This window comes from Streptomyces sp. Y7, from assembly GCF_043195415.1.
Classification (GTDB): domain Bacteria; phylum Actinomycetota; class Actinomycetes; order Streptomycetales; family Streptomycetaceae; genus Streptomyces.
The window spans coordinates 169,651-226,413 of sequence record NZ_JBIDDQ010000009.1 but is presented as its reverse complement, the minus strand read 5'-3'; the positions used below and the strand labels follow the sequence as shown (position 1 = coordinate 226,413).

Sequence of the window (56,763 nt, the reverse complement as noted above, 5' to 3'; positions counted from 1 at the left end):
CGATGCCCGGGTACGACACGCACGACCAGCGGACTCCCGACCGGGACGACTCCCGCCACGCTGCACCGAAAGCGGGCCGGATGGCTGCGTACGACCGCGCGTGCGCCTACGCTCGCTCCGTGCTGCGCATCATCGACGCCCGAACAGGCGAACCCGTCGACGCCGCGCCCGCCCGCCGGGGTCTGACCCGCATCGAGGCGCACACCGAGGGCTTCGACATCACGGCCCTACGGGTGCTGCTGTCCGCCGACCTCCTCGTGCGCGCCCTGGAGCTCGGCGGTACGCCGGTCTGGGCGCTGCTCGACGCCGAACGGCAGCAGGCGGAGCTCAGGGCCGGCGCCGCGGCGCTCGGCATCCGCCCCTTCGAGGACGGCCGGGATCCGGCCGCGGGCCTGGGCGAGGCCCAGGTCATCCACGTCGTACGGGAGGGCGGTGCGGCACCCGACGGCGTACGGCTCGCGGTGGCTTCGGCGCACTCGGAGGCACCCCCCGGGGACGCCGACCCCGCCGCCCTGCGCCTGGCCCTGCTCGCGCGCCGCCGAAGCGTGCCCGTCCAGCTCGACGCGGCCGCTCTCGCCGACGCCCAGGACACCCTCGTGCGCTGGCGCCGTGCCGTCGCCGGCTGGGCGCGGCAGCCGTCGCGGCCCATCCCCGACGAGGTACGGGCCGAGCTGCGCACCGCCTGGGAGGACGACCTCGACCTGCCCGGGGTGCTCGGGGTGCTGCGCTGGGTGGAGAGCGCGCCCGACCTGCCGGACGGCGCCCGCTTCGAGACCTACGCCTACGCCGACCGGCTCCTCGGCCTCGACCTCGCCCACGACCTGGGAGCCCTGTCGTGACCGCGCACTTCGGAGCGGGCCCGCTGCGCCGCCTGATCGTCCTGCGGCACGCCAAGTCCGCCTGGCCGGACGGTGTCGCCGACCACGAACGGCCGCTCGGCCCGCGCGGCCGGCGGGACGCCCCCGTCGCGGGCCGGATGATCGCCGGCGCCGACTGTCTCCCGGACCTCGCGGTGTGCTCCACCGCCGTACGCACCCGCCAGACCTGGGAGCTGGCCTCCGCGGAATGGGGCACGCCGCCCCCGGTACGCCACGACCCGCGCGTGTACGCCGCGGACGTCGCCGAGCTGCTGGAGGTGATCCAGGAGGCGCCGCCCGAGGTCGGCACCCTGCTGCTGATCGGCCACAACCCCGGCCTGGAGGACCTCGTCCTCGAACTCGCCGGTGACGGCCTCGACGACACCCTGGACGAGGTCCGCACCAAGTTCCCCACGTCGGCGATCGCCGTCCTGGCCTGGCACGGCACCACCTGGCGGGCCCTCGCGCCCGGCACCGCGCTGCTGACGGGCGTGATGGTGGCCCGGGGCAAGAAGGGGTGACCGGTCGGCGGGCACGCACGTGTGCCCGCGCGTCGAGTGCGGGACGTGTCCGCGCGCCGCGTCCCGAGCGGGGCCCGCGCATCCCGCGCGGGCGGGCGCGGCGGCTGCGCATAGGCTGGCCGGATGCAGGACGAGTACCGCACGGTCGCCCACGCGGGCGAGCACGAGACCGAGGTCAACCGCTCACGCTTCATCTGTGCGCTCGCCCCGGCGGCCACCGAACAGGAGGCCCAGGACTTCCTCGCCGCCGTCCGCAAGGAGCACGCGGACGCCACCCACAACTGCTGGGCCTACGTCATCGGCGCCGACGCCGCGATCCAGAAGGCCAGTGACGACGGCGAACCGGGCGGTACGGCGGGCGTCCCCATGCTGCAGATGCTGCTGCGCCGCGACATGCGGTACGTCGTCGCCGTCGTCACGCGCTACTACGGCGGCGTCAAGCTCGGTGCGGGCGGACTGATCCGCGCCTACGGCGGAGCGGTCGGCGAGGCGCTGGACACGCTCGGCACGATCACCCGGCGCCGCTTCCGGCTGGCCACCGTGACCGTGGACCACCAGCGCGCCGGCAAGGTGCAGAACGACCTGCGCTCGACCGGGCGCGAGGTGCGGGACGTGCACTACGGGGAGGCGGTCACCATCGAGATCGCGCTGCCGGACGCCGACGTGGAGGCGTTCCGGGCGTGGCTGGCGGACGTGACGGCGGGATCGGCTGGGTTCGAACTCGGCGGAGAGGCGTACGGGGACGTGTGATTCCGCCGGCCCGGGCGCATTCATCCGGGCAGATGTGGCACCTGGCAGGGCATGCGAGGAATGCGTGAATCGGTGCTGTACGCCCGGAACCGTCTCGGTGGCGCGGGCACTCCCGCCCTGCGGGCCTGGACACGGCCGGGCCCCGAGCGGGATCTGGCGGTGCAGGCCGGCAAGGCCGCCCTCGCCGCGTGTGTGGCGTGGGCGGTCGCGGGCTGGTGGCTGAAGACCCCCACGGCCTTCGTCGCGCCATGGGTGGCGATCGTGCTCGTGGAGTCGACCGTGTTCCGGTCGATCGCGCACGGGCTTCAGCAGCTGGCGGCGATCGCGACGGGGACGGTGGTCGCCACCGGGGTCGCGCTGCTGCTGGATTCCCCCATGGCGGCGATGGCCCTGGTCCTGCCCGTCGCGGTGCTGCTCGGCAACTGGCGGCGGCTGGGCAGCCAGGGCATCTACGCCGCGACGGGGGCCCTGTTCGTGCTGACCAGCACCCCGGTGACGGTCACGGGGTCGGCGGCCCGCATCGCGGAGGCGGTGTTCGGCGCGCTGGTGGGCATCGCGGTCAACGCCCTGATCCGGCCCCCGGTCTATCTGCGCGGCACCCGCGTCGCGCTCGAGGAGGCGGCCCGCGAGGCGCAGGAGATCCTGGACGCCGTGGCCGACCGGCTGACCGCCGACGAATGGGACGCCGTGGCGGCCGAGGAACTGCACGAGCGGGCGCTGCGGCTGTTCCGGCTCGTGGAGCAGGCCCGCTCGGCGGTCGGCTGGAGCCGGGAGAGCCTGCGCGTCAATCCCCGGCGCCGCAACCGTGCCCTGGCGCCCCCGGGCCCGGACTACGACGACGCGGTCACCGTTCTGGACTACGTGGCCGTCCACACCTCCGGTGTCACCCGCGCGGTCCTGGAGGCCAGCGACGGCGAACGGCCGGAACCGCGGCCGGGGCCTGCGGTCACCGAGTCGTACGCGCTGTTCCTGCGCAACAGCGCCCGCGCCATCCGGCTCTACCCGCGGAGCCGTTTCGCGCCGGGCGGTCACGACCGCGACGCCGACCACGAGCTGCGCGAGGTGGTCGACGACATGGTGCACACACTGGACGCCCTGCGGCGGAGGCTGTCCGGCGGGGTGCTGGAGGACCCCGACGCACTGGCTGCCCACGGCACCCTGCTCACCCAGGCGCGACGCCTGGCCGACCAACTGGTCCCGCAGTGACCGGGAATCCCGGCTGTAACGTATCGGTCATACGGCATATTCGGGTCAAGTCCGCTCCGTGGACAGGTGGGTGCAGGAACGTTCATGACGGGGCGATACGGGAGTAACCGTCCGGGCTGTCAGACCCTGCCGTTAGTCTCGGGGATCATGAGACTGCTGCACACTTCCGACTGGCATCTCGGCAGGGCGTTCCACCGGGTCAACATGCTCGGCGCCCAGGCCGGGTTCATCGGCCACCTCGTCTCGACCGTGCGCGAGCACGACGTCGACGCGGTGGTCGTGTCGGGAGACGTGTACGACCGGGCGGTGCCGCCGCTCGCCGCGGTCGAGCTCTTCGACGACGCCCTGCACCGGCTCGCCGACCTCGGCGTGCCGACCGTGATGATCTCCGGCAACCACGACTCGGCGCGCAGGCTCGGCGTGGGCGCCGGCCTGATCGGCCGCGCGGGCATCCACCTGCGGACCGAACCGTCGGCGTGCGGCAACCCGGTCGTGCTCCGGGACGACTTCGGCGACGTGGCCTTCTACGGCCTGCCCTATCTCGAACCCGCCCTGGTGAAGGACGAGTTCGGCGTCGACAGGCCCGGCCACGAGGCGGTCCTCGCCGCCGCCATGGACCGTGTCCGGGCCGACCTCGCCACACGCGCGCGGGGCACGCGCTCGGTCGTCCTCGCGCACGCCTTCGTCACCGGCGGCGAGGCCAGCGACAGCGAACGGGACATCACCGTCGGCGGAGTGGCAGCGGTGCCCGCCGGCGTCTTCGACGGCGTCGACTACGCGGCGCTGGGTCATCTGCACGGCTGCCAGACCATCACCGAGCGCGTCCGCTACTCCGGCTCGCCGCTGCCGTACTCCTTCTCGGAGGCCGACCACCGCAAGAGCATGTGGCTCGTCGACCTGGACGCCGACGGAGCGGTCACGGCGGAGCGGCTCGACTGCCCGGTGCCGCGCGCCCTGGCCCGGATCCGCGGCACGCTGGCGGACCTGCTCGCCGATCCCGGGCTGACCCGGCACGAGGAGGCGTGGATCGAGGCGACGCTCACGGACGCGGTGCGCCCGGCGGACCCCATGGCCCGCCTCGCCGAACGCTTCCCGCACACGCTCAGCCTCGCCTTCGCCCCCGAACGGGCACCGGAGGACCCCGACGTCTCCTATGCGCAGCGGCTCGCGGACCGGACCGACCAGGAGATCGCGCAGGACTTCGTGGCGCATGTGCGCGGCGCCGGACCCGACGAGCACGAACAGGACGTCCTGCGGGACGCGTTCGACGCGGTGCGGGCGGACGAGGCTGTTCGGGAGGTGGCGCGATGAGGCTGCACCGCCTCGACATGACGGCGTTCGGACCGTTCGGCGGCTCACAGACCGTCGACTTCGACGCGCTGTCGCTCGCCGGGCTCTTCCTGCTCCACGGCCCCACCGGCGCCGGCAAGACCTCCGTCCTGGACGCCGTCTGCTACGCCCTCTACGGCTCCGTGCCCGGCGCCCGGCAGAGCGGCCAGGGCATGACCCTGCGCAGCGACCACGCCGCGGCCGGCACCCGCACCGAGGTCCGTCTCGAACTGACCGTCGCCGGACGCCGGCTGGAGGTCACCCGGCAGCCGCCCTGGGAACGCCCGAAGAAGCGCGGCTCGGGCACCACGCTCGACAAGGCGCAGACCTGGCTGCGCGCGTACGACGCGCAGGCCGGGTCCTGGAAGGACCTCAGCCGCTCGCACCAGGAGATCGGCGAGGAGATCACCCAGCTGCTCGGCATGAGCCGTGAGCAGTTCTGCCAAGTCGTGCTGCTGCCGCAGGGCGACTTCGCCCGCTTCCTGCGCGCGGACGCCGAAGCCCGTGGCAAGCTGCTGGGCCGCCTCTTCGACACGCGGCGGTTCGCCGAGGTCGAGAAGCGGCTCGCCGAGCGGCGACGGGCCGCCGAGGCGCAGGTGCGAGAGGGCGACGCCGCGCTGCTGGCCGACGCGCACCGCATGCAGCAGGCGGCCGGCGACGCGATGCGGTTGCCCGACCTCACGCCGGGCGAGCCCGGTCTCGCCGAGACCGTCCTCGGCGCCGCGGCCGTCGCCCGCAGCACCGCGCGCGAACAGCTCACCGTGGCCCACTGCGGCCTTTTGGCCGCCGAGTCGGCGCAGGCCGCCGCCGACCGCGCCCTGGGTGACGTACGCGAAGTGGCCCGGTTGCAGCGGAGGTTCGCCGAGGCGCGGGAGCGGGCCCGGCTGCTGGACGAGCGGGCCGACGCGCACCGTGAGGCGCAGGCGCGCATGGAGCGCTCCCGCAAGGCCGAACTGGTCGCGCCCGCACTGGAGCTGCGGGAGTCGGCCGACGCGGAGCACCGGCAGGCCGCCACGGCACAGGCACGCGCGCGTGCGCTGCTCGGGGGCGCCTTTCCGGCAGGCGGGAGCGCGGACGACGGTTCGCTGCTCGAAGCCGGTGCCGCCGGGCTCGCGTCCGCCGCGCGCCGCGTCGCCGAGGAACTGGGCGGGCTCGAATCGGCCCGCCGCGGCGAACGCCGGTTGGCCGAACTCATCGACGAACGCGCGCAGTTGGACCGCCAGGAGCGGGCCGACGACGACGTACGGCTGGACGCCGAGTCCTGGCTCGCCCAGTGGGAGGAGACCCGGGCCGCCCTCCAGACCCGTATCGAGTCCGCGCAGGACGCAGCGCACCGCGCCGACCAGCTGGCCGTCCAGCGCGAGCCCGCGCGGCAGCGGCTCGCCGCCGCGCGGATGCGCGACCAGCTGGCCGGCGACACGGACACGGCCGCCCGGCACGCGGCCGACACCCAGGAGCAGGCGCTCAAGGCCAAGGCACACTGGCTGGACATCAAGGAACAGCGCCTGAACGGCATCGCCGCCGAACTCGCCGCGCAGCTCCAGGACGGCGAACCCTGCGCCGTCTGCGGAGCCGTCGACCACCCCGCCCCGGCCCGCAAGGACGCCGGACACGTCGACCGGGAGGCGGAGGAGCGCGCCCAGGCCGTCCACCAGCAGGCGGAGGAACGACACGACGAGGCCGAACGGCGCCTGGGCGTCGTCCGGGAAGCCCTGGCCGCGGCCACCGCCGAGGCCGGCGACATGCCGACAAGTCGACTCGCCCAGGCGGCGGACGAGTTGGAGCAGCAGTACACGCAGGCCCGCAGGGACGCCTCCGTGCTGCACTCCGCCCACGAGGAGCTGCGGCGGGCCGAGGCGGAGCACGAGCAGCGCACCGCCGCCCACCAGCAGGCGGAGGTCCGGGCCGCCGCGCGGGTCGGCCACCGGGAGCGGCTGGACCGCGAGAAGGCGGCGCTGGAAACGGAGTTGGCCGAGGCGCGCGGCACCGCCGACAGCGTCGCCGCGCGCGCCACGCAACTGGAGCGCCAGGTCGCCCTGCTCACCGACGCCGCCGACACCGCTCGCGCCGCCGAGGACACCGCCCAGCGCCTCAAGGACGCCGACGCCCGCCTGGCCGACGCCGCCTTCCGCGCCGGCTTCGACACCCCGCAGGCCGCGGCGGCCGCGCTCCTCGACGACACCGCGCACCGTGATCTGCAACGACGCCTGGACGCCCGGCAGTCCGAGGAGGCCGCCGTCCGCGCGGTGCTCGCCGAGGCCGACACGGCGAACGCCGCCCAGCAGCCGCCCGCCGACCTCACGGCCGCCGAGCACGCGGCTTCGGCCGCCGTCCGGCGCACCCGCGACGCCGCCTCCACGCGCGACGCGGCAGCCCGCCGCTGCACCGAACTCGACCGGCTCTCCACCCGCGCGGCCACCGCCGTACGCCAACTCGCCCCGCTGCGCACGGAGTACGACCGCGTCGCCCGCCTCGCCGCGCTCACCGCGGGCACCTCGGCGGACAACGAACGCAAGATGCGTCTGGAGTCGTACGTGCTGGCGGCCCGCCTCGAACAGGTCGCCGCCGCCGCGACCGTACGGCTGCAGCGGATGTCGTCCGGCCGCTACACCCTCGTCCACTCCGACGACCGCACGGGCCGCGGCCGCAGCGGCCTCGGACTGCATGTCGTCGACGCCTGGACCGGCCGTGAGCGTGACACGGCGACTCTCTCCGGCGGCGAGACCTTCTTCGCCTCCCTCGCCCTCGCCCTCGGCCTCGCGGACGTCGTCACCGACGAGGCGGGCGGCGTCCGCCTCGACACCCTCTTCATCGACGAGGGCTTCGGCAGCCTCGACGACCAGACCCTCGACGAGGTCCTCGACGTCCTCGACTCACTCCGCGAGCGCGACCGCAGCGTCGGCATCGTCAGCCACGTCGCCGACCTGAGGCGGCGGATCCACGCACAGCTGGAGGTCGTGAAGGGGAGGTCGGGGTCGGTGGTGCGGCAGCGGGGTCACTGACCGAGCGGGCGCCGCGGCAGAGGTGATGAATACACCACGCTCGTCGTGACCGAGCCCAGTGTGCCGATCTTGCCGGACACCTCCTCCAGGTGCCGCATCGAGCGGGCCGCGACCTTGATGACGAAGCAGTCGTCGCCCGTGACGTGGTGGGCCTCCAGGATCTCCGGAGTGGTGGCGACCAGGTCGTGGAAGGGCTTGTAGTTGCCGTTCGGGTAGCGCAGGCGCACGAAGGCCAGGATCGGCAGGCCGAGCCGGTCCGGGTCGACCACGGCGGCGTAGCCCTGGATGACGCCTGCCTCCTCCAGCCGCCGTACCCGCTCCGTCACCGCGCTCGGGGACATGGACACGGCACGCGCCAGCTCCGCGAAACTGGCGCGGCCCTCGCGCTGGAGGACGTCGAGAATGCGCCAGTCGGTGGCGTCCGGGGAAAACGTGGTCATGAGTGAGGCATAGCAGGGGAATCAACGGCGGATCAAGAGGAGGGCCGGGGATCGTCCCTTCAGGGTGACGGTCGTGGACCCTACTTTTGTGGGCATGACGAACGACACCGTTACCGCCGCCGGCCCCGTCCTCCGCGTCGCACCCGCCGCGCCCGCCGAGGCCGCCGCCTACTTCCGGGCGAGTCTCGCCTTCCACGCCGACGTGTCCGATGTCGCCGCCGCGCTCGCAGCCGGTGGGGATCCCGGGTTCGTCGTGGTGGACTCGCGGTCCACCGAGTCCTGGGACCAGGGCCACGTCCCGGGCGCGATCCACCTGCCCACCGCCCTCATCCCCGAGCAGGCCGCGCAGCTCCTCGACCCGTCCGTGCCCGTCGTGACGTACTGCTGGGGACCCGGCTGCAACGGCGCGACCCGTGCCGCCCTCGCCCTCGCCGAACGCGGATACCGGGTCAAGGAGATGCTCGGCGGGTTCGAATACTGGGCGCGTGAGGGGTTCGAGTTCGAGACGTGGCAGGGACGTGAGAGGCGTGTGCCCGACCCGCTGACGGCACCCGTCGACGCGGACAACTGCGGGTGCTGAGACGCCAGTTGGACACGGTGGGCTGGTGGTCCCGCCGGGCGTGTAGGTTCTGCTGCCATGGTGAGATACGCGCAGCCGGGCACGGTGGAGTGGGTCGAGTCGGGCGGCGGCCCCCTGATAGCCGTACCGGAGACGGTGCTGCCGTTCTGGGCGGGTGCCGACGGCGACGAGACGGCCTCGGACTACGACCGGGCCTGCGAGGTCGACGGGTTCGTCGGACTGCTGCCCGTGGGGGACAGCGCGGCGCTGGTCCTCGGTGACGAGCCCGCCTCGACCTCCTATCTGCCCGAGCACGGCACCTTCGTACGGTGGTGCGCGGCCGATTCCGAGGCGGAGCTGCTCGCCCGGGTCCCCGCCGCGCTCGCCGGCGCCGACTGGGGCGACGAGGTGCGCTGGAAGGTGCCGGGGACGGTGGTCCTGTTCGACTCGGCCTGGCCGGGACGGGACACCGAACGCACCGACCATCTGCGGGTGGCCCTGGAACCCGGGGTCTACGCGGTGCGTGCCGCCCAGGTGCAGCCCGGCCCCGAGACCTGGCTGGGGCTCGTCCAGCTCCGCCGGCTGCCGCACTGACCGGCCCGGGTGACCTGCACCTTCGTGCAGCAGATCAGCGGGATTGCGGGACCACCGGAATATCCGCGTGCGTGGAGACCGGCCGTTCACCATCATGATCTGCCATGCCGCGACTTCCGCACCCCGCACCCGAAGACCTGCGCCGCGACCCTCTGCCCCTGCGTGGCCGGACCGCCCTGGTCACCGGGGCCAGCCGACGGGCCGGCATCGGACATGCCGTGGCCCGGCGGCTCGCCGCGTACGGCGCGAGCGTCTATCTGCACCACCATGTGCCGCACGACGACGCCATGCCCTGGGGAGCCGACCGGCCCGAGGAGGTCGTCGCCTCCGTGCGGGAGGCACTCGGCGATCCCGGGGCGCGGGTGCTCTCCGGTCCGGGGGACCTCTCCGACCCGACCGCGCCCGCCGAACTGATCGCCACGGCCGCCACCGCACTCGGCGGGCGGCTCGACATCCTGATCGCGAACCACGCCGTCAGCGGCTGCGACGGCACCCTCGACGAGATCGACGCCGCCATGCTCGACACGCACTGGGCCGTCGACACGCGTGCGGTGCTGCTCCTGGTGCAGGCACATGCCCGGCTGCGGCCGGCCGGCCCCGGCGGCCGCGTGGTCATGATGACCTCCGGCCAGGACATCGCCGACGGCATGCCCGGTGAGATCGCCTACGCCCTCCAGAAGGGCGCCCTCGCCTCCGTCACCCGCTCCCTGTCGAGCACGCTCGTCGAACAGGGCATCACGGTCAACGCCGTCAACCCCGGGCCCGTCGACACCGACTACCTGACCGGCGCGGCGTACGAGGCGGTGGCGGCCCGCTTCCCCGCCGGCCGCTGGGGCATGCCCGACGATCCCGCCCGCCTCGTCGCCTGGCTGGCGACGGACGAGGCGGGCTGGATCACCGGTCAGGTCATCGACTCCGAGGGCGGGTTCCGGCGCTGACCCGCTCGCCGGTCGCTCAGAGCGCGGACAACTCGTCCACCAGGTCGTCCAGGCCGAGCGAGCCCTGGGACAGGGCCGCCATGTGCCACGCCTTGAGGTCGAAGGCGTCGCCGTGGCGCTCGCGCGCCTTCTCACGGCCCAGGAGCCAGGCCCGTTCGCCGAGCTTGTAGCCGATGGCCTGGCCCGGGATCGTCAGATACCGGGTCAGCTCGCTCTCCACGAAGTCCGCCGGACGGCTGCTGTGCGACCCGAAGAACTCCTGCGCCAGCTCCGGAGTCCAGCGCTCGCCCGGGTGGAATGGGGAGTCGGCCGGGATCTCCAGCTCCAGGTGCATGCCGATGTCGACGATGACCCGGGCGGCCCGCATCATCTGCGCGTCGAGGTAGCCGAGCCGGTGCTCGGGGTCCGTCAGGAAGCCGAGCTCGTCCATGAGCCGCTCCGCGTACAGCGCCCAGCCCTCGGCGTTGGCGCTGACCCCGCCGATGGTGGCCTGGTAGCGGGAGAGGTTCCCGGCGACGTACGTCCACTGGGCGAGCTGGAGGTGATGGCCCGGGACGCCCTCGTGGTACCAGGTCGAGACCAGGTCGTAGACCGGGAAACGGGTCTGGCCCATCGTCGGCAGCCAGGTGCGGCCGGGGCGCGAGAAGTCCTCCGACGGGGCGGTGTAGTACGGGGCCGCCGCGCCGCCGGGCGGGGCGATGCGGGACTCCACCTTCCGTACCGGCTCGGCGAGTTCGAAGTGCGTGCCGTCCAGCTTCTCGATCGCCTCGTCCATCAGGCCCTGGAGCCACTCGCGGACCTCGTCGACGCCCTCGATGTGCCGGCCGTGCTCGTCGAGATGGGCCAGCGCCACCCACGGCGTCGCGGCACCCGGGAGGACCTTCTCGGCCTCCTTCTTCATCTCTCCGTGGAGGCGGTGGAACTCGGACCAGCCGTACGCGTACGCCTCGTCCAGGTCGAGGTCGGTGCCGTTGAAGTAGCGGACCCAGCGGGCGTACCGCTCACGGCCCACCGTGTTCGGCGCGCCCTCGACGGCCGGCGCGTACACGTCGCGCATCCAGTCGCGCAGTTCCACCACGGCGGCCGTCGCCGCACGGGCGGCCTCGTCCAGCTCGGTGCGCAGCGCGTCGGGGCCGGCCGAGGCGAAGTCCTCGAACCAGCCGCGCCCCTCGCCGGTGTCCGACCACTCGGTGAGCTGCTCGACGAAGGTGGCGGTCGGGCGCGGAGCCGCGTACAGCTTGCGTTCCAGACCCAGTTCGAGGGACTCGCGGTAGCCCGCGTACGCGGTCGGTACCGCGCGCAGCCGTTCAACGATCGCCGCCCAGTCCTCGTCGGTCTCGGTGGGCGTGACCGTGAAGATCTCGCGCACCGAGTGCGCGGGCGTCGCCATGTTGCCGACCGAGCGCAGGCCCTCGTCGGCGTCGTGCACGGCCAGTTCGGCGGTCAGCCGCTCGCGCAGCAGGCGAGCACACCGGCGCTCGATGTCGCTGTCCGCGCCGGGCCGGCGTTCGGCCTCGTCGAGCCGGGCGAGGGTGTCCCGCCCGAGCTGCGCGAGTGCCTCCTGGCCCGCGGGTGAGAGGTCGGGAAGCTTGCCCGAGCTCTCCTTCACGCCGAGATACGTGCCGGTGACCGGGTCGAGGGCGATGAGTTCGTCGACATAGGCGTCGGCGACCTCGCGGGGAAGCGGGCTGTTGGTCTCAGACATGCGGTCCATCCTCATACGGCGACCACTGCCGCGTCAGCCCGGTTTCACCGGCCCTTGTCCCAAGTCAGCCCGATTTCGCTGAGGGCGTGTTTCCCGGCGCGTCGGCCGGCAGCAGCGGCCCGCAGTCCCACTCCTGGAAGATCAGCCGCGTCTCGACGCGCGCCACCTCGCGTTGGGAGGTGAACTCGTCCAGCACCAGCCGCTGAAGATCGGCCATGTCCGACACGGCGACATGGACGAGATAGTCGTCCGGCCCGGTGAGATGGAAGACGGTCAGCGACTCCGGCAGCGCCCGGATCCGCTCCACGAAGGGCCCCACCAGTTCCCGCCGATGCGGTCTGACCTGCACCGACAGCAGCGCCTGAAGCCCGCGGCCCAGCTTGGCCGGGTCCAGCCTGAGCCGGTGGCCGAGGATCACGCCGGAGCGGCGCAGCCGCGTCACCCGGTCCAGACACGTCGACGGCGCGACCCCCACCTGGGCGGCGAGGTCGCGATAGGTGGTCCGGGCGTCGTTCTGCAGCAGCCGCAGCAGATGCAGATCGACCGGATCCAGTACGACAGATTCGGCCATTGGCCGAACGTAGCACGGGATTCGCCCACCTGATCCCGGTCACTGTTCACTCTTCCGGCCATGGACCCAGCGATCAGGGAGGCGAACCACCGCATGCCCGGGTACGACGACGCGCGCACCGCACCGAGAGCACTCGCCACCGAGGCCGTGCACGCCGGCCGTGACGACCTCGCCCGGCAGGGCCTGCACGCCCCGCCGATCGACCTGTCGACCACCTACCCGTCCTACGACAGCCGTGGCGAGGCCGCCCGCATCGACGCCTTCGCCACCACCGGTGCCGAGCCGGACGGCCCGCCCGTCTACGGCCGGCTGGGCAACCCGACCGTCGCCCGCTTCGAGACGGCCCTGGCCCGGCTGGAGGGCACCGAGGCCGCCGTCGCCTTCGCCAGCGGCATGGCGGCGCTGAGCGCGGTTCTTCTCGTACGGGCCTCGATGGGCCTGCGCCATGTCGTCGCCGTGCGCCCGCTGTACGGGTGCAGCGATCATCTGCTCACCGCCGGGCTGCTCGGCTCCGAGGTGACCTGGACCGACCCGGCCGGGATCGAGGAGGCGCTGCGCCCGGACACCGGACTGGTGATGGTGGAGTCCCCGGCCAACCCGACCCTCGCCGAACTGGACCTGCGGGCCGTGGCCCACGCCTGTGGCTCCGTGCCGCTGCTCGCGGACAACACCTTCGCCACGCCCGTGCTCCAGCGCCCCGCCGAACAGGGCGCCCGCCTCGTGCTGCACAGCGCCACCAAGTACCTCGGCGGACACGGCGACGTGATGGCGGGCGTGGTGGCCTGCGACGAGGAGTTCGCCGGCCGGCTGCGGCAGGTGCGGTTCGCCACGGGCGGCGTCCTGCATCCGCTCGCCGGCTACCTGCTGCTGCGCGGCCTGTCGACGCTCCCGGTGCGGGTGCGGGCGGCCTCGGCGACCGCCGCCGCACTCGTCGGCCGCCTCGCCGCCGACCCGCGGGTGGCCCGCGTCCACTACCCGCGCATCGGCGGCGCCATGATCGCCTTCGAGGTGCACGGCGACCCGCACGAGGTCATCGCCGGTGTCCGCCTGATCACCCCCGCCGTCAGCCTCGGCAGCGTCGACACCCTCATCCAGCATCCGGCGTCCATCAGCCACCGCATCGTGGACGCGGACGACCGCCGTGGCGCCGGGGTCAGCGACCGGCTGCTGCGGATGTCGGTGGGCCTGGAGGACGTGGAGGACCTGTGGGCGGACCTGGATCAGGCATTGGGGACGCGGCAGCGCCCCGCCAGGGACGCGACCGGCCACCACGCGCCCGCCGTGACCGGCCACCACGCACCCGCCGTGGCCGACCACCACGCGCCCGCGGTGGCCGGCCGGTCGTGACTTGCGTGGTGGCCGGCGGGTCGTGACTTGTGTGGTGGCCGGCCGGTCGTGACTTGCGTGGTGGCCGGCGGGTCGTGACTCCCGCGGTGTTCAGGTCATGCCCAACTCACCCGCACTCGAAAGCCGTTCCGAGACCGGTTCCTCCCGCGGTGTGTCCAGTCGGGCGGTGATGACCAGGGTCCCCTCCTCGATCTGATAGTCGAGGGGGAGGCCCAACCCGCGCATCGCGGCCACCATCCCGGTGTTGGAGGCCTGCGTCACGGCGTACACACTCGCGCAGCCCGCCTCGACCGCCATCGCCACCAGCCTGCGCAGCAACTCCGCGCCGATGCCGCACCGCTGCCACGCGTCCTCGACGAGCAGCGCGACCTCGGTCTCGTCGCCGTCCCAGAGCAGGTGACCGAGGCCGACGATGCGCCCCGACGCCGTCCGCACGGCGAGCGTACGGCCGAAGCGGGGGCTGAGCAGGTGGTTCAGATAGCGGTCCGCGTCCTGGACCGGGCCGTGGTACCGCATCCCGAGCGTGCGCGCCGAGCACCGCTCGTGCATCTCCTTGGCCGCCTCCAGATCACCGGTGTCCGCCCGGCGCACGGTGATGTCGCTGCCCTTGGGCAGGGTCAGCACGTCCTGGCTGCCGGGCACGCGCGGACCGAGCCGGGCGTCCAGTTCCACCAGGGCCCGTGCCCGCGCGAACTCGGTCGGCGTGAACGGCAGATACGGCCGCTCCACAGTGATCACTCCGCCTTCCGGCGCCCGCAACCGCATCACGGTGTCCTCCAGCGCCCCTTCCACCGGCACCGGCTCCGGTCCCCGGCTCCCCACGGCGGGCACCGCGGGCAGCGACCGGATCGTGCACCGGCCCAGCAACTGCCGCAGAGCCAGCGGCAGTTCCGCCGCGTCCAGGGCCGTCCGCGTGGCCAGGCCGAGTACTCGGGTCGGCGCGTCCACCAGGTCGTGGGCGTCGGCCCGCTCGATCCAGGTGCCGGTGCCGCCGGCCACCGAGACCGCGCCGCTGATCTCGTCCGCGTCGAGCGCGCCGGGCGCGCGGAGCAGGAACTCGTCGACCGTGCCCTCGGCCAGGGGATGCGTCTGCAGGCTCAGGATGTCGACCCGCAGGCCGGCGAGCGCGGCGCACAGCGCGGCCAGCGAACCCGGTTCGTCCTTCACCGTCGTCCGCATCCGCCACAGCGCGCCCTCCCGGGACACCGACGCGGCCGGGTCCCGCTGCTCGTCCGATCGCCCGGCCCGCTCCTCGGAGCTCGGCCGGGCCTCGGTATCGCTCGTCGGCGGTGCGTGACCGTGGCGGCGTGTCCTCCATGCGCGGAATCCCGCGCCGGCGACCAGCAGGGCCGCCGCCGTCAGCAGCAGCGCCGTCCCGCCGGGCCCGAACCCGTCGAGGGTCGCGGCCGCCTCGGCCACCGCGACCGCCGTGAGAACCGCGGCGAGTTCGACGGCGTTGCGTCGCCAGTGGTGTACCGGACGTCCGTGTTTAGCACGCGTCACATCAGATATGTCTCGACTCATACACCCACTGTGAAGGAACGGTGTTGCGTGATCACGAACGCATTGTGACCGGGCGGTAAAGAGCCACTATGCCGGTTTTGTGGCCTATTCAACGATGCCTCTTCAAGTGTGTGGGAGGCGACGAGGTCGACGGGGCTCCGCCCCTCAGGCGGCGATGCCTTCCGCCAGCGCGCTGTGCAGCCGCCGGGCCTGCGTCACGAGCCGCGACGAGCCACGGCGCTCCGCCGTCCCCGCCAGATGCGGCAGTTGTTCGCGTGCCCCCGTCCGCTCCGCGCATTCCGCGGCGACGGCCAGGAGATCCGCGAGCCCTCGTGCCGGGGCGGCCGTCGCAGCCGTGGCGAGGTCCGCGAGCAGGATGGGCAGCGTCTGCCGGAGCACCGACCACACCGTCGCGCTCGCCCCCGTGGCCGCCGCCGTCCGCACCGACTCCACCAGCCGCGACGGCTTCACCGCGCCGCGTCGCACCAACTGCCCCAGATCCGCACCCAGCCGGTCCGCGTCGAGCTGTCCCCGCGCCGCCAGCACCAACAGCGCGTCCACGGCGGCGAGCCGGTCCTCCGGATGCCGGGCACCGAGCCCGTACGCCACGCACAGGTGCACCGCCTCGCCGGCGTCGCCGCCCGATTCGGCGAGCCGGGGGAGTATCGCCGCTTCTCCGCGGGAGTCGTCGACGGCGACCTCCGAGAGATTGCTCACCATCCTGACCGCCACCAGCTCGCGCTGTTCCGGCAGCACGGCGAGCCAGTGCGGCCGCATGCCCTCGCTCCAGTGGTAGCAGTGCCGGCGGTCCCCGAAGACGCTCACCGCGTTTCCCAGCGGGCGCAGTCCGGAGGGGAAGTCCGCCTGGAGTTCGGCGATCTCCCCGGACTCGACGAGTATGCGCTTCCCCGAGGTACGCCGACGGAAGGCGGGCGCCGCGCACCCCCCGGCGAGCAGCCACTCGGCGAGCCGCGTGCCCTCCGTCGTGCCGAGCGCCGCCGCACGCCCCGCCGCCGTCTCGGCCGCCGCACGCTCGGCGCAGCGCACCCGCAGCAGCGCCTGCGCGAAGTCGGCCGCGGACGCCCGCGCCCCGAGACGCCGGTACTCGGCGAGCCGCTCCACCAGTTGGTCCGGCTCCAGCAGCCCCGTGCCCCAGGTGGGCGTGGACAGCAGGAACGGCAGGGGCTCCGTGCGGATCCGGTACGCCACCTCCCACAGACGGCTCTCGAAGGCCCGGGTGAGCGGGCTGTGGCCGCACTCGCCGGTGGCGGTCCCGTGCTGGAGGCTGTGGTGCAGCGTGCTCGTCCGCACCTTCCCCCGCAGCGTCGCCAGGAGGAGTTCAAGTCCTTGGGCCGGGTTGATCAGCCCGTGGTACCGGGTGAAGTAGTCGTCCGCCGTGGACGCGTACCGCGGCTCCGGCTCCGCCCACCAGCGTTGGGCGACGACGGGCTCCAGCGCCTCCAGCAGCGCCTGCGGGTCGTCGTAGGCATGACGCACCAGCCCGTCCAGTGCCCGCTCGAACGCCGCGACGTCGCCACCGGAGACGAGCAACGCTCCGACCTCTTCGGCGAGTTCCGCCGCCGACTCGGGCGCGGACGCCAGCCGCTCCGGCTCCGGCGCGGGCGGCAGCAACTCCTCGTACGCCATCGGCTGCGACGCCAGGGGTGAGACGCCCAGGCTCCGGGCGGCCCGCTTGCGAAGCGTCGGGATCAACTGGTCCGCGGCAATGGCGAGTTCCTCACGCACCTCGTCGGCGCCGGACTTCTCGACGTGCCGCTCCACCAGCTTCAGCGCCCGCTCCTGCACATCGGTGTCCTCGTGCCCGAAGGCCTGGGCGACGGCGGGCAGCAGCTCCCCTGCGGTGGCCGGATCGCGGGCGATCACCTTGCCGAGCAGCACCAACTGGGCGCGCACGAGCTTCTTCTCGGTGCGGAACAGGACCGCGCCCGACATCTCGGCCAGCTGACGCGCCGGCACCTCGCCGTCCAGCGCCAGCGACGCGAGCACCGACTGCGCGTGCGACGCCACCACGGACGCGGCGTCGGCGGCCAGTGCCAGCCAGTCGGCGATGTGCTCCCGCTGCTCCTCGCGGGTCAGGTCGAGCGCCTGGAGCATGCGCAGGAACACCCGGTGATCGGCGGCCGGACCGCCCCGCAGCAGCCGGGCCAGACAGGCGTCGACGGTCGCCTTCCGGTCCAGCGCGCCGTCGACGGTGAGCTGGGCGATCGCCTCGTTCCAGCTGTCCGGGCCCTCGCCGGCGGCCCACGCCAGACGGCTGCCGATGTCGTTCGTCTCGAAGAGCGCCGCCGTCAGCCGGGCGAGGTGCGGGTCCTTGCGCAGCCGGGCCAGGACCGTGTCACCGCGCTGCCAGACGTGACCGATGTGCTCCACCCAGCCCTGGACGTAGGCCTCCGTCGTCGGAACCTCGCAGCCGGAGAGCCGGACCAGGCCCGCCATCAGTTCGTACGGCACACGCGCGGTCGGCGGTCGCTCGGCGATCCGGTGCGCCACGTCGCCCAGCCAGGCCGGCGCCCGGTCCCCGAGGACGTCGATCAGCACGCCGGGCGACGCCGGCCACCAGCGCATGTCCGAGGCGGCGAGCCAGCTCGCGACACCGGCCGCACCGGTCTGGCAGGCGACCCCCGCCGCATGCAGGGCCGGGTAGGCGCGGCGGGCCTCGGAGGTCCACTGATCCGCCCTCAGCTCCTTGCGCAGCGCCCGCAACTCCGGGAAGAGCGCGCGCCGTTCGGCGTCCGTCATCCCGTCCAGGAGGCTCACCACCTCGGCTGTCCGCCCCGCGCGCACCGCGTCCATCAGTGAGCTCATCGTGCGTCCCCCTCGACTCGTGCCATGTCCCGTTCCCTCGCGGCGTCTCCCCGCCGCACCATCCGTACCGCCAGCGCGTGCTTGCACGGCCCCCGCCCGCCCCGGTACTTCGCCCACCACAGACAGCTGCAGCTGAGCACCCCCGCCTCGTCGCGCACCCGGTGCACATGACCGTCCTCGGCCGTCACCGTCCCGAGCGCTCCGTCGAGGGCGACCGCGCCCGCCGCCACCAGCCCCCGCGCCGAACGCAGCCGGGGGTTGTGCCGCTCCACCCGCTTGGCGTCGTACGGCAGCTCCCGGTGGAAGTAGGCCGCCTCCGCCGTGTCGTACCCGACCCGGCCCGACGTGCCGAGACGGATCAGGGCCGCCCGGACCCGCTGGGGTGTCAGGCCCGAGGCCGACGCCAGGTCCGCCACGTCGACACGGGGCTCCCAGGCGAGGAGCACCGCGATCAGCTCCGCGTCCTCGGCGGCCTCGTCCGTGGCGAGCGCGTCGAGGACACCGCCCTCGCCGGAGAAGCCGCGTGAGGCGTCGGGCGACAGCGTCAACGTCAGCCGCATGCCGGGCAGGACCACCTCCCAGGCACTCGCCGTGGCGGCCGCACCGCCGGTCACCGCGGGGCCGTACACCCTCAGGGCCGTGGCGTGCCGCAGCACCCGCTGGAGCGCGACCAGCCGCTCCGGACCCGGCAGGCACACCGCGCCGGGCACCGCCCGCGTCGTCGGCCGCAGTGCGTTGCCCGACGGCACCACCCACCGCGGGCCGGCCGAGGCCGCGCGGCCCCCGCCCCGCGGCAGCGCCCGCAGGAACCGCACCGCGTCGGCGGCCGGCAGCTCGGCCCGCAGATCGAAGCCGGCCGCTATCACCTGCGCCTCCGCGAAGCCGCGCAGCCAGCGGTCCGGGAGCGGCACCTTCTTCTCCACGACGGGCCCGTCCAGCGTGGTCACCGCAAGCTGCTCGGGGCCCACCCGCAGATGCAGCGGATCCTCGGAGCCGATCCTGGACAGGGCCTCGCGCAGCGGGTTGTTCACGTCGACGTTGGTCGTGCCGTGCCCCACCTCGCCGCCGTCCAGGCCCGGCTCCAGCACGTCCAGGCGGGCGTACACCCCGCAGCAGCCGGAGAACGACTCGAAGCGCAGCCGGTCGCCGTTGCCCGTCACCACCGGGTCGAGGGAGGCCCGCAGCTGCTGCTGGTAGTACCGGGCCGCCGCCACGTCGGCCACCGCGAGCAGCGCCGCCGAGGCCACCTGAGGGGACGTCAAAAAGCCCGCGAAGAACTGCGGATGGTCCTTCACCCCGGTCGGCGTCGCACCCCGGGAAGTCTCAAGGCCGAGCAACTGTCCGCCCGCTGCGGACTCCAGCACGGAGGGTCGCCGATAGGCCACGGCCTGCAAAGATCGCGTCATGGAAAAACCGTAGAGGCGGCCACTGACAATGGGTTCCGAGCTGCGAGAACGCCCTGCTGACCGGCTTGTTGGCGCAGGCTTTCCCCGGACGCATGAGTGCCGCGCACCAGGGGATGACTCAGGTGCGCGGCACTGTCAGAAGCGTACGGGACCTACTGGCCGACGCGTCCCGGCTGGAGCACCTTGGTGAACAGCACCGTGCCGTCCTGCTCGCGCAGCCGCACCGTCAGCTCGCCGCTGTGTCCGTCGATGTCGACCTCGCCGAAGAACTGGTAGCCGCCGGCGGGGGAGACGTTCGCGGCGGTCGGCGCCTTCACGAACACCCGCTCCGGGCCGAAGGTGTCGTCGAGGGCGCTGGCCGGGAAGGCACCCGCGTTGAGCGGGCCCGACACGAACTCCCAGAACGGCTCGAAGTCCGTGAAGGCGGCCCGCGAGGGCTGGTAGTGCTGGGCGGACGTGTGGTGGACGTCGGCCGTCAGCCACACCGTGCCGGTGATCCGCCGGTGCTTGATGAAGCGCAGCAGCTCGGCGATCTGGAGTTCACGGCCGAGCGGGGCGCCCGGGTCGCCCTGCGCCACGGCCTCGATGTTCGGCTTGCCGTCGCCGGTGTCCGGCACGACCAGGCCCAGCGGCATGTCGGAGGCGATCACCTTCCACACCGCCCGGGAGCGGGACAGCTCCCGCTTGAGCCAGTTCAGCTGCTCGGCGCCGAGGATGCCCTGCGCGTCGGTGGTCTGGTCGTCCGTGGAGTTGGCGTTGCGGTACGTGCGCATGTCCAGCACGAACACGTCCAGCAGGGGGCCGTGGTTGATCGTGCGGTACACCCGGCCGTCGGGGCGGCGCAGCGTCGAGATGGGGAAGTACTCCGAGAACGCCTGCCGGGCACGCGAGGCGAGGACGTCGACGCTCTTCTCCGTGTAGCGGGCGTCGCCGAGGATCTCGCCGGGGTACCAGTTGTTGGTCACCTCGTGGTCGTCCCACTGGATGATCGAGGGGACCTGGGCGTTGAACCGCTTGAGGTTCTCGTCGAGCAGGTTGTAGCGGAAGTTCCCGCGGAACTCGGCCAGGGTCTCGGCGACCTTGGACTTCTCCTCGGTGGTGATGTTCCGCCAGGTGCTGCCGTCGGGGAGCGCGACGGACGACGTGATCGGCCCGTCGGCGTAGATGTTGTCGCCGCTGCACAGGAAGAAGTCCGGGTCCAGGGCGCCCATCGCGTTGTAGATGGTGTAGCCGCCGAAGTCGGGGTTGATGCCCCAGCCCTGCCCGGCCAGGTCGCCGGACCAGACGAACCGGACGCCGTCGCGTCGCCGCGCGAAGGCGGTGCGGAAGGTGCCGGTGACCGGCTCGCCGGTGCGGCGCGGGTCGTGCGGGTCGGCGAGCAGCACGCGGTAGTGGATCTGCTCGCCGGACGGCAGACCGCGCAGCCGGGTCGTGCCGGTGAAGTCGGTGTCCGCGCCGAGCAGGGGCCCGTGCCATCTGCGCGGGTTGCGGAACGACTCGGTCGCGGACGTCTCGACGATCATCCGGGCCGGGCGGTCGGAGCGCACCCACACCAGACCCGAGTCGCAGGTCACGTCGCCCGTCTGCACACCCCAGCCCGCCCCGGGACGCCCCGAGAGGGCGAACGCCGGTGCCGAGCCGAGTGCCGTGGGCAGGGTCAGGGCCGCCGACGCGGCGAGCGAGCCGCGCAGGACGCTGCGCCGGCCCGGGAACGGACGGTGTGACATGGAGGCCTCCAGTGGCGGGATCCGGCCAGTGTGCAGAGCCACAACTACTGGTGCGCCGCAGCGCACACGGAAACCACAAGTGAACAACTGACCGCGTGCGCAAGGGAACCGACACGTCGTGCGCGGGGCACGCCGACGTCAGGGCCGCTCACCCGCACGTCGTCCGGGCGGGCCTCAGTCCCGCTCCGCGGCCGCGTGAGGACAGATCTCCGGCACGTCGTCCGGGCGGGCCTCAGTCCCGCTCCGCGGCCGCGTGAGGACGGATCTCCGGCACGTCGTCCGGGCCGGCCTTAGTCCCTGCACGTCGTCCGGGCCGGCCTCAGTCCCCCCACGTCGTCCGGGCCGGCCTCAGGCCCGCCCCGCGGCCACCGCCCGGGCCATCAGCCGCACACCGTTCCGGATCCGCGCGGGCGACAGATGGGCGTACCCCAGCACCAGCCGCACACCCCGCGGCCCGCCCGCACCGCTCCGGCTCCCGGCACGCGCGTGTGCGTAGTCCGTCAGCGGCCGCACCGCCACGCCGGCCGCCGTCACGCGCGCGAGGAACCGCTCCTCGGGGCCGTACCGCTCCGGCAGTGCGGCGATGACGTGCAGCCCCGCGGCGATGCCGGTGACCTCCGCGCCCGGGAAGTGCTCCTCCAGTGCGGCGACGAGGGTGTCGCGGCGCTCCCGGTAGGCGCGCTGACAGCGGCGGAGCTGGCGGTCGTAGTCGCCGCGCTCCACGAAGCGGGCGAACAGCGCCTGATCCAGGGTGGGATGACCGAGGTCCATGGTCCGCTTGCGCTCGACGACCTCCTCGGCCAGCGCCTCCGGCACGAGCAGCCAGCCGAGCCGCAGGCCCGGCGCGAGGGACTTGCTGACCGAGCCCGCGTACGCGACGCGCTCCGGGTCGAGCCCCTGCAGCGCGCCCACGGGTGCGCGGTCGTAGCGGAAGTCGCCGTCGTAGTCGTCCTCCAGGACGAACCCGTCGACGGAACGCGCCCAGTCGAGGAGTTCGGCACGTCGACGGGCCGAGTAGGCGATGCCGGTGGGGAACTGGTGGGCCGGGGTCGTCACGACCGACCTGACGCCCGACGCCCGCAGCGGGCCGAGGGCGAGCCCCTCGTCGTCCATCGGCACCGGCACGGTCGCGACGCCCGCCGCGGCGTAGAGGGCCTCGTGCTGCGGGCTGCCGGGGTTCTCCACACCGACCTCGCGCATGCCACGCGCGTGCAGCACGAAACCGAGCACCGTGGTCGCCTGCGACACCCCGGAGACGATCACGATGCGCTCGGGATCCGCGACCACGCCCCGGCGGCGCGCCAGCAGTTCGGCGAGCGCCGTGCGCAGCCGGGGCAACCCGCGCGGATCCGGATAGCCGAGCTCGTGGTGCGGCAGCTCGGCCAGCACCCCGCGCTGTGCCGCGGACCACGCGGCACGCGGGAACAGTGACACGTCCGGCGTCCCCGGGACGAAGTCGGCCCGTCCTGCGGCGGAGCGCGGAGCGAGGTCACGCGCGCGTGGCCGCGCGGCCCGGACCGCGTCGCCCACCCAGGTCCCGGCACCCCGCCCGCTGCGCAGATAGCCCTCCGCCGTCAACTGCTCGTACGCCTCGGTGATCAGTCCGCGGGACACTCCGAGGTCGGCCGCCAGATCCCGGCTCGACGGCAGCCGCGTGCCGGGTACGAGCCGCCCCGTACGCACCGCCTCCCGCAGCGCCGCCTGGAGCGAACGGCCACGCGCGCGTGCGGGCGCCGAGGCGGCGGGCAGCAGCAGCTCCCAGGCGGGCGACCCGGTGCCCGGGTCCGGATTGGTCCGCGATGCCGTCATGGAACTGGACCTTAATGCGGACCGCCGCGCTTCCTAGCGTCGCTGCCATGAACGCCACCACCACGCGCGGAGCCCTGCTCGCCGCGCTCGCCTGCGTCCTCGTCGGCGGGTCCTTCACCGCCAACAGCCTGCTCGGCGCGTACCCGTACGCGGGCGGCCAGTTCCTGCGCTACGGATTCGCCTGCCTGCTCCTCCTGCCCCTCGTCGGGCCGGGTGCCGCGGCCCGGCTCCGCGCCCTCACACCCCGCCAGTGGGCCCGCCTCGCGCTTCTCGCGGCCGTCGGCATGGTCGGCTTCAACCTCGCCGTCCTCGCCGCCGAACGCACCGCCGAGCCGGCCGTCCCCGGCGTCTTCGTCGGCTGCGCACCCGTCGTCGTGGCCGTGCTCGTGCCGCTGCTGGAAGGGCGCGGACCCCAACGTGTGGTCCTGAGCGGCGCGTCGCTGGTCGTGGCCGGTGCCTGCACGGTCCAGGGCTGGGGGCGCACCGACGGCGCCGGCATCGCCTTCTCGGTGTGCGCGCTGGCCGGCGAGGTCGGGTTCGCGGTGCTCGCCGTGCCCGTGCTGCGCCCGCTCGGCCCACGTCTGCTCTCCGCCACCGTGTGCGGCGTCGCCGCCGTCGAGTCCGCCGTGGCCGGGTCGGTGCTCGACGGCGGCTCCTTGCTGCGCCGGCCCGACGCCACCGAGACCGCCGCCCTGCTGTGGCAGGCGGCGATCGTCACCGTCGTCGGCTTCGTGTGCTGGTACATGGGCATGCAGCGGATCGGCGCCGAACGGGCCACCCTGTTCTCCGGCCTCATCCCCGTCGCCGCCGCCTGCACCGCACCCCTGGTCGGAACCGGCTCCTACGGCGTTCCGCAGGCGGTGGGCAGTGCGCTGGTCGGCGCGGGGGTCGCCCTGGGATGCCGTACGCGCCCCTCGCCCCCGCGATACGAGGGGTCGCCTCCGCTGGTGCGTAAACAGGTATGAAAGCCCGCCGGGGCGGATGGTCCTCGTACGGCTCTGTCAGCGGCTGCCGTCGAGCAACACCCGGGCGACCAGGGCCGGATCGTCACTCATCGGCACATGGCCGCAGCCGGGCAGACGCACCAGCCGGGCCCGGGGGATGATCCGCTTCGCGCGGACGCCCTGCCGGGGCACCAGGAGCCGGTCCTTGCTGCCCCACGCCACGGTGACCGGAATCCCCGACACGTCGTCGGTGAACCGCACCTCTTTGCCGGAACGGAGGGTCTCGAAGAAGCCCTCCGCGCGGGCCAGCCCGAGAGTCTCGGCGACCACGGACTCGGGCGAACGGCGGCCGGGGCGGGCGTAGATGGTGCTCGTCAGGGTGGCGCGGCCGGCCGCCGAGCGGGACAGCCACTCGACGAGGGGCAGCGGCATGCGCTCGGCGGTCCGCCGCATCCCCGTCAGGACCGTGAAGGCGTACTGCCGCTCCAGCTGCGACCAGAACCCGGCGGGGGACAGGGCCGTGACCGAGCGCGCGAGGTTCGCGCGGCCCAGCTCCAGGGCCAGCAGGCCGCCCAGCGAGTTGCCCGCGACATGCGGCCGCTCCAGCTCCAGGGCCTCGCACAGCGCTCTGAGCACGACGCTCATCGACGCCAGATCGTGCCCCAGTCCGGCGGGCAGTGCGGGGGACTCGCCGCACCCGGGCAGGTCCACGGCTATCACGTCCCGCTCGCCCTCCAGGACGGGTATGACCGGGTCCCACACCTGACGGTGGTGGCCGATGCCGTGCAGCAGGAGCAGCGGGTCGCCGGTGCCCACGCGCGCGTAGGAGAGGGTCATGCTCTTCGGGCCGTGCGGGGTGGGGACTTTGAAGGAGACGGTGGCGGACATGCTGCTCCTCGTCGGGGCTCACGGACAGGCGTCGGGTAGACAGCCTGTCAGCAATTGCTACCGACGGGTAGACCCCGGAGCGGAGCCCGGTACGCCCCGGCGATTTCGCCTGGACAGGGCCCGTCGGGTGGGCTGGGATGGTGGCGTGACCACCGGAACCGAGACCGATGTCTTCGAAGAGCACCGTCCCGTCCTGCTGGGCGTCGCCTACCGCATGCTGGGCCGCGTGGCCGACGCGGAGGACGTCGTACAGGACGCGTGGCTGCGCTGGTCCGGCGCCGACCGGTCCGAGGTGCGCGAGCCGCGCGCCTATCTGGTGCGCGTCACCACCCGCCTCGCCATCGACCGGCTGCGCCAGGTCAAGGCGCGCGGCGAGACCTACACCGGTCCCTGGCTGCCGGAGCCGTACGTCACCGACTTCGGCGACACCGTCCCCGACACCGCGGAGCGCGCCGTCCTCGCCGACTCCGTCTCCCTCGCCGTCCTCGTCGTCCTGGAGTCGCTGTCACCGCTGGAGCGGGCGGTGTTCGTGCTCAGGGAGGCCTTCGGCTATCCGTACGGCGAGATCGCCGTCATGCTCGACCGCGGCGAGGCGGCGGTGCGTCAACTCGCCGGACGCGCCCGAAAACACGTCGACGAACGGCGCCCGCGCTACGAGGTCGACCCCACCCAGCGCCGCGACCTCACCGAGCGTTTCCTGGCCGCCGCCGCGGAGGGCGACCTGGAGGGGCTCATGTCGTTGCTGGCCCCGGACGTCCGGCTGGTCGGCGACAGCGGCGGCAAGGCCAAGGCGCCGCTGCGGGTCCTGGAGACGGCCGACCACGTGGGCCGCTTCATCGTCGGCGCGGCACGCAAGGGCGTCGACGAACTCTCCTGGCGCTTCCTGGAGATCAACGGCGGCATCGCGGTACTGGCCCTGTCCGGCGGCAAGCCCGACTCCGTCTTCCAACTCGACGTGCGGGACGGCCGGATCCAGGCCGTCTACATCATCCGCAACCCCGACAAGCTGCGGTCGCTGCCCACCGCCTAGGACTGTCCGGCGATCTCTGAGGGCGGCGGGCTCCAGAACCCGCGGATCTCGCGGTCGAAGGTCTCGCCGAGTGAGGTGGAAGGGCGGCATGGATACCGCTGTACTTGAGCAGATGCAGGACGAGGTCTTCGATCACTCTGTCGCTGCCGACGAAGATCTGGCGGGTCTCCCTGGATGACCGACCGAGTCGACCAGGAAACCGGTGTCGACGTTGACGGATACGTCTGGGGTGTCAAGTGGCACGCCCTGCACCGGGCGCCAAGCTCCTTCCCGAACCAACGCGCACAACATGACCTTGCTCTTCTCAGACCTTCAGGTGAGCGAGGTCCCGGTCGGATATGCGCCCTTTGTGACGGGGTAGGGATCAGGGTTCGTGTGATCTTGTGACTGCCGTCTGTCTGGTCGTTCTTACTGTCCTGGGGCGGGGTGATCCGAGTGATGCCGAGTGGGACCGGGTGGAGCCGCGCCTGCCGGCGTCGGGGCGGCCTGGTGGGGAGTCACTGCAGAGATCAACGACGTCTTGTTCCGCGTCCGGACGCCATTCCGCGGCGGAGTACGTGGGGACCGGATCCCGTGTGCCTTCCAGGCCGCCGACGGCGGCCTCGCGGGTTGGTTCGACTGGAGCACGATCAGCGTCGATTCGACGTCCTGCCGTGCCCGTCGGCACGCGGCTGGCGCTCGAAGCAGCCACTCCGCAAGCCGCAACGGTGCACTGCCTGGGGCCCCGTGGCGCGCGTCTTTCGAGCGCCCACGACAGTAGCCGGGCGATATGGTCAGGAATAGTGCGGCGACCACCGTGCGCCGGGTACGGTCACCGCCATGATCAGTCAGATATTGACGCTGGTTGGCGTACTCGTCGGTGCACTGACTTCCTATTTTTCCGTCACCATGACCGAACGCTCCAAGCATCGGCGTGAGATGGCAATCCGCTGGGACCAACGAAAGCTCGACGCTTACATCGAGTACGCCGCGTGCGTGAAGGAAGTGGCCGATTTTGCGAGGCGCTCTCGCCTTGTTGATGAAGGCTCAGATGCCCACAGAGAGTTAATGACCGAGATGGAGGCAGGCGAGCGCAAACGCTCAGCCCTTTTCGAAGGCCTCGTGCTGCTGGCAGCTCCACGAGTGATCGAGGCAGCCCATGCGGTCAACCTCACGCTGCGAGGGCTGCTTGAGCAGGCACGCAGGCATGAACCTCCACTTGCTCGGTACGGCTTCACCGAGCGCCTGAACGCCTACCACGAGCGGGTTCGAGAGGACCTAGGCATAAGCACGAATTCGTGGCCGGTGATCTGAGGCTGTCGGCCCTGGACCGCAGCACCCACTCATTCCATACCTGCCCAGTTCAGGATCGCTGCCACGCCGACCCTTGCAAATGGGGTCCCTCGGCACACCATGCCAGCACCAGTTGGCCCGTGCTGCGGCTCGATCAGCAGCAGCGGTCCCGCGTTATCGAGATCATCCGCAACCTCCATGGGCTGACTCGACGAGGCTGAAAGTTCCCGGTCAGCTTCAGCGCCGCCATGGCAAGGAGCCTCAACTGGTCGACTTCTGCATGCCGCTCTTCACTGACTCGCCCCCTGAACAAGAGGCGTTCGCTTCTAGGGCTGCGACTGGTGGTGACAAGCACAGGGACACCCGGCTCCCGGGCATCTTCCTGCGCGATAGGCGCGATCGACCGACCCGCCTTCCTGCAAGGCGACTAGAAGTCTGCCGAAACCAGAGACCGAGTCACCATCGGAGATCTCCTCGCCGGACGCTTCCGCAAGCTTGCGCCGTGCGATGGCGAAGCCACAGGCGTATTCGGCTACATGCCAGGCAACCAGGGCATCGAGGTAGGCGACTGCCTCGTCCCTCCGCTGACCGCGGACAGCACCCCGGGCCAAGGCACTGCGACCCGCTTCAATCCGCTCAAAGCACCAGAGAAGGGTGAAGTAAGAGGTCAGAGCCTGGCTCCAGTCTGCACGGCTGGATACCGAGACGAAGTCGCCGTAATGAAGGCTTCCGACGACCTTGCGGGCCGCAGCGACCTCTCCTGTCGTCAGATCTTGATGCAACGCTCGGGCACCTTCGAAGCGCGCACGTTGGTGTTCGGACCGGAAGGCAAGCAGGGCTACGACCACCGCTGCCAGTGCCAGGATCGTTGACGACACCCCAGCAAGAGCTGACCACGCGTCCGCCCCCCATGGTCATCCTTCCTCTGGCAGGAGCTCTGAAGCATTTCCGCGCTCGTCCCAACCCTGTCCGGTTTCGCCCACCACCATGCGGTTGCTGGCTCGGAAGGGGCCGGTGAACTCACCCACCCATCCCTGGCGAACGGGTTCGAGCCACCGCGACGCAGCAACAGGGTCCTGGGCGACCTGATCCCGCATCCGTCTTTCAGGGGGACCGCGCATGGCTGGTTCGCCGCTAGGACTTGTCCGGCCGATCATGGCCGCGGGCGGCCAGACGTGCTGCCCGGGTGAACATCCTCGGCAAGTTCTCTGTAGCGCCGGACGACACGTCAGAGGCCATGGCTCTCCAGACCGGACCGATGGCATTTGCGTCGCTCTCCTTCGGCATCTTCGATCCCGAGGAAGCCGTGGTTGAGTGGGGAGTGCCTCGTCGCAGGCGGCCGCTTCGAGGAGCCCCTTGAAGCTGGCGAGCCACGTATCGATCCCTGAGCCAGGACGTCTGCTGTTGGGGCGCGTAGGAGTTCATGCTCGGAGACAGATCGCGACGGACGCCTCGGTGGCGGTGCCGAGGAGGAAGTACCCCGCTTGTCAGAGCGGGTGTCGATCGCCCGGGACTGTTTCAGGCAGTTGATCGCCCGCTCGACGGCGTTGCGCTTCTTGTATGGGTCCTCGTCGAAGCCAGGCCGCCGTCGGGCCAGTCAGTCCCTGCGTGGGCGGGTGGCTGGGCTGTCCGCCTACGCAGGGATGATGCTGCGAATGCCCTGCCGGCGCAGGTACTCGCGGACGGTGCCGGACTTGCACGCCCTGTCGGCCGAGAAGCTGTCCGGCTTCCTGCGTGGCCTTCCGGGCGCTGGGCCTTGGGTCGCGGGTCTTCTCCAGCAGCGCGAGGGACTGGGTGCAGTCAAGTCGTGGTCCGTCCGGAGAGCCCCGTCGATGCGACGGGGGCTTTGCCGTCATGTAACAAATGCCGTTCTGTACGAACGTGCCGTGAACGCTCCCGGGCGGCACGGGCATGCGCGGACATGGGATGCAGGATTGGTATTGACCAAGGGTGAGGGCCGCCCTATGGTCGCAGATAAGTGCAACAACCTTTAATAAACAAGGGCGCTAAAACGCCGCCGGGCCACGGCGATTGCGGAGGACAGGGTGGGGACCACGCAACTGGAATCGGTGCCGGAACCGAAGTACTGGCATCTGAGGACCGTGCTCAGTGAGGCACTGGACTCGGAGTTCTCCGTGGGCGAGATCCTGCCCAACGAGCGCGACCTGGCGGCCCGCTTCGGCGTCGCCCGCGCCACGCTCCGCCAGGCTCTCGAACAGCTCGAACTGGAAGGCAGGCTCCAGCGCCGCCGCGGTGTCGGTACGACCGTCGCGCCGCCGCGCGTGGGGGTGGCCGTCGGCACGGAGCAGCACGCCTGGCCGGGCACGGTCGCGGATGTCTGGCAGACCACGGACTGCGCGCTGGAGGTGCCGCCCGCCGCGGTGGCCGACGCCCTGGAGACCGGCCGCGACGAGCCCGTGCACATCGTGCGCCGCTCGCGTGTGACGCACGGCCAGCCCGTCGCCGCCGAATTGCTCCACATCCCGCAGACGTCGGTGCCCGACCTCTCCGGCATCGACGCCCCGTCCGGGGCGGCACGCGCGCGTGCCGTGCTGCGCGAGTTGCACCGGCTTCAGCTGGAGGGGCAGGACAGTGCCGTCGAGCTGGGCTCGGCCCGCGCCGACGACGCGAAGGCGCTGGACCGCCTCCCCGGGGCGCCCGTCCTCGTCGTGACGACGCGCTACCTCGCCGAGGGCCGCACCGCGGCGCTGTCGCTCGCGACGTACCGCGCGGACACCTGCCGGCTGACCTTCGGCGACTCCGGCGGTGTGGAGATACACGAGAACCCCGAGCGGCGGGCTTCCTGACGCCGCCCCCAGCCGCACACGCCGCGCGCCCCGGATTCGTTCCGGGGCCCGCGGCATTGTCGTGTACGGGGGAGAGGACCCGGGCGTCCGGCGCTTGAGCGCTGACCGCGCGAGGCCGGTCTGAGCCGTCCCGTCCACCTCGCCGAGCCGAGCCGAGCCGGGCCGAGCCGACCCGAGCCGGGCCGAGCCGACCCGAGCCGAGCCGGGCCGACCCGGGCCGAGTCGAGCCAGGCGGGGTCGGCTCTCCGTCGTCCAGTCCGTGCGACCGGGTGGGGACGGTCGTACGTCCCGAGCCGTCAGCGGCGCCCCGTCACCGTGCCCTCCACCGCGAACAGCTGCTCCTCCACGTGGTCGAGGGCGAGACGTAGCGCGCCCGTCGCGACGGCCGCCTCGCCGAGGAGGGAGAGGGCGACGTTGGGCGGGCGCAGGCAGTAGCGGGCCAGTTCGCGGCGCAGGGGCTCCAGCACGCCGTCCAGACCGGCCGCCCAGCCGCCGACGACGACCAGCTCGGGATCCAGGGCGAGGACCAGCGCGGCCACGTCGTGGACGAGGCGGTGGATGAAGCGGTCGACGGCCGCGAGGGCCTGTTGGTCGCCCTTGCGGGCCTGGGCGAAGACCTCGGCGACGGCGTGCTCGTCGAGGGGACGCAGGGGCTCGTCCGTGGTCGACAGCAGGGTCTCCGGTGTCGCCTCACGCCCCAGCAGATGCAGCGCGCCGATCTCACCGGCCGCCCCGCCGTACCCCCGGTGCAACTGCCCGCCGATCAGCGAACCGGCGCCCGGACTCAGCCCGGCCAGCACGAACACCACGTCGTCGGACTCGGTGGCGGAACCCTTCCAGTGCTCGGCGACCGCCGCCGCGTTCGCGTCGTTCTCCACCAGCACCGGGCACTTGAAGGAGCGGCTCAGCCGCTCGCCGAGCCGCAGCCCGGTCCACTCGGGCAGCGCGGCGCCCAGCCGCACGGTGCCGTCCGCGTCCACGATGCCCGGCGTCGCGACCCCCACGGCCCGCAGCGAGCCACGGGCGACACCGGCCCGGCGCAGCAGCTCGGCGACCCCCGTGCGCACCCGCTCCAGCCGCTCGTCGGCCGGAGCCGTCTCGTCCACGTCCTTGACGATGGAGCCGAGCACCCGGCCGTCCAGGTCGGCGAGGAGCGCGGCGACCCGGTGCGCGCCTATCTCCACACCCAGCAGATGCCCCGCCTCGGCCCGGAACCGGAACCGTCGCGCCGGCCGCCCCTGGCGCCGGGCCACGCTCTCGTCCGCCGCCTTCTCGACGACGTACCCCGCCTCGATGAGCCCCTCGACGACGCCCTCGACGGTCGGCCGGGACAGCCCGGTCACCCGGGTGATCTCCGTCAGCGTGGCGGCGTCCGTGGCACGCAGCGCGTGCAGCACCACCGCGGAGTTGATCCTTCGCAGCAGCGAGGGATCCCCGCCGGTCAGCTGCCCCAAAGCCCGTCCTCCCAGCTCGTGCGCGTGTTGGGCGGATGCTACTCGCCGGTGCGAACCCCGGCGAGTGGTGGGCACCGACGACCTGCCCGGGCGTCCGGACATCCGCATCCGCGACACCTGGCCTCCCGGTCCGCCCCGGACCCGGGATCACCCCGGCGCGACGAACCCCGACTCGTACGCCGTGATCACCGCCTGCGTGCGATCGCGCGCCCCCAGTTTCGCCAGGACGGCACTCACATGCGACTTCACAGTCTCTGTCCCGACCACCAGCCGGGCGGCGATCTCCGCGTTCGACAGCCCGCGCGCCATCAGCCGCAGCACCTCGGCCTCCCGCTCGGTCAGCCGGGCCCGCTCCAGGAGCGCGCGTGCCGCCCGGTTCCCGCCGTCGTCGCCGTACTCCGCGGCCAGTTGCCGCACGGAGGCCGGGAACAGCAGTGACTCGCCCTCGGCGACCAGCCGCACCGCGTGCACGATCTCGGCCGGCCGGGCCCGCTTCAGCAGGAACCCGTCGGCTCCGGCGCGCAGCGCCTCGTACACGTACTCGTCGTTCTCGAAGGTGGTCACGACGAGGATCTTCGGCGGCTCGTCGACCGTCCGCAGCACCGCACGCGTGGCCTCGATCCCGTCGAGCAGCGGCATCCGTACGTCCATGGCCACGACGTCCGGGCGCAGTTGCCGGACCAGGGGAATCACCGCGGCCCCGTCGGCGGCCTCTCCGACGACCTCGATGTCGGGCTGTGCCTCCAACACGGCCCGCAGACCCGCGCGTACGAGGGGTTCGTCGTCGACGAGGAGAACGGTGACCGGCATCCGGTCAGCCTAGATCAACTCACGGGCAGCTCTACATGAACCTGCCAGTCACCTTCGGCGGGGCCGGTCCGCGCGTGTCCGCCCAGCAGCGCCGCGCGCTCACGTATGCCACGCAGACCGCTGCCTCTGCCGGGACCGGCTGTGCCGGCGGTCAGCGGATTGCGGACGTCGAGGGTGAGCGTGCCGGCCGCGACCGCGATCCGTACCCGCGCCGGGACGGGCCCGGCGTGGCGCAGCACGTTCGTCAGCGACTCCTGGAGGATGCGATAGCCCTCCCGGGAGACCGGCCCGGGAACGGTGTCCAGGGGCCCCGTCATCTCGGCGTCGACCTTGGTCCCGGAGGCCCGCGCGGACTCCAGCAGACGGTCGGCGTCGGTGAGCGTCGGCCGGCTGCCCGCCGGCCGCTCGGACTCCCGCAGCACGCCGAGCACCCGCTCCAGGTCCTCCAGGGCGGCCCGGCCGGTCTCCTCGATGGCGCTCAGAGCCCGGTCGGTGAAGGCGGGATCACCGGCCGCGCGCGCGGCGCCCGCCTGGACGACGGCCACGGTCAGGGCGTGGCCGATGGAGTCGTGCAGTTCGCGGGCGATCCGCGTGCGCTCCAGGAGCTGCTCGGTGCGTTCCTCCAGCGCGGCCATGCGCTCGGCCGGGGAGGGGCCCAGCAGACGGAGGGCGAGCGCGGTGATGAGGTGGCCCGTGACGAGGACGGTCGCCCCGAGGGCGAGCAGGAACAGCGGCACCAGCAGGACGTGCCACCAGGCGTGACCGTCGAGGACCAACGGACCCCTGTCCCCGGAGCCGTGCCCGAACGGCGCCGCCGCCAGGTCCACTGTCGCGAAGACCAGTTGGGCGCAGAGCGCGAGCGTCACACAGCCCAGCAGCAGCCGCGCCTCCAGCCATACGACGAGCCGCCCCCGGTCGCCCCAGGACGCGGACGGCGCGGCCACGATGCCGGTGCTCTCGCTGTCGTGCCGGTGACCGGTCAGCAGCAGCCTGGCCTGCAACCCCTCCACCGTGCGCATCGCCGGGACCAGCCCCGCGAGCCCGAGCGCCGCGGCCGCGATCAGCCAGATCCACCACTCCTCCCGCACGAACAGCAGCAGGCTCGGCGCCACGACGGCGATGAACAGGTGCAGCCATCGTGTGTACGTCACCGCCCGGCCGAACGGGCGCAGCAAGCGGACCATTGCGCCATCGTGCCAGCCGCCACTGACAACGGACCTCCCCCGCACGGGGGAGCCGATCTCCACCGGCGGGGGAGGGCCCGGCCCCTCCTTCCGGGCCAGGCTGCTTCCATGACCAGCATCGAAGTCCAAGCCCTCACCAAGGAGTACGGCAGTCGGCGAGCCGTGGACGACCTCACCTTCACCGTCCTCCCCGGCCGCGTCACCGGGTTCCTCGGCCCGAACGGCGCCGGGAAGTCCACCACCCTGCGACTCGTACTCGGCCTCGACCGGCCGACCGCCGGCACCGCGACCGTCGGCGGCCGCGCCTACCCGACCCTGAGCGAACCCCTGCGCCACGTGGGCGCGTTGCTGGACGCCCAGGCGGCCCACGGCTCACGCACCGGCCGTGACCATCTGCGCGTCCTGGCGGCGAGCAACCGCATCCCGGACCGCCGGGTCGCCGAGGTGCTGGAGGAGACGGGCCTGGCTTCGGTGGCCCGGCGCCGGGTCAGGACGTACTCCCTGGGCATGCGCCAGCGGCTCGGCATCGCGGCGGCCCTCCTCGGCGACCCCGAGGTCGTCCTGCTCGACGAGCCGTCCAACGGACTCGACCCGGAAGGCATCATCTGGATCCGCGGGCTGCTGCGCCGCCTCGCGGAGGAGGGACGCACGGTCCTGGTCTCCAGCCACCTCATGAACGAGACCGCGTCCTTCGCCGACCACCTGGTCGTCCTCGGCCGGGGGCGCCTGCTGGCGGACACCCCGGTGCGGGAGTTCATCCACGCACGCGTGGAACCCCGCGTCCGTGTCCGCACCACCGACACCACCGCGCTCCGCGCGGCGCTCGTCCGGCACGGGCACGACGCCGTCCAGCACGAGGACGGGCACCTCGTCGTGCGCCACGCACGCGTGGACGACATCGGCCGGCTCGCCTCGGAGGCAGGCGTAGCCCTCCTCGAACTCGCCGCCGAGGAAGCCACCTTGGAGCAGGCCTACCTCGATCTGACGGCCGGAGAGACCGAGTTCACCGCACCGCTCCAGGGGGCCTGACCATGGCATTCGCGCCCGTACTCCACGCGGAGTGGCTCAAGATCCGTACGCTCCGTTCGCTGCCGGGAGCGCTGCTGGCGCTGTTCGCCGTGACCACGGCGTTCGCCGCTCTGGCCGCCGCCGACGGGAGCTCCGACCCCGAGTTCGACCCCCTCTTCACCTCGCTGTCCGGGGTCCTGCCCGGACAGATCGCCGCCGTCTCGTTCGGGGCCATGGCCGTGTCGTCGGAGTACCACGGGGGTGCCCTCCGGCTGACGCTCGCCGCGGCGCCGCAGCGCGGACGGTGGTTCGCCGCCAAGGTGACGGCCATCGCGGTGCCGACCCTGCTCGTCGGACTGCTCACCGCCCTCGCGGCCCTGCTCGTCGCCCGCGCGGCGCTCGGTTCGGCGGCGAGCGGACTCACTCCGGCCGAGCAGGTCCGCGGGGTCCTGGGGTGCGGGATCTACCTCATGCTCATGGCCCTGTTCGCGGCCGGCCTCACCGCCGTGCTCCGCAGCGGAGTGGCCACCCTGTCCGTGCTGATCCCGTTCGTCCTCGTGGTGTCCTTCGTCGTCGGCGACGCCGCGGGCACCGTGGCCGACTACTTCCCCGACAAGGCCGGCCAGATCGTCCTGCACCAGTCCTACGACGGCACCCTCGGGCCGTGGTCGGGCCTGACGGTGACCGCCCTGTGGACGGCGGCCGCCCTGCTCGCGGGGGTCTGGAGCGTGCGCCGCCGGGACGCCTGACGGCACGCCAATTGTCAGTGCCGCCGGGTTTACTGGACCCATGAACATCGCGCGGCACATCGCCCTCATCGACGAGTTGTGCTCCCGCCCGTTCGTGGCGGAGCGCAGCCCGCGGGAGGGCGGCGAGAGCGGACCCGGGTACCACCTCGCCGTGTTAGAGAGCGGACACGGCGACTGCGGGACACGGGAGTCGACGGTCGAGCAGTTCGAGAAGGATCGCGACGCCCTCCACGAGCCGCTCGCCGCCCGGTGGGGAGAGGAGCCTGCGTGGAACGGCCAGACGACCTTGCTCCGCACCGCGCAGGAGCAGATACCCGAGCCCTGGGCCCTGCTCAGCAAACGCGCGCGCGTGGCCTACGTCTGGGAAGCGGTGGGCACGGGCCGCTGGGTCGCGGTGGCCGTCGCCGACCGTGACGAGGCCGACGACGTCGAGCTCATAGCCGTGGTCACGGAGGTCGACCCGCCGTGACCACGGTGCCCCGCCCTCCGTCGTGACAGCGCGCGGTCAGTCCTCCGCCGCCACCCGCAGCCGCCCGAACTCCTCCGCCATCGTCGCCGCCGTCCAATGCGCGTTCAGCCCGCTCGGGTTCGGCAGGACCCACACGCGGGTGCCCCCGATCGTCCGCTCCTGCGGACCCACCCGGGCCTTGCGCTCGTCGAAAGCCGCCCGGTAGGCGGTGACCCCGACGACGGCCAGCCAACGCGGCCGCAGCGCCGCCACCTTCGTCGCGAGGAACCGCCCGCCCTCCCGGTACTCCTCCGCGCTCAGCTCGTCCGCCCGTGCGGTCGCCCGCGCGACGACGTTCGTGATGCCGAGCCCGTACGAGAGCAACTCCTCCTGCTCCGACGGCTTCAGAAGCCTCGGTGTGAAGCCGGACAGATGCAGCACCGGCCAGAAGCGGTTGCCGGGGCGGGCGAAATGATGGCCGGTCGCCGCCGTCATCAGACCGGGGTTGATACCGCAGAACAGCACCTGGAGGCCGTCCGCGACGACATCCGGGACGAGTCGGTCACGGGCGGCCTCCAACTGCTCCGGAGTGAAGCGAGTCATGCGGAGACCGGGGTCAGAGGATGGCCCCGGGGGTGTAACCGGCGGCCTCCGGGCGCTGCTTCACGATCTCCTCGACGCGGCCGACCACGACGCCGACCTGGTCGGCGGCGGCACCCGTGAAGGACAGCTTGTCGGCCATCAGCGCGTCCAGCTCGGCACGGTCGAGCGGGATGCGCTCGTCGGCGGCCAGCTTGTCGAGCAGTTCGTTGCGCTCGGCACCCTGCTCACGCATCGCCAGCGCCGAGGCGACGGCGTTCTCCTTGATCGCCTCGTGCGCGACCTCACGGCCGACGCCCGCGCGCACCGCGCCCATCAGCACCTTGGTGGTGGCGAGGAAGGGGAGGTAGCGGTCCAGCTCACGGGCCACGACCGCCGGGAACGCACCGAACTCGTCCAGCACCGTAAGGAACGTCTCCAGCAGGCCGTCCAGCGCGAAGAACGCGTCCGGCAGTGCGACGCGGCGCACCACCGAGCAGGACACGTCGCCCTCGTTCCACTGGTCGCCCGCCAGCTCGCCGGTCATCGAGGCGTAGCCGCGCAGGATGACCATCAGGCCGTTCACGCGCTCGCAGGAGCGGGTGTTCATCTTGTGCGGCATCGCGGAGGAGCCGACCTGGCCCGGCTTGAAGCCCTCGGTCACCAGCTCGTGCCCGGCCATCAGCCGGATCGTCTTGGCCAGCGAGGACGGCGCCGCCGCCAGCTGCACCAGCGCGGTGACGACCTCGTAGTCCAGCGAGCGCGGGTAGACCTGGCCGACCGAGGTGAACGCCTGCGAGAAGCCCAGGTGCCGGGCGATGCGGTCCTCCAGCTCGGCGAGCTTCGAGGCGTCCCCGCCGAGCAGGTCCAGCATGTCCTGCGCCGTGCCGACCGGGCCCTTGATGCCGCGCAGCGGGTAGCGGCCCAGCAGCTCCTCGACGCGGCCGTACGCGACGAGCAGCTCGTCGGCGGCGGTCGCGAACCGCTTGCCCAGTGTCGTGGCCTGCGCGGCGACGTTGTGCGAACGGCCGGCCATGACCAGCTCGGCGTACTCACCGGCCAGCTTGCCCAGACGCGCCAGCACGGCCACCGTGCGGTCGCGCATCAGCTCCAGCGACAGCCGGACCTGGAGCTGCTCGACGTTCTCCGTGAGGTCGCGCGAGGTCATGCCCTTGTGCACGTGCTCGTGCCCGGCGAGGTCGTTGAACTCCTCGATGCGCGCCTTCACGTCGTGCCGGGTGACCTTCTCGCGCTCGGCGATCGAGGGCAGGTCGACGGTGTCCAGGACACGCTCGTAGTCGGCGATCGCCTCGTCCGGCACCTCGATGCCGAGGTCCTTCTGGGCCCGCAGTACGGCGAGCCAGAGCCGGCGCTCGAGCTTCACCTTCTCCTCGGGGGACCAGAGCGTGGCGAGCTCGGTGGAGGCGTAGCGTCCGGCGAGGACGTTCGGGATGCGGGGCTTGGCGGGCGCAGAAGTCACGTGTACGGAGTTTACCCGGCGTCCCGAGGGCCCCGGTCGGCGCCGCCGGACGGAGCGGCCCAGGTCAGCGGCGCTCCGCGCACGCCCCTCCCACCGGTCCCGCGAGAAGGACGGAATCGGCGCGGGCGATCGGGTGAATTACCTGTCCGTCCACGCGTCCCGGTTTCCTGGGGCCTCCACATTTCGTTCATAGTCTGCAAGTCGTGGCGAGTTTTGAGCGCGCGGCATCCCGACTCCTGCGACGAACCAGCCCATCCCGGTGATCGACACCGTCGCGTCAATGACCGACGTCGGCTTCCCCATTTCGCCCGAGAGAAAGAAAACGAGAATGCGACAGGCTCTGACCAGGGGATTGATCGTGGCCGCCGCCGCGACCAGCGCCCTGTCCCTGTACGGCACATGCGCGTCCGCGGCCCCACGCGTGCAAGGGGCCGTGGTGAACTCCGCCGCCGCGCTGCCGGGCCATTCGAACCCCTGGGACTCGGACGGGCTGAACCAGCTGGACGAGAAACTCGACGACATGCACGAGAAATTCGGCGAGGCGCACGAGCGAATTCAGGAGGCGAAGGACCGGATCAACCAGCATCTGCCGCGGCCCGCTTCCAGCGGAACCATGTCGGGATACGGCGACTCCGGCTACGGCACCGACGCGCCCAGCGCCCAGGGCTACGGCTCCGAGAAGCCCGCCGACCACGGCTACGGCTACGGCTCGGAGAAGCCGGCCGACCACGGCTACGGGTACGGCAGTGACAAGCCCGCCGACCACGGCTACGGCTCGGAGAAGCCGGCCGACCACGGCTACGGCTACGGCAGCGAGAAGCCCGCCGATCACGGCTACGGCTACGGCTCGGAGAAGCCGGCCGACCACGGTTACGGGTACGGCAGCGAGAAGCCCGCCGACCACGGTTACGGGTACGGCAGTGACAAGCCCGCCGATCACGGCTACGGCTACGGCTCGGAGAAGCCGGCCGACCACGGTTACGGGTACGGCAGTGACAAGCCCGCCGATCACGGCTACGGCTACGGCTCCGAGAAGCCGAGCGACCACGGTTACGGTGACGAGCCGAGCGACCACGGCTACGGGCCCGACGACGAATGCGGCTACGGCCACGGCTACGGCTGTGACACGCCCACTCCCGCCCCCACGCCGACCAAGGCGCCGGAGAAGCCGCACATGCCCGACACGGGCGTCGGCGCCGAGAGCGTCATCGGTGGCATCGCCGCCAGTGGGGCGCTGCTGGTCGCCGGAACGCTGATGTACCGGCGCAGCCGGGCCGCGTCCCGTCGGGCGTAGCCCCGCGGTGCCGTAGTGCACAGGGCGTCGGCGGTACGACCCCGTAGCGGTCGTGCCGTTCGGCGCCCTTGGGCGTGCGGGGGTCCGCGAACGCCGGACCTACGCCGCCGGGCCCTCGTAGGGCAGCAGTTCCGGGCGCTTCGCCGGCATGCCGTCGCCGGACGAGCGTCCCGTCAGCCGTCGGCCTATCCAGGGCAGCAGGTGCCGGCGCGCGAACTGTGCGTCGGCGACCCGCCGGGTGACCCAGCCCGGCGGCAGCGTGGCCGGCATCGGCGCGCGCCACTCGGTGTCCTCGGGGTCGTAGCCGAGCCCCTGCCAGACCGCCTCGGCGACCCGGCGGTGGCCGTCGGCCGTCAGATGCAGCCGGTCCACGTCCCACATGCGGGGGTCGCTCAGCGAAGCGGCGCCGTACAGGTCGACGACGACCGCGCCGTGCCGCCCGGCCAGCTCGTCGACGCAGGAGAACAGCTCCTCCATGCGCGGTCGGAACCGCTCCAGGACCGGGCCCTGCCGCCCCGGGCTGCGCATCAGCACCAGCTGCCGGCACGCCGGTGCCAGCTTCTCCACCGCCTCCTCCAGCAGGCCGCGCACCCGCCCCATGTCGCACTTGGGCCGCAGGGTGTCGTTGAGGCCGCCGACGAGGGTGATCACATCGGCGCCCATGGCGGCCGCCACGTCGACCTGCTCTTCGACGATCTGCCCGATCAGCTTTCCGCGCACCGCGAGGTTGGCGTACCGGAAGCCGGGTGTGCGGGCGGCCATCCGCCCGGCGAGGAGGTCCGCCCAGCCGCGGTAGGAGCCGTCGGGGAGCAGGTCCGACATGCCCTCGGTGAAGGAGTCGCCGACCGCGACCAGGCTGCTGTATGTGGGGTTCGTCTGCATGGCGACGCACATGCTATCCCGGCTCCATACCCATCGGTCGGTCGGGCGTCGGCCGGGCTCACCCGCCGGCCGGGCGCGGTGCTCAGGCCCGCTGCCCGAACAGCTTCCGCAGCACGTCCTCCATGGTCACCAGCCCGGACAGCAGCCCGTCGTCGCCGAGCACGGCCGCCACGTGCGTCCGGCTGCCCCGCATCGCGGTCAGCACGTCGTCCAGCGGTGTGCTCTCCCGCACCCGGGCGATGGGCCGCATGTCCGTCACCTGGAACGGGATGTCCGATTCGGGGGCGTCCAGCGCGTCCTTCACATGCAGGTAGCCCACGATCCGGCGTCCGTCGTCGACGACCGGGAAGCGGGAGAAGCCCGACTCGGCGGACAGCCGCTCCAGCTCCTCCGGCGTGACGCCCACGCGCGCGTAGACGACGCGCTCCAGCGGCAGGACCACGTCACGCACCGGCCTGCGGCCCAGTTCCAGGGCGTCGTGCAGCCGCTCCCGCGCCCGCTCGTCGATCAGGCCGGCCTCACCGGAGTCGCGCACCAGCCGTGCCAGTTCGGCGTCCGAGAAGGTCGCCGTGACCTCGTCCTTGGTCTCGACGCGCAGCAGCTTCAGCAGCGCGTTGGCGAACGCGTTGATCGTGAAGATCACCGGCCGGAGCGCCCGGGCCAGGGTGACCAGCGGCGGTCCGAGCACCAGGGCGCTGCGCACCGGCTCGGCCAGCGCGATGTTCTTCGGCACCATCTCGCCGAGCAGCATGTGGAGGTAGGTGGCCAGCGCCAGGGCGATCGCGAAGGAGATCGCGCGCCCGGCCCCTTCCGGCACGCCGACCGCGTGGAACACCGGCTCCAGCAGATGCTCGATTGCCGGTTCGGCGACCACACCCAGCACCAGCGTGCACAGCGTGATGCCGAGCTGCGCGGCCGCCAGCAGCGCCGACACGTGCTGCAGGCCCCACAGCACGCTCTTGGCGCGCCGGTCGCCCTGCTCGGCGTACGGCTCGATCTGCGAGCGGCGCACGGAGATCAGGGCGAACTCGGCGCCCACGAAGAACGCGTTGACGACCAGCGTCAGGAAGCCGATGAACAGCTGTACGGCGGTCATCGCCCCTCCTCCGTCTCACTCTCGGCGGCGTCGTCGAGCGGCGCGTGCAGCAGTACCCGCGCGGCCCTGCGCCCGGAGGCGTCGACGACGTCGAGCTGCCAGTCGACGACCTGGACACGGTCACCCACGGCGGGGATGTGGCCGAGTTCGCTGGCGACGAGGCCGGCCAGGGTCTCGTACGGTCCCTCGGGCGCCCTCAGGCCCACGCGCGCGAGCTGGTCCAGCCGGGCGGATCCGTCGGCGGAGAACAGGGCCCGGCCCTCGTCGTCGCTGCCGGCGGGGGCGAGGTCGGGCGTCTCGTGCGGGTCGTGTTCGTCGCGGACCTCGCCGACGACCTCCTCGACGATGTCCTCCAGCGTGGCGACACCGGCCGTGCCGCCGTACTCGTCGATGACGACGGCCATGGTGCGCTTGCCCGACAGCCGGTCCAGGAGCCGGTCGACGGTGAGCGTCTCGGGGACGAGCAGCGGCTCGCGCATCAGCTCGGAGACGGAGACGCGGGGCCGGCGGTCGGCCGGTACCGCGAGGATGTCCTTGATGTGGGCGGTGCCGACGACCGAGTCGAGGCTGCCGCGGTAGACGGGGAACCGGGACAGCCCGGTGGCCCGGGTCGCGTTCGCCACGTCCTCGCAGGTCGCCTGGGCGTCGAGGGCGACGACCTGGACCCGCGGAGTCATGACGTTCTCGGCGGTCAGATCGGCGAGGTTCAGGGTCCGTACGAACAGCTCGGCGGTGTCCGCCTCCAGGGCGCCCTCGCGGGCGGAGTGCCGGGCGAGGGCGGCCAGCTCCTGGGGGCCACGGGCCGCCGCCAGCTCCTCGGTGGGCTCCACGCCGAAGCGGCGCACGATGCGGTTGGCCGTGTTGTTCAGGTGCGTGATGAAGGGGCGGAAGACCGCGCTGAACCAGCGCTGGGCGTTGCCGACCCGCTTGGCCACCGCCAGTGGCGAGGAGATCGCCCAGTTCTTGGGCACCAGCTCACCGACGACCATCAGGACGACGGTCGACAGGGCCGTGCCGATCACCAGCGCGACCGAGCTCGCCGTCGAGCGGGAGATCCCCATCGACTCCAGCGGGCCCGCGAGCAGCGTGGCGATCGACGGCTCGGCGAGCATGCCGACGACCAGGTTGGTGACGGTGATGCCGAGCTGTGCGCCGGAGAGCTGGAACGTCAGGTTCCGTACGGCCTTCAGGGCGCCGGGGGCGCCCCGCTCGCCGCGCTCCGCCGCCCGCTCCAGCTCGCCGCGCTCGACGGTGGTCAGCGAGAACTCGGCCGCGACGAAGGCGCCGCAGGCGAGTGACAGCAGGATGGCCACCAGAAGGAGGAGCACTTCGGTCATCGGGTCACCTCCGTCCCATGGTCGGACAGGGTGGGGAGGATCGCTCGATGTCTGCTACTGGGAGGCTCGCCCATGGGCGGACGCTCACACCTTTCGTGGAAGGGCCGAAGTGGTTCCCCAATAGTAAAGGACCGGCAAAGCGGTCAGTCCGTGAGTGGCTTCACCCACCGCCGCCAGTGCTCCTCGGGCGTATACCCCGCCGCGCGCCAGGCATGATGCGCGGTTTCGTTCCGCCTCAGCACCATCGCGTCGCCCCGGCGCCCGCCGAGCCGTACGAACCGTTCCTCGGCGGCGGCGAGCAGCGCCGCGCCGATGCCCCGGCGGCGCCGCTCGGGGTGCACCGCCAGCCGGTACAGATGGCACCGCCAGCCGTCGAAGCCCGCGATCACCGTGCCCACCAGCTCACCGTCCGTCCCCCACTCTCGACCGCCCTCGGCCGGCGTGGGGACCCCGATGGCCAGGATCAGTGCCTCGGGGTCGCGGCCGACCAGTGCTTCCAGGCCGGCCCGGTCGTCGCTGATGCTCGTGCCCTCGGCGGCCGTCTTCCAGAAGGCCAGGACGGCGTCGAGGTCGTCGGCCGTGGCGGCCCGTATCCGCGGATCAGTCATGCGGTGATCCCATCACGGCATGCGGTGGCGAAAGCGGAATTCCACTATCCGGACGGTCACTTGCCGCGCAACCGCTCGATCACCGGCGCGAACGCTTCCATGTACGGCTCCAGGACGGTCAGGTACGAGAACCCGTACCGCTCGCGCTGGGCCAGCACCTGTGCGGTGATCTGCTCCAGGGTGCCCGTCAGGAGAATGGGCAGGGCCAGCGCCTGCTCCAGGGTCAGCTCGGGCACCCGGTCGAGGAGCGGCTGGACCACGGCCGCACGGTCCTGGGTCACCGTCACCATCTGGACGAGCAGATTCAGCTCGGCCGGCTCGGCACGGTCGGCCGCGAAGCCGCGGTACCGGGCCACCCGCTCGTCGAGCCCCTCGGCCGTGACGGGAACCAGCCGCCCGGTCGTGCTCTTCGGGTCCGGGAACGCGCCCCCGAACGCCGCGATGTCGGCGTGCTCGGCGGTCAGCCGCAGGACCCGGTCGCCGTTGCCGCCGATCAGCAGCGGCACCCGCGGCTGCTGCGCGGGCCGCGGCTGGTACGACTCGGAGCCCAGCAGCCGCTGAAGCTCCTCGACCGCGTGCCGCAGATGGTCCACGCGCTCGCCGGGAGTGCCGAAGGGCAGCCCGGCCGAGTCGTGCTCCGCCTGTACGTAGCCCGCGCCCAGCCCGACTTCGAGGCGCCCGCCCGTCAGCGCGTCGGTGGTCGCCACCTCCCGGGCGAGCAGCGCCGGGTTCCACAGTCCCGCGTTCAGCACGAACGTGCCCAGGCGTGGCCGTTCGGTCGCCTGCGCCGCCGCGACCAGGGCCGGGAACGGTGCGGGCATGCCCAGGTGGTCGGGGACCAGGATCACGTCGTAGCCGAGCTCCTCGGCCCGCCGGCACTTGGCCCGCCACTCCTCGGCCGGGGCGGAGGTCATCAGATTGACGCCGAAGCGGAACGGGCGCGGGCTCACCGGGTGCGACATGAACTCTCCTCGCCTGAGGGGGACTTGAGTACCTGCCGCGATTCCATCACTCGTGCGCGATGGCCGCCAGCACATTCATGCGCGATGCACGCAGCGCGGGCAGCAGCGCCGCCACGACCCCCACGACGGCCGAACCGATCACCACCGCGACGAGCGTCCACCACGGGATGGCCAGCGCCGTCATGCCCTGCAACGCCAGTACCTGCTGGGTGCACACGCCCCACACCAGACCCAGCGCGAGCCCCAGGACCGCGCCGAACACGGCGATGACCACCGACTCCAGCCGGATCATCCGACGCAGCTGCCGGCGGGCCAGTCCGATGGCCCGCAGCAGCCCGATCTCCCGGGTGCGCTCCACCACCGACAGGGCGAGGGTGTTGACGACACCGAGCACCGCGATGATGATCGCGAGCCCGAGCAGGGCGTACACGAGGTAGAGCAGCACGGCGATCTGGTCGTGCACCAGGTCCTTGTAGTCGGCGATGTCGCGGACCTGCACCTGCGGGTACGGGTCGAGCGTCTTCTCCAGTCCGGCCCGCAGGTCGTCCGGGCTCGTACCGGCGGCGGCGTTGACGTACACGGCCGCGTCCTGGCCGCCCGGCGCGTACTTCTGGAGGGTGGCCAGACCGAAGTAGATGCCGCCCTGGCTGCCGAAGCCGTCGGCGGACTCCTGGTCGGTGAGCGCGCCCACCGTCAGCTCGGCCGTGCGGCCGCCCTGGAACTCGACGGGGACGGTGCTGCCGACGCGTACGCCGTGGTCCTCGGCGAAGTCCTTGTCCATCGCCAGATGCCCGGCCGCGAGCGCGGCCGCGGAGTCGCCCCGGGCGTAGGTGATGTTGGCGACCTTGTCGAGCTGCGGCTCGTAGGCCGCGGCGGTCGTCTTCACCCGGTCGCCGTCGGGGAGACGCACGGCGATCGTGGTGAACTGCGAGCGCACGACCAGCCCGACGCCCTCGGTGTCGCGGATCCGCTCGGTGATCTCGCGCGGGAACGGCACGAAGTTGCTGTTCTGCACGACGAAATCGGCGCCCAGTGTCTTGTCGATCTGCTGGTCGAACGACTTGGTCATCGAGGCACTGGCCACCGACATGCCGCCCACCAGCGCGAGGCCCACCATCAGGGCGGCCGCCGTGGCGCCGGTACGGCGCGGGTTGCGCAGGGCGTTGCGCTGGCTCATCCGGCCGATCGAGCCGAACAGGGCGGGGAAGGAGCCGCCGAGCACCCGGATCACGGGCCGGACGAGGAGCGGCCCGGCCACCACCGTCGCGATCAGGGTCAGCAGCACGCCGAGGCCCAGCAGGGACGCCGCGGACGACGTCTTCGACGCCACGGCACAGCCCACCAGGGCCGCCGCTCCGGCCGCCCCGATCACCGCGCCGAGGATCGCGCGCAGCCGCAGCGGCCGCCCTATCTCCGCGATCTCCGCGTCCGCGAGAGCCGCCATCGGCGAGACACCCGCCGCGCGCCGGGCCGGGAGGTACGCGGCCACGAAGGTGACGCCCAGGCCGACGACGTACGCGGTCACCGGCGTGCCCCAGCCGACGACCATCTCGTCCGTCCGGATGTTCATGCCCAGCAGACCCATCAGCTCGATGAGTCCGACGGCCAGCCCGATACCGGCCGCGAGGCCCGCCGTCGAGCCGACCAGCCCGAGCAGCAGCGCCTCCGTCAGCACCGAGCGCCGCACCTGGCGCCGGTCCGCGCCGAGCGCCCGCAGCAGGCCCAGCTCGCGGGTGCGCTGGGCGATCAGCATGGAGAAGGTGTTGACGATGAGGAACACACCGACGAGGACCGCGACCCCGGCGAAGCCGAGCATCACGTATTTGATGATGTCGAGGAACCCGCCGAGCTGCTCGACGTCCGACTCGGCCTGCTCGTCGGCGGTGCGCAGTTCGTAGGCGCCGCTGTCGGCGCCGAGCGCGTCGGCCACGCGCCGCTTGAGTTCGGAGTCGCTGACACCGTCGGCTGCGTCGAGGGTGATGCCGGTGGCGCCCTTCGGGTCGCCGATCAGTCGGGTCTGCGCGGTCGGGGTGTCGAAGAAGACCAGCGCCGCACCGGGGTTGGTGGTGGTGAAGGTGACGATGCCGACGACCTCGACCGGGAAGGAGCCCTCCTGCCCGATGACCGTCAGCCGGTCGCCGATGCGCACGTCCTTGTCGTCGGCGGTGTCCGCGTCGATCAGCACCTGCCCGTCGCCCTTCGGGGCGTGGCCCGAGGTCAGTTCCACCGGGCTGCGCTCGGTCGGGTTCCAGGCGGTGCCGATGGTGGGGGCGCCCGTGGTCGGGCCCACCGACTCACGGTCCTTGTCGACGACGGTGAGGCCCTCCACGTCCACGTCCGCGCGGGCCGCCGCGACGCCGGGCACCCTCGCGAGGCGGTCGGCGAGCGAGGCCGGCAGGGTCAGCGTCTGTCCCGAGGGGATCGTCTCGTCGAAGGTCTCCTTCGGGGTGACGGTGACATCGGCGGCGGTCGAGGCGAAGAGCCGGTCGAAGGTGCGGCTGACGGTGTCCGAGAAGATCAGGCTGCCCGCGACGAAGGCCACGGAGAGGATCACCGCCAGGGCGGACAGCAGCAGCCGCCCCTTGTGCGCGAGAAAGCTCCTGAGCGTCGCCTTGAGCACCGGTCAGCCCTTCTCGGGCGGCGCCGGGGGAGGGGTCTGGTCGCTCGCCGTGGGGTTGGCGCCGGCGAACAGGCGCATCCGTTCCAGGACGGCCTCCGCCGTCGGGCGCTCCATCTCGTCCACGATCCGCCCGTCGCCCAGGAACAGCACCAGGTCGGAGTGGGCGGCGGCGCCCGGGTCGTGGGTGACCATCACGACGGTCTGCCCCAGCTGGTCGACGGCCTCGCGCAGGAAGCCGAGGACCTCCAGGCCGGCCCGCGAGTCGAGGTTGCCGGTGGGCTCGTCCGCGAAGATCAGCTCCGGCCGGGAGGCGAGAGCGCGGGCGCAGGCGACGCGCTGCTGCTGGCCGCCGGAGAGCTGGGAGGGACGGTGCTTGAGACGGTCCCGCAGTCCGAGGGTGTCGATGACCTGGTCCAGCCACTTCTCGTCGGGCTTCTTGCCCGCGATGTCCATGGGCAGGGTGATGTTCTCCGCCGCGTTCAGGGTCGGGATGAGGTTGAACGACTGGAACATGAACCCGATCCGGTCCCGCCGCAGCCGCGTCAGCTCGCGGTCCTTCAGCCCGGTGATCTCGGTGTCGCCCAGCCAGACCTGCCCCGCCGAGACGTTGTCCAGGCCCGCCAGGCAGTGCATCAGCGTGGACTTCCCGGAGCCCGAGGGCCCCATGACGGCCGTGAAACGGCCGCGCGCGATGTCGACGTCCACCGAGTCGAGGGCCAGCACCGTCGTCTCGCCCGAGCCGTACGCCTTGGTCAGACCGCGTGCGCGGGCCGCGACCCCGTCCGCCGACGCGGGGCCGGGGACGTACTGGGCTGCTGCTGTGGACAAGACCGCCTCCTCCTCGGAAGGGACACAACGACGCTCGTCCCCGCCGAGCGTAATGTGATCCACCGCACACCGGGTATCCCCCCGAGGTCCCGGTCGCTCTCCGCCCCAGGTCGGGCCCCCGATATCGGTGTAAGGGGCACCCTCACATCGCCCTCCCCAGCCCTTGCCGGTGCTAGCACTCCCACGCTAGCTTCGAAGTATGGCGAAGACCCAGTTGAACGTGAGAGTGGACGAGGGCACGGCCCGCGCCGCCCGCGAACGCGCCGTGGCCCGCGGCATGAGCGTCAATCGCTACATCGAGGAACTGGTCAGACAGGACACCGGCGAGGTCGGCCACACGTTCGTCGAGGCGGCCGCCGATTTCATGAAGCAGTACGAGTCGGTGTTCGTCGAGGAGTTCGGCCCCGACCGCGAGGGCTCGCGCGAAGGTCGCCACTGATCCGTTGAACGAACTGAACATCGACCTTGCCTGGCTGCTCATGCTCGCCGAGAAGCGGACGCCGGGGGATCCCCAGGTCACCGACTGGGGAGCCCTCGTCGCCGCCGTCGCACGCCATCAGGCCGAGATATTCGAGGTCCCGGTCTACGACAGCCCGCACGCCCGGGCCGCGTCCCTGCTCCAACTGCTCGTCCACGTCCCCGCGCTGGAGCGCTCCAACGCCCTGTTCGCCTCCGCCGTGGCCTACGCCTACCTGGTCGCCAGCGGCCTGAAGGTCGTCACCTCGCCCGAGCAGGTCCGCGACCTGGCCCGGCTGGTGAAGAGCGGCGAGGCCACGGTGCACGACATCGCGCGGGAACTGCGGCAGTGGAGCCTGTGACCCGTGTCCCGGGCGGCGACCGGACCCCGCGGAGCCGGTGACTACTCACTGACCGGCGGCCGCCAGGCCGTACCGAGGAAGCAGTACGACGAGGGGAGCGCCGGCCCGTTCTCCGGCATCATCACCTGCCGGTAGGGGCCGAGTTCGAAGCCGGCCTCCCTGAGCGAGGCGACCGGATCGCGGGACACATGACAGCCGCCGCTCACCAGCGGCCACACCGTCCGGTCCAGCGCGCGCTGCGTGAGGAGCATCGCCCGGCCGCCGCCCCGGCCGTGCTCGAAGAACCGCACGACACCGCCGGGCCTGAGCACCCGCCGCACCTCACCCAGCGCCCGCGGCACGTCCCGGACACTGCACATCACCAGCGACAGCACCGCCGCGTCGAAAGCCTCGCTCTTGACCGGCAGCGCCTCCGCCGCGCCCGGCACCACGTCCACCGGCACCTCGGCGCGCAGGGCGGAGTCCACCGCCAACGAACGCAGCAGGCGCTCGGGTTCGATGGCGACGACCTCCGAGACGGAGCTCGGATAGTGGGCGAAGTTCAGACCGTTGCCGGCGCCGATCTCGATCACCCGGCCGGACAGCCCGGCCAGCAGCCGGTCACGGATGTCGGCCATGCCCATCCGGGTCTCGGCGTTGACGCTGATCCGGGCGTAGAAACGGGCGAACAGCGGATGGTGCACGGCATCCCGTGACACCTTGCCGGAACCGGCGGACCGCAGGGCCATGGGAACCTCCCGGGCAGGAAGCGACTCACCCTGATTGTCCCCCTTACCGGGCCCGCGCACCCCCGCTGTTCGCCCGCCGGCCGTCCGGGCGTGTCCGGGCTCAGCCGATGAAGTCCCGGACCCGCTCGTACACGCCGTGGTCGTTGTTCATGTCGGTGTGCGAGATGCAGCCGACCTCGACGTTCGTCGCACCGCTCAGGATCGCGGTGGTGTCGGGCGTGAGCGCGTCGTCGCAGTTCGACCAGTAGCTGGCGTACGACACACTGCCCGGGGTCTCGTCGCCGGAGTTCAGGGAGGTCAGGAACGAGCTGCCGGTGTTCATCTCCGCGCACGAGGTGTACAGCCACGCGCACCACGAGGCGGTGGACGTGCCGTGGTTCACGCCGGCCGTCGAGACGAAGTCGTCGACGTACGACGTCCCGCCGAGGTTCTTGAGGTAGTAGCGGGCGCTGAGCGTGCCCATCGAGTGGACGACCAGGTCGACCTTCGAGGCGCCCGTTCGGGCGAGGACGTTCCTGATCTCGGTCGCGAGCTGCTGGGCGGTGGTGACGTTCGACTGGGCCCAGTCGTACGACCAGGCGTCCAGCTCGCCGGCGGCGTAGCCGTCGGACTCGAAGTAGCCGGACCAGTCGTCCCAGCTGCTCGCCGAACTGCTCAGGCCGTGCACGAAGACGACCGGGTCGTGGCCGGCCGCCTGCGCGGGGGTGGGGGAGAGGGACAGTGACAGAAGGAGCGAGGTGGCCAGGGCCGTGAGACCCGTGGCGATGCGACGCGTGGAGCGCTGCATGATGCCTCCTGAAACGTGTGGGGTTGCCAGGAGTGTCGGGCCGGGTCTACGCGCGCCGCATCGGTGTAATCGCCGGTCTTTACGATTCAAGTAACCCGCCAGTAACGTCATTTGTGTGGTGACTCCGGTGAACCCCCCACCTCTCGACCGCACTTCGCCACCGCAGAGCACGGACGCGTGGCGACGCCTCGCCGCCACCCTCCCGGAGGGCGTCCGCGTCCGCGTGCTGCGTGCCGTGTACGGCGATCCGCGCGCCGCCGCCGAACTGGTCCCGCGCCTCACCGGCCGCCAGGCGACCGGCGTCGACCCGCTCCCCACGGAGCCGTCCGAACTGGCCCCGGCGCTGCTCGGTGAACGCCGGTCGGAGATACGGGCACTGCCGGACGACACGCGCCTCCTGCTGCTGCTCGCCGCGGCCGACCAGTACCCGGTCTCCACCGACGCCTTCCTGCGCGCCGTCGTCGCGGCCCGCCTCGACACCCGGCCCCTGGACGCCGCCGAGACGGCCGGGATCGCGCACGCCGGAGCGGGCGGGGTGGCGTTCCGCGACGCGTGGACGCGGATCGCCGCCTACGAGACGGGCACTCCGGCCGACCGCCGCGACGTCCACCGGCTGCTGGCCCGCGTCCTGCGCGGCCAGGGCGAGACGCCGTCACGCTCGTGGCACCGGGGCGCCGGCGCGCTCGGCCCCAGCGGGCGGCTGGCCGCGGAACTCTCCGCCGCGGCGGGCGAGGCGGCCGGCACCGGGCGCCTGTCGGTGGCGCGGGCACTGGCGGAGCGGGCCGCCGTCCTGTGCCCCGACCCCGCCGCGCGGGCCCGGCTGACGGCCCGGGCCGCCGCGTACGCCTGGCGATCCGGCGACGGCGACCGCGCACGCCGACTGGCGTCGACCGCGGCCGACGGCGCGCTGAGCGGGGTGCTCGCCCTGCGGGCGGGAAACGCGACGGAGGCGTTCGACGCACTGCTGACGGGGGTGGCTGCGGCCGCGGGACCGGGGCCGACCCCGGGCCCGCCGCCCACCGTGACGCCGACGTCCGTCGTGCCGCCCACCGCCGTGCCGCCCACCGTGACGCCGACGTCCGTCGTGCCGCCCACCGTGACGCCGACGTCCGTCGTGCCGCCCACCGTCACGCCGACGTCCGTCGTGCCGCCCACCGTCACGCTGCCCGCTGTCACGTCGGCGTCCGTCACCCGATCGGCCGTCATCCCGTCGCCCGCCACCCCGCCCGGTTTCACCGCGTCGGCCGACACGTCCTGCGGCGTCCCCCCACCCAGTGCTTCCCCGCCGGCCGTCGTCTCATCGGCCTGTGCACCTCCGCCCGTCGCTCCGTCCAGCTCCGGCCGCCCGGCCGTCGCCTCGTCGGATGTCGCGCCCGCCGGCCACCTCCTGGCCCGCGCCACGGAGGCCGCTCTCTACACCGGCGACGTACGGCGTCTGCGTGAGGCCGCGAGGAGTGCCGATCGGCTCGGGGTCGTGGCGCCGGGGACGCTGGGCGGGCTGGTGGCCGCGTTCGAGGGGCGCTACGCGGACGCGCGTGACCTGCTGAAGTCGGCCGCCGGGCGGTGTGGTCCCGGTGGTGACCCGACCGTTCTGATCCATGCCGCGATCGCCGCCCTGCTCCTCGGCGACCACACCCGCGCGGCCACCGCGACGGTCCGCGCGGCCGCCTCCGCCCGGGTGCGGGGCACGCCGGTGACCGTGCCGCAGGCGATGGAGTTCCGTGCGTACGCCGACTTCTGGACCGGACGTCCCCGGGCCGGCGAGGCCACCGCGACGGACGCCCTGTGGCAGGCGCACGCCACCGGTCAGGACAACGGCGCCTGCCATCTCCAGGCCGCCCTCGCCATGTTCGCGGCGCTCACCGGGGACGCCGACGTCTGCCGCGACCGCGCGGCGACCGCACGGTCGTACGCCCTCGCCCGGGGCCTGGGCCTGCCCGCGGCCCTCGCCCAGTGGGCGCTCGCCTTCCTCGACCTGAGCAGCGGCCGGTTCGCCGCGGCGGCGGCCCGGCTGCGCGCCCTCGCCGGATTCGGCCCCGGCCACGGTCACCGGGCCATCCGGCACCTGGCCACCCCGCACTACGTCGAGGCCGCCGTCCGCACCGGTGACACCCGGGTCGCCCGCGTGGCGCACGCCGACTACGACCGCTGGGCCCGCACGGTGCTCAGCTCCGACGACCTGGCTCTCAGCGCCCGCTGCCGAGCCCTGCTCGCGCCCGGCGCGGAAGCGGTGGACCACTACCGCACGGCCCTCGACCTGCACTCCCGAGGCACCCGCGACTTCGAACGGGCCCGCACGGAGCTGCTGTTCGGCAGCGCGCTGCGCCGACTGCGCCGCCGTACGGAGGCACGCGACCGTCTGCACAGCGCGCTGGAGGCGTTCGACTCGTTCGGTGCCCCGCACTGCGCCGCCCAGGCCCGCACGGAACTCCGTGCCCTGGGCACGCCGGCCGCCCCGGCCCGGAACGCCGCCGACAGCCCGACGGCCGCCCTCACCGCCCAGCAGCTCCTCGTCGCCCGCATGGCCGCCGACGGGGCCACCAACCGTGAGATCGCCTCCCGGCTGGCCCTCAGTCCGCGCACCATCGACCACCATCTGCGAGGCGTCTTCACCCGTCTGGGCATCCGCTCCCGCATCGAACTGGTGCGGCTCCTCGCCGGGAGCGACGAGGCCGAGGCCCGCTAGACCTCGCGAAGCAAGGGCGAGTCCCGGTCGTGGACGTCGGCGCAGGGAAGGGGAGTCGTCGGTGGGGACGCCCGCGTTCCAATGGCGAGTCGGCGGGGACGCCCGCACGCAGTGGCGAGTCGCCCTCGTCGACCGGCCTCAGGCGGTCACCCGCCCCCGGAACCCCTCCGCGTCCCACGTCCCGAACAGCCTCGGGGCGAGCCAACCCGGTGCCGCCGTACGGAAGTCGGCGGGGGCCAGCGAGCCGGAGCCGGCCGGCACCGCGCCCAGCAGCGGCGACCCGGCCACCTCCGGCAGGTCCGCGACATTGCATCGGGACGCCAGATCCGCTTCCTCGGGCCAGCTGCCGATCACGACGCCGAGCAGGTCCAGGCGTCGGCGCCGCAGTTCACGTGCCGTCAGTTCCGTGGTGTTCAGGGTGCCGAGGCCGGCCGAAGCGACCACGAGGACCGGCGCAGCCATGAGTTCGGCCGCGTCCGCCAGCGTGCCGCCCGCCTCGTCGAAGCGGACGAGCAGGCCGCCCGCCCCCTCCACCAGCACGAGATCGTGGTCGGTGGCCAGTTTGGCGGCGGCATCGGCGATCTCGTGCGGACGCACGGCCGCCCGCCCGGCCCGGCGCGCGGCCGTCGCCGGGGCCAACGGCTCGGGATAGCGCGCGAGTTCCGCGATCGTCACCGCGCCCGCGAGGCGCGCGACCTCCTGCGCGTCGCCGTCCTCGTCGGGCCGTACACCCGTCTGCGCGGCCTTCAGCACGGCCACCTTCCGGCCCGCGCCCCGGGCCGCCGCGGCGACGGCGGCGGTCGTGACGGTCTTGCCGACCTCCGTGCCCGTGCCCGTGATCACCAGTACCGGCATGTCAGCCCTCCCGAGCCGCCGCGCACACCGCGCGGGCGATCCGTGCGACGTCCGCGTCGCCCGTGACGTACGGCGGCATCGTGTAGATGAGGTCGCGGAACGGCCGCAGCCACACGCCCTCGCGCACGGCGGCCGCCGTCGCCGCCCGCATGTCCACCTCGTGGTCCAGCTGGACGACCCCGATCGCGCCGAGGACGCGTACGTCCTTCACGCCCGGGAGGTCCGACGCGGGCGCCAGTCCCTCCCGCAGGCCCGTCTCGATCCGCTTGACCTCGGCGGCCCAGTCCTGCCCGAGCAGGAGCTCGATCGAGGCGCAGGCGACCGAGGCGGCCAGCGGGTTGCCCATGAAGGTCGGGCCGTGGGCGAGCACCGGCACCTCGCCGCGCGAGATGCCGTCGGCCACGCGCGCGGTGCACAGCGTGGCGGCCATCGTCAGATAGCCGCCGGTCAGTGCCTTGCCCACGCACATCACGTCCGGCGTCACCGCCGCGTGGTCGGCCGCGAACAGCGCGCCCGTGCGGCCGAACCCGGTCGCGATCTCGTCGAACACCAGCAGCACGTCGTGCGCGTCGCACGCCTCGCGCAGCACGCGCAGATACGCGGGGGAGTGGAACCGCATCCCGCCCGCGCCCTGCACGACCGGTTCGACGATCACCGCCGCCAGCTCGTGCGCGTGCCGCTCGATCAGCGACCGCAGATGCTCCGCGTACGACTCGTCGTACGCGGCGGGCGGCGGGTCCGCGAACACCTGGCGCTGGAGCACCCCGGTCCACAGCTCGTGCATGCCGCCCTCGGGGTCGCACACCGACATCGGCTGCCAGGTGTCGCCGTGGTAGCCGCCGCGCCAGGTCATGAGGCGCTGCTTGCCGGGTCGGCCCAGCGAACGCCAGTACTGCAGGCACATCTTGACCGAGACCTCGACCGACACGGACCCGGAGTCGGCGAGGAACACATGCTCCAGGCCGTCGGGCGACATGTCGACAAGGAGCTTCGCCAGGCGTACGGCGGGCTCGTGGGTGAGCCCGCCGAACATGACATGGCTCATCCGCGCCAGCTGCTGCTGTACGGCCTCGTTGAGCACCGGGTGGTTGTAGCCGTGGATCGCCGACCACCAGGACGACATGCCGTCGACCAGCTCACCCGAGCCGTCCGCGAGTTTCAGCCGCACCCCGCTCGCCGAGTCCACGACGAGCGGTTCGCTGCGGCCGGGCATGGGGCCGTACGGGTGCCACACATGCCGCCGGTCCAGTTCCAGCAGCTCGGGCACGGTCAGTCCGGGCGCGGTGTGCGGGTCAGGCATTGGGCGCGAGGTCCGTTCCGGCGCCCCGGCGGCGTACGGCGACCAGGTCGGTGCGCGGCTCGTTGGCCGGAGCGGCGGCGGCCGCGGCCGTACCGCACACACCGCCCCCTTCGTGCGACCCGCACCCGGCGTCCTCGTGCGACCCGCAGCCCGCGCTGCCGTGCGAGCCGCAGCCGGCGGCCTCGTGCGACCCGCAGCCGCCCCCGGCCGTCTCGGTCCGGTGCTCCGGCAGCGTCACCTGATCGGTGCCCTCCACCTCGAAGCCGGCGTCGGCGATCATCTCCAGGTCCGCCTTGCCCGCCTGGCCCTCGGTCGTGAGGTAGTCACCGAGGAAGATCGAGTTGGCCAGGTTCAGGGCGAGCGGCTGCATCGTGCGCAGGTGGACCTCGCGGCCACCGGCGATGCGTACCTCGACGTCCGGGCACACGAACCGCACCATCGCCAGGATCCTGAGGCAGCGCTGAGGGGTGAGGTTCCACTCCTTGGCCAGCGGGGTGCCCTCGACCGGGATCAGGAAGTTGACCGGCACCGAGTCGGGGTCCAGCTCGCGCAGCGAGTACACGACGTCGACCAGGTCCTCGTCGCTCTCGCCCATGCCCGCGATGAGCCCGGAGCACGCGGACAGCCCGGCCCCGTGCGCCTTCTGCACGGTGTCGACACGGTCGGCGTAGGTGTGCGTGGTCGTGATGTCCCCGTACGTCCCCTCGGACGTGTTGAGGTTGTGGTTGTACGCGTCCGCGCCCGCCTCGCGCAGCCGCTCCGCCTGGCCGTCGGACAGCAGACCGAGGCAGGCGCACACCTCGACGCCCTCGTTCTGGTCCTTGATGGCCTTGATGGTCTCGGAGACCCGGTCCACGTCACGGTCGGTCGGGCCGCGTCCGGACGCCACCAGACACACCCGCTTGGCGCCACCCGCCAAACCGGCGGCCGCCGCCTGGGAGGCCTGGTCCGGCTTGAGCCAGGTGTACTTCAGGATGCCGGTGGTGGAGCCGAGGCGCTGGGAGCAGTAGGAGCAGTCCTCGGGGCACAGCCCCGACTTCAGGTTGACCAGATAGTTGAGTTTCACCCGTCGGCCGAACCAGTGCCGGCGCACCTTGCCGGCCGCGGCCACCACATCGAGCAGGTCGTCGTCGGAAGTGGCGAGGACGGCCAAGGCTTCCTCGCGGGTCGGCAGCTCGCGCCGAAGCCCCTTGTCCACCAGCGTGTTCAGCAGGTCCATGGGAGCTGATCCTGACGTACGGAGGGTGTCCGAGCCAAGGTGAGTTCGCACAACCCTGTCGTTTCGATGTGTGGGTATTGCCACACCGTGGGTGGGCGGCCGTGCGGCTAGGGTCTGTGCACTGCCTACAAAAGCCACGTCTGTGTACCGCTCACCAAAGCCCCGGAGGAACCATGGCGTTCGGCTGGATCGACGAGCAGGCGGAGCTGCGCCGCAGCGCCGGGCTCGTACGGACCCTGCGCCCCCGCCCCGCCGACTCGCCGCTCCTCGATCTCGCGAGCAACGACTATCTGGGCCTGGCCCGCCACCCCGAGGTCACCGAGGGCGCGGCGGTCGCCGCGCGGACCTGGGGCGGCGGTGCGACCGGTTCCCGCCTCGTCACGGGCACGACGGAGCTGCACGCCGAGCTGGAGCGCGAGCTGGCCGACTTCTGCGGCTTCGAGGCGGCGCTGGTCCTCTCCTCCGGGTACGCGGCCAACCTCGCCGCGGTCACCGCGCTGGCCCCGCACGGCTCGCTGATCGTGTCGGACGCCGGCAACCACGCCTCGCTGATCGACGGCTGCCGGCTGGCCCGGGGCACCACACAGGTCGTCCCGCACTCCGAGCCGGAGGCGGTGCGCAAGGCGCTGCACACGCACGAGGGCCCGGCGGTCGTCGTGTCCGACACGGTCTTCTCCGTCGACGGCGACGCCGCCCCGCTGGCCGAGTACGCCGAGGCGTGCCGGGAGCGCGGTGCGGGGCTCCTGGTCGACGACGCGCACGGCCTCGGCGTGCTGGGAGAGGGCGGTCGCGGTGCCGCTGCAGCGACCGGGCTCGCGGGCGCCGACGACGTCGTCGTGACGGTGACGCTGTCCAAGTCGCTGGGCAGCCAGGGCGGCGCCGTCCTCGGCCCCGCCCGGGTGATCGAGCACCTGGTCAACACCGCCCGGACGTTCATCTTCGACACGGGTCTCGCCCCCGCGTCCGCGGGTGCGGCGCTGGCGGCGCTGAGGTTGCTGCG

Annotated in this window: 49 protein-coding genes (1 of these 49 only partly in view); 23 read left to right on the top strand and 26 right to left on the bottom strand. The window is 72.7% G+C overall.

Annotated elements, in window-relative coordinates; genetic code table 11:
- Positions 1-80 precede the first annotated feature (80 nt).
- The 6 genes from ACGFW6_RS23980 to ACGFW6_RS23955 all read left to right on the top strand — a co-directional run bounded on the left by ACGFW6_RS23980 (position 81) and on the right by ACGFW6_RS23955 (position 7,665).
- Positions 81-839: a hypothetical protein gene (locus ACGFW6_RS23980; RefSeq protein ID WP_393513625.1), complete on the top strand. Its 759-nt coding sequence runs from the start codon at positions 81-83 to the stop codon at positions 837-839.
- Positions 836-1,378, top strand: coding sequence for a SixA phosphatase family protein (locus tag ACGFW6_RS23975; protein ID WP_393513325.1), 543 nt, complete (start codon positions 836-838; stop codon positions 1,376-1,378). The genes ACGFW6_RS23980 and ACGFW6_RS23975 overlap by 4 nt, the downstream gene beginning before the upstream one ends.
- A gap of 123 nt (positions 1,379-1,501) precedes the next feature.
- Positions 1,502-2,128, top strand: coding sequence for a YigZ family protein (locus ACGFW6_RS23970; RefSeq protein ID WP_393513322.1), 627 nt, complete (start codon positions 1,502-1,504; stop codon positions 2,126-2,128).
- Between the two features lie 60 nt (positions 2,129-2,188).
- Positions 2,189-3,334, top strand: coding sequence for an aromatic acid exporter family protein (locus ACGFW6_RS23965; protein WP_393513319.1), 1,146 nt, complete (start codon positions 2,189-2,191; stop codon positions 3,332-3,334).
- A 147-nt stretch (positions 3,335-3,481) separates the two neighbouring features.
- Complete coding sequence (locus ACGFW6_RS23960; protein WP_393513316.1) at positions 3,482-4,645, top strand: exonuclease SbcCD subunit D; 1,164 nt, start codon at positions 3,482-3,484, stop codon at positions 4,643-4,645.
- The gene (locus tag ACGFW6_RS23955) at positions 4,642-7,665 is read left to right on the top strand and encodes an AAA family ATPase (RefSeq protein ID WP_393513314.1); all 3,024 of its coding nucleotides are present in this window, start codon (positions 4,642-4,644) and stop codon (positions 7,663-7,665) included. The genes ACGFW6_RS23960 and ACGFW6_RS23955 overlap by 4 nt, the downstream gene beginning before the upstream one ends.
- Here the strand turns inward: ACGFW6_RS23955 and ACGFW6_RS23950 are convergent.
- The gene (locus ACGFW6_RS23950; protein WP_125527225.1) at positions 7,659-8,105 is read right to left on the bottom strand and encodes an Lrp/AsnC family transcriptional regulator; all 447 of its coding nucleotides are present in this window, start codon (positions 8,103-8,105) and stop codon (positions 7,659-7,661) included. The two genes, ACGFW6_RS23955 and ACGFW6_RS23950, sit on opposite strands and share 7 nt — an antisense overlap.
- A gap of 94 nt (positions 8,106-8,199) precedes the next feature.
- Between ACGFW6_RS23950 and ACGFW6_RS23945 the strand changes: the two genes are divergently transcribed.
- The 3 genes from ACGFW6_RS23945 (at position 8,200) to ACGFW6_RS23935 (ending at position 10,196) form a co-directional block, all read left to right on the top strand.
- Positions 8,200-8,685, top strand: coding sequence for a rhodanese-like domain-containing protein (locus tag ACGFW6_RS23945; RefSeq protein WP_393513310.1), 486 nt, complete (start codon positions 8,200-8,202; stop codon positions 8,683-8,685).
- A gap of 57 nt (positions 8,686-8,742) precedes the next feature.
- Positions 8,743-9,258: an immunity 21 family protein gene (locus ACGFW6_RS23940; protein WP_393513308.1), complete on the top strand. Its 516-nt coding sequence runs from the start codon at positions 8,743-8,745 to the stop codon at positions 9,256-9,258.
- A gap of 104 nt (positions 9,259-9,362) precedes the next feature.
- On the top strand, positions 9,363-10,196 hold the full coding sequence (locus ACGFW6_RS23935; RefSeq protein WP_393513306.1) for an SDR family oxidoreductase: 834 nt from the start codon (positions 9,363-9,365) through the stop codon (positions 10,194-10,196).
- Between the two features lie 16 nt (positions 10,197-10,212).
- Here the strand turns inward: ACGFW6_RS23935 and ACGFW6_RS23930 are convergent, their stop codons facing one another.
- Positions 10,213-11,901 carry a DUF885 domain-containing protein gene (locus ACGFW6_RS23930; RefSeq protein ID WP_393513304.1) on the bottom strand — a complete coding sequence of 563 codons (1,689 nt, stop codon included), beginning with the start codon at positions 11,899-11,901 and terminating at the stop codon, positions 10,213-10,215.
- Positions 11,902-11,965: 64 nt separating this feature from the next.
- Positions 11,966-12,472 carry an Lrp/AsnC family transcriptional regulator gene (locus ACGFW6_RS23925; RefSeq protein WP_393513302.1) on the bottom strand — a complete coding sequence of 169 codons (507 nt, stop codon included), beginning with the start codon at positions 12,470-12,472 and terminating at the stop codon, positions 11,966-11,968.
- 93 nt (positions 12,473-12,565) lie between these two features.
- On the opposite strand from ACGFW6_RS23925, the gene ACGFW6_RS23920 reads away from it, so the two are divergent.
- Positions 12,566-13,819, top strand: coding sequence for a trans-sulfuration enzyme family protein (locus ACGFW6_RS23920; protein ID WP_393513622.1), 1,254 nt, complete (start codon positions 12,566-12,568; stop codon positions 13,817-13,819).
- A 90-nt stretch (positions 13,820-13,909) separates the two neighbouring features.
- On the opposite strand, the gene ACGFW6_RS23915 is transcribed toward ACGFW6_RS23920, so the two are convergent.
- The 5 genes from ACGFW6_RS23915 to ACGFW6_RS23895 all read right to left on the bottom strand — a co-directional run bounded on the left by ACGFW6_RS23915 (position 13,910) and on the right by ACGFW6_RS23895 (position 23,090).
- The gene (locus ACGFW6_RS23915) at positions 13,910-15,343 is read right to left on the bottom strand and encodes a GNAT family N-acetyltransferase (protein WP_393513300.1); all 1,434 of its coding nucleotides are present in this window, start codon (positions 15,341-15,343) and stop codon (positions 13,910-13,912) included.
- A 144-nt stretch (positions 15,344-15,487) separates the two neighbouring features.
- Complete coding sequence (locus ACGFW6_RS23910; RefSeq protein ID WP_393513297.1) at positions 15,488-18,148, bottom strand: DUF6493 family protein; 2,661 nt, start codon at positions 18,146-18,148, stop codon at positions 15,488-15,490.
- Positions 18,145-19,554, bottom strand: coding sequence for an SWIM zinc finger family protein (locus tag ACGFW6_RS23905; protein ID WP_393513294.1), 1,410 nt, complete (start codon positions 19,552-19,554; stop codon positions 18,145-18,147). Before ACGFW6_RS23905 ends, ACGFW6_RS23910 begins: the two co-directional genes overlap by 4 nt.
- A 152-nt stretch (positions 19,555-19,706) precedes the next feature.
- Entirely contained in the window at positions 19,707-21,281 is a 1,575-nt protein-coding gene (locus ACGFW6_RS23900; protein WP_393513291.1) for an alkaline phosphatase D family protein, read from the bottom strand.
- Between the two features lie 348 nt (positions 21,282-21,629).
- Positions 21,630-23,090: a PLP-dependent aminotransferase family protein gene (locus ACGFW6_RS23895; protein ID WP_393513288.1), complete on the bottom strand. Its 1,461-nt coding sequence runs from the start codon at positions 23,088-23,090 to the stop codon at positions 21,630-21,632.
- 47 nt (positions 23,091-23,137) lie between these two features.
- On the opposite strand from ACGFW6_RS23895, the gene ACGFW6_RS23890 reads away from it, so the two are divergent.
- Positions 23,138-24,055 (top strand): DMT family transporter, encoded by a 918-nt coding sequence (locus ACGFW6_RS23890; RefSeq protein ID WP_393513285.1) that lies wholly within the window; start codon positions 23,138-23,140, stop codon positions 24,053-24,055.
- Between the two features lie 36 nt (positions 24,056-24,091).
- Here the strand turns inward: ACGFW6_RS23890 and ACGFW6_RS23885 are convergent, their stop codons facing one another.
- Positions 24,092-24,922, bottom strand: a complete 831-nt coding sequence (locus tag ACGFW6_RS23885; RefSeq protein WP_393513282.1) for an alpha/beta fold hydrolase — start codon at positions 24,920-24,922, stop codon at positions 24,092-24,094.
- 145 nt (positions 24,923-25,067) lie between these two features.
- Between ACGFW6_RS23885 and ACGFW6_RS23880 the strand changes: the two genes are divergently transcribed.
- The 4 genes from ACGFW6_RS23880 (at position 25,068) to ACGFW6_RS23865 (ending at position 30,031) form a co-directional block, all read left to right on the top strand.
- The gene (locus ACGFW6_RS23880) at positions 25,068-25,952 is read left to right on the top strand and encodes an RNA polymerase sigma-70 factor (RefSeq protein ID WP_393513279.1); all 885 of its coding nucleotides are present in this window, start codon (positions 25,068-25,070) and stop codon (positions 25,950-25,952) included.
- Positions 25,953-26,771: 819 nt separating this feature from the next.
- Positions 26,772-27,245, top strand: a complete 474-nt coding sequence (locus ACGFW6_RS23875) for a hypothetical protein (RefSeq protein WP_393513276.1) — start codon at positions 26,772-26,774, stop codon at positions 27,243-27,245.
- Positions 27,246-27,943: 698 nt separating this feature from the next.
- A complete protein-coding gene (locus tag ACGFW6_RS23870; protein ID WP_393513274.1) occupies positions 27,944-28,096 on the top strand; it encodes a hypothetical protein in 153 nt (50 codons plus the stop codon).
- A 1,173-nt stretch (positions 28,097-29,269) separates the two neighbouring features.
- The gene (locus ACGFW6_RS23865) at positions 29,270-30,031 is read left to right on the top strand and encodes a GntR family transcriptional regulator (protein ID WP_393513271.1); all 762 of its coding nucleotides are present in this window, start codon (positions 29,270-29,272) and stop codon (positions 30,029-30,031) included.
- Between the two features lie 296 nt (positions 30,032-30,327).
- Here the strand turns inward: ACGFW6_RS23865 and ACGFW6_RS23860 are convergent, their stop codons facing one another.
- The 3 genes from ACGFW6_RS23860 to ACGFW6_RS23850 form a co-directional block, all read right to left on the bottom strand.
- On the bottom strand, positions 30,328-31,485 hold the full coding sequence (locus ACGFW6_RS23860; protein WP_393513268.1) for an ROK family transcriptional regulator: 1,158 nt from the start codon (positions 31,483-31,485) through the stop codon (positions 30,328-30,330).
- A gap of 147 nt (positions 31,486-31,632) precedes the next feature.
- Positions 31,633-32,295, bottom strand: coding sequence for a response regulator (locus ACGFW6_RS23855; protein WP_393513265.1), 663 nt, complete (start codon positions 32,293-32,295; stop codon positions 31,633-31,635).
- Between the two features lie 14 nt (positions 32,296-32,309).
- On the bottom strand, positions 32,310-33,479 hold the full coding sequence (locus tag ACGFW6_RS23850) for a sensor histidine kinase (RefSeq protein ID WP_393513262.1): 1,170 nt from the start codon (positions 33,477-33,479) through the stop codon (positions 32,310-32,312).
- 108 nt (positions 33,480-33,587) lie between these two features.
- Here ACGFW6_RS23850 and ACGFW6_RS23845 point away from each other — a divergent pair, with 108 nt between their 5' ends.
- From ACGFW6_RS23845 to ACGFW6_RS23835, 3 genes are read left to right on the top strand one after another with little or no spacing between them, the layout of a single operon-like run.
- Positions 33,588-34,508: an ATP-binding cassette domain-containing protein gene (locus ACGFW6_RS23845; protein ID WP_393513259.1), complete on the top strand. Its 921-nt coding sequence runs from the start codon at positions 33,588-33,590 to the stop codon at positions 34,506-34,508.
- A gap of 2 nt (positions 34,509-34,510) precedes the next feature.
- Positions 34,511-35,236, top strand: coding sequence for an ABC transporter permease (locus ACGFW6_RS23840; protein WP_393513256.1), 726 nt, complete (start codon positions 34,511-34,513; stop codon positions 35,234-35,236).
- 40 nt (positions 35,237-35,276) lie between these two features.
- Positions 35,277-35,705: a hypothetical protein gene (locus ACGFW6_RS23835; RefSeq protein WP_393513253.1), complete on the top strand. Its 429-nt coding sequence runs from the start codon at positions 35,277-35,279 to the stop codon at positions 35,703-35,705.
- Positions 35,706-35,741: 36 nt separating this feature from the next.
- Here ACGFW6_RS23835 and mug read toward each other — a convergent pair whose 3' ends face one another.
- Together mug and purB are read right to left on the bottom strand one after the other, a co-directional pair.
- Positions 35,742-36,287, bottom strand: coding sequence for a G/U mismatch-specific DNA glycosylase (gene mug, locus ACGFW6_RS23830; RefSeq protein WP_393513250.1), 546 nt, complete (start codon positions 36,285-36,287; stop codon positions 35,742-35,744).
- A gap of 13 nt (positions 36,288-36,300) precedes the next feature.
- Positions 36,301-37,743, bottom strand: a complete 1,443-nt coding sequence (purB, locus tag ACGFW6_RS23825; protein WP_393513247.1) for an adenylosuccinate lyase — start codon at positions 37,741-37,743, stop codon at positions 36,301-36,303.
- A gap of 328 nt (positions 37,744-38,071) precedes the next feature.
- Here purB and ACGFW6_RS23820 point away from each other — a divergent pair, with 328 nt between their 5' ends.
- Positions 38,072-39,037, top strand: a complete 966-nt coding sequence (locus tag ACGFW6_RS23820) for a hypothetical protein (RefSeq protein ID WP_393513244.1) — start codon at positions 38,072-38,074, stop codon at positions 39,035-39,037.
- Positions 39,038-39,136: 99 nt separating this feature from the next.
- Here the strand turns inward: ACGFW6_RS23820 and ACGFW6_RS23815 are convergent, their stop codons facing one another.
- The 7 genes from ACGFW6_RS23815 to ACGFW6_RS23785 all read right to left on the bottom strand — a co-directional run bounded on the left by ACGFW6_RS23815 (position 39,137) and on the right by ACGFW6_RS23785 (position 47,370).
- Positions 39,137-39,919, bottom strand: coding sequence for an SGNH/GDSL hydrolase family protein (locus ACGFW6_RS23815; protein ID WP_393513241.1), 783 nt, complete (start codon positions 39,917-39,919; stop codon positions 39,137-39,139).
- Between the two features lie 82 nt (positions 39,920-40,001).
- Positions 40,002-41,015 (bottom strand): hemolysin family protein, encoded by a 1,014-nt coding sequence (locus tag ACGFW6_RS23810; RefSeq protein ID WP_393513238.1) that lies wholly within the window; start codon positions 41,013-41,015, stop codon positions 40,002-40,004.
- Positions 41,012-42,352 carry a hemolysin family protein gene (locus tag ACGFW6_RS23805; protein ID WP_393513234.1) on the bottom strand — a complete coding sequence of 447 codons (1,341 nt, stop codon included), beginning with the start codon at positions 42,350-42,352 and terminating at the stop codon, positions 41,012-41,014. The genes ACGFW6_RS23810 and ACGFW6_RS23805 overlap by 4 nt, the downstream gene beginning before the upstream one ends.
- Before the next feature lie 143 nt (positions 42,353-42,495).
- Positions 42,496-42,960 (bottom strand): GNAT family N-acetyltransferase, encoded by a 465-nt coding sequence (locus ACGFW6_RS23800; protein ID WP_393513231.1) that lies wholly within the window; start codon positions 42,958-42,960, stop codon positions 42,496-42,498.
- A 56-nt stretch (positions 42,961-43,016) separates the two neighbouring features.
- Positions 43,017-43,922, bottom strand: a complete 906-nt coding sequence (locus ACGFW6_RS23795; RefSeq protein WP_393513228.1) for an LLM class F420-dependent oxidoreductase — start codon at positions 43,920-43,922, stop codon at positions 43,017-43,019.
- Positions 43,923-43,968: 46 nt separating this feature from the next.
- Positions 43,969-46,542, bottom strand: coding sequence for an ABC transporter permease (locus ACGFW6_RS23790; RefSeq protein ID WP_393513225.1), 2,574 nt, complete (start codon positions 46,540-46,542; stop codon positions 43,969-43,971).
- A gap of 3 nt (positions 46,543-46,545) precedes the next feature.
- Positions 46,546-47,370 (bottom strand): ABC transporter ATP-binding protein, encoded by an 825-nt coding sequence (locus tag ACGFW6_RS23785; RefSeq protein WP_393513222.1) that lies wholly within the window; start codon positions 47,368-47,370, stop codon positions 46,546-46,548.
- A gap of 199 nt (positions 47,371-47,569) precedes the next feature.
- Between ACGFW6_RS23785 and ACGFW6_RS23780 the strand changes: the two genes are divergently transcribed.
- Positions 47,570-47,809: a toxin-antitoxin system HicB family antitoxin gene (locus tag ACGFW6_RS23780; protein WP_393513219.1), complete on the top strand. Its 240-nt coding sequence runs from the start codon at positions 47,570-47,572 to the stop codon at positions 47,807-47,809.
- 4 nt (positions 47,810-47,813) lie between these two features.
- A complete protein-coding gene (locus tag ACGFW6_RS23775; RefSeq protein ID WP_393513216.1) occupies positions 47,814-48,188 on the top strand; it encodes a fic family toxin-antitoxin system, toxin component in 375 nt (124 codons plus the stop codon).
- A gap of 41 nt (positions 48,189-48,229) precedes the next feature.
- On the opposite strand, the gene ACGFW6_RS23770 is transcribed toward ACGFW6_RS23775, so the two are convergent.
- A complete protein-coding gene (locus ACGFW6_RS23770; protein ID WP_393513214.1) occupies positions 48,230-48,916 on the bottom strand; it encodes a class I SAM-dependent methyltransferase in 687 nt (228 codons plus the stop codon).
- Between the two features lie 100 nt (positions 48,917-49,016).
- The gene (locus ACGFW6_RS23765; RefSeq protein ID WP_393513211.1) at positions 49,017-49,703 is read right to left on the bottom strand and encodes an esterase/lipase family protein; all 687 of its coding nucleotides are present in this window, start codon (positions 49,701-49,703) and stop codon (positions 49,017-49,019) included.
- Between the two features lie 118 nt (positions 49,704-49,821).
- Here ACGFW6_RS23765 and ACGFW6_RS23760 point away from each other — a divergent pair, with 118 nt between their 5' ends.
- The gene (locus ACGFW6_RS23760) at positions 49,822-52,389 is read left to right on the top strand and encodes a LuxR C-terminal-related transcriptional regulator (protein ID WP_393513619.1); all 2,568 of its coding nucleotides are present in this window, start codon (positions 49,822-49,824) and stop codon (positions 52,387-52,389) included.
- A 138-nt stretch (positions 52,390-52,527) separates the two neighbouring features.
- Here ACGFW6_RS23760 and bioD read toward each other — a convergent pair whose 3' ends face one another.
- Genes bioD through bioB form a run of 3 tightly spaced genes read right to left on the bottom strand, consistent with a single transcriptional unit; the run spans position 52,528 to position 55,763 of the window.
- A complete protein-coding gene (gene bioD / locus ACGFW6_RS23755) occupies positions 52,528-53,244 on the bottom strand; it encodes a dethiobiotin synthase (RefSeq protein WP_393513208.1) in 717 nt (238 codons plus the stop codon).
- Between the two features lies 1 nt (position 53,245).
- Positions 53,246-54,544 (bottom strand): adenosylmethionine--8-amino-7-oxononanoate transaminase, encoded by a 1,299-nt coding sequence (locus ACGFW6_RS23750; RefSeq protein ID WP_393513205.1) that lies wholly within the window; start codon positions 54,542-54,544, stop codon positions 53,246-53,248.
- Positions 54,537-55,763 carry a biotin synthase BioB gene (bioB, locus tag ACGFW6_RS23745; RefSeq protein WP_393513202.1) on the bottom strand — a complete coding sequence of 409 codons (1,227 nt, stop codon included), beginning with the start codon at positions 55,761-55,763 and terminating at the stop codon, positions 54,537-54,539. The genes ACGFW6_RS23750 and bioB overlap by 8 nt, the downstream gene beginning before the upstream one ends.
- A 173-nt stretch (positions 55,764-55,936) precedes the next feature.
- Here bioB and ACGFW6_RS23740 point away from each other — a divergent pair, with 173 nt between their 5' ends.
- Positions 55,937-56,763: the 5' portion of an 8-amino-7-oxononanoate synthase gene (locus ACGFW6_RS23740; protein WP_393513199.1), read on the top strand. The gene runs 301 nt beyond the window's last position; only the first 827 of its 1,128 coding nucleotides appear in the window; the start codon lies at positions 55,937-55,939; its stop codon lies off the right edge, out of view.

Coding starts and splice junctions, on each gene's coding strand:
- ACGFW6_RS23980 (WP_393513625.1), top strand. CDS start 81: ATGGCTGCGTACGACCGCGCGTGCGCCTACGCTCGCTCCGTGCTGCGC.
- ACGFW6_RS23970 (WP_393513322.1), top strand. CDS start 1,502: ATGCAGGACGAGTACCGCACGGTCGCCCACGCGGGCGAGCACGAGACC.
- ACGFW6_RS23965 (WP_393513319.1), top strand. CDS start 2,189: ATGCGTGAATCGGTGCTGTACGCCCGGAACCGTCTCGGTGGCGCGGGC.
- ACGFW6_RS23960 (WP_393513316.1), top strand. CDS start 3,482: ATGAGACTGCTGCACACTTCCGACTGGCATCTCGGCAGGGCGTTCCAC.
- ACGFW6_RS23955 (WP_393513314.1), top strand. CDS start 4,642: ATGAGGCTGCACCGCCTCGACATGACGGCGTTCGGACCGTTCGGCGGC.
- ACGFW6_RS23950 (WP_125527225.1), bottom strand. CDS start 8,105: ATGACCACGTTTTCCCCGGACGCCACCGACTGGCGCATTCTCGACGTC.
- ACGFW6_RS23945 (WP_393513310.1), top strand. CDS start 8,200: ATGACGAACGACACCGTTACCGCCGCCGGCCCCGTCCTCCGCGTCGCA.
- ACGFW6_RS23940 (WP_393513308.1), top strand. CDS start 8,743: ATGGTGAGATACGCGCAGCCGGGCACGGTGGAGTGGGTCGAGTCGGGC.
- ACGFW6_RS23935 (WP_393513306.1), top strand. CDS start 9,363: ATGCCGCGACTTCCGCACCCCGCACCCGAAGACCTGCGCCGCGACCCT.
- ACGFW6_RS23930 (WP_393513304.1), bottom strand. CDS start 11,901: ATGTCTGAGACCAACAGCCCGCTTCCCCGCGAGGTCGCCGACGCCTAT.
- ACGFW6_RS23925 (WP_393513302.1), bottom strand. CDS start 12,472: ATGGCCGAATCTGTCGTACTGGATCCGGTCGATCTGCATCTGCTGCGG.
- ACGFW6_RS23920 (WP_393513622.1), top strand. CDS start 12,566: ATGCCCGGGTACGACGACGCGCGCACCGCACCGAGAGCACTCGCCACC.
- ACGFW6_RS23915 (WP_393513300.1), bottom strand. CDS start 15,343: ATGAGTCGAGACATATCTGATGTGACGCGTGCTAAACACGGACGTCCG.
- ACGFW6_RS23910 (WP_393513297.1), bottom strand. CDS start 18,148: ATGAGCTCACTGATGGACGCGGTGCGCGCGGGGCGGACAGCCGAGGTG.
- ACGFW6_RS23905 (WP_393513294.1), bottom strand. CDS start 19,554: ATGACGCGATCTTTGCAGGCCGTGGCCTATCGGCGACCCTCCGTGCTG.
- ACGFW6_RS23900 (WP_393513291.1), bottom strand. CDS start 21,281: ATGTCACACCGTCCGTTCCCGGGCCGGCGCAGCGTCCTGCGCGGCTCG.
- ACGFW6_RS23895 (WP_393513288.1), bottom strand. CDS start 23,090: ATGACGGCATCGCGGACCAATCCGGACCCGGGCACCGGGTCGCCCGCC.
- ACGFW6_RS23890 (WP_393513285.1), top strand. CDS start 23,138: ATGAACGCCACCACCACGCGCGGAGCCCTGCTCGCCGCGCTCGCCTGC.
- ACGFW6_RS23885 (WP_393513282.1), bottom strand. CDS start 24,922: ATGTCCGCCACCGTCTCCTTCAAAGTCCCCACCCCGCACGGCCCGAAG.
- ACGFW6_RS23875 (WP_393513276.1), top strand. CDS start 26,772: ATGATCAGTCAGATATTGACGCTGGTTGGCGTACTCGTCGGTGCACTG.
- ACGFW6_RS23870 (WP_393513274.1), top strand. CDS start 27,944: ATGAAGGCTTCCGACGACCTTGCGGGCCGCAGCGACCTCTCCTGTCGT.
- ACGFW6_RS23855 (WP_393513265.1), bottom strand. CDS start 32,295: ATGCCGGTCACCGTTCTCCTCGTCGACGACGAACCCCTCGTACGCGCG.
- ACGFW6_RS23850 (WP_393513262.1), bottom strand. CDS start 33,479: ATGGTCCGCTTGCTGCGCCCGTTCGGCCGGGCGGTGACGTACACACGA.
- ACGFW6_RS23845 (WP_393513259.1), top strand. CDS start 33,588: ATGACCAGCATCGAAGTCCAAGCCCTCACCAAGGAGTACGGCAGTCGG.
- ACGFW6_RS23840 (WP_393513256.1), top strand. CDS start 34,511: ATGGCATTCGCGCCCGTACTCCACGCGGAGTGGCTCAAGATCCGTACG.
- ACGFW6_RS23835 (WP_393513253.1), top strand. CDS start 35,277: ATGAACATCGCGCGGCACATCGCCCTCATCGACGAGTTGTGCTCCCGC.
- mug (WP_393513250.1), bottom strand. CDS start 36,287: ATGACTCGCTTCACTCCGGAGCAGTTGGAGGCCGCCCGTGACCGACTC.
- ACGFW6_RS23820 (WP_393513244.1), top strand. CDS start 38,072: ATGCGACAGGCTCTGACCAGGGGATTGATCGTGGCCGCCGCCGCGACC.
- ACGFW6_RS23815 (WP_393513241.1), bottom strand. CDS start 39,919: ATGCAGACGAACCCCACATACAGCAGCCTGGTCGCGGTCGGCGACTCC.
- ACGFW6_RS23810 (WP_393513238.1), bottom strand. CDS start 41,015: ATGACCGCCGTACAGCTGTTCATCGGCTTCCTGACGCTGGTCGTCAAC.
- ACGFW6_RS23805 (WP_393513234.1), bottom strand. CDS start 42,352: ATGACCGAAGTGCTCCTCCTTCTGGTGGCCATCCTGCTGTCACTCGCC.
- ACGFW6_RS23800 (WP_393513231.1), bottom strand. CDS start 42,960: ATGACTGATCCGCGGATACGGGCCGCCACGGCCGACGACCTCGACGCC.
- ACGFW6_RS23795 (WP_393513228.1), bottom strand. CDS start 43,922: ATGTCGCACCCGGTGAGCCCGCGCCCGTTCCGCTTCGGCGTCAATCTG.
- ACGFW6_RS23780 (WP_393513219.1), top strand. CDS start 47,570: ATGGCGAAGACCCAGTTGAACGTGAGAGTGGACGAGGGCACGGCCCGC.
- ACGFW6_RS23770 (WP_393513214.1), bottom strand. CDS start 48,916: ATGGCCCTGCGGTCCGCCGGTTCCGGCAAGGTGTCACGGGATGCCGTG.
- ACGFW6_RS23765 (WP_393513211.1), bottom strand. CDS start 49,703: ATGCAGCGCTCCACGCGTCGCATCGCCACGGGTCTCACGGCCCTGGCC.
- bioD (WP_393513208.1), bottom strand. CDS start 53,244: ATGCCGGTACTGGTGATCACGGGCACGGGCACGGAGGTCGGCAAGACC.
- ACGFW6_RS23750 (WP_393513205.1), bottom strand. CDS start 54,544: ATGCCTGACCCGCACACCGCGCCCGGACTGACCGTGCCCGAGCTGCTG.
- bioB (WP_393513202.1), bottom strand. CDS start 55,763: ATGGACCTGCTGAACACGCTGGTGGACAAGGGGCTTCGGCGCGAGCTG.